General features: G+C 32.8%; 55 protein-coding genes and 1 riboswitch (1 of these 56 cut by a window edge). Of the genes, 6 read left to right on the forward strand and 49 right to left on the reverse strand.

The features are described from left to right. The 27 genes in view from mrdA to infA are tightly spaced (at most 47 nt apart) and all read right to left on the reverse strand, a layout consistent with a single transcriptional unit that may run on beyond the window. Positions 1–1,532 carry the 5' portion of a penicillin-binding protein 2 gene (gene mrdA / locus U5L76_02055; GenBank protein ID MDZ7798381.1) on the reverse strand. The gene continues 388 nt to the left of window position 1, outside the view, so the window shows 1,532 of its 1,920 coding nt (coding positions 1–1,532); its start codon is at positions 1,530–1,532; the stop codon falls past the left edge of the window. Continuing rightward, positions 1,519–2,055 (reverse strand): hypothetical protein, encoded by a 537-nt coding sequence (locus tag U5L76_02060; GenBank protein ID MDZ7798382.1) that lies wholly within the window; start codon positions 2,053–2,055, stop codon positions 1,519–1,521. Before U5L76_02060 ends, mrdA begins: the two co-directional genes overlap by 14 nt. A gap of 2 nt (positions 2,056–2,057) precedes the next feature. Beyond that, a complete protein-coding gene (mreC, locus tag U5L76_02065) occupies positions 2,058–2,864 on the reverse strand; it encodes a rod shape-determining protein MreC (GenBank protein MDZ7798383.1) in 807 nt (268 codons plus the stop codon). A 5-nt stretch (positions 2,865–2,869) separates the two neighbouring features. Next, positions 2,870–3,919, reverse strand: a complete 1,050-nt coding sequence (locus tag U5L76_02070; protein MDZ7798384.1) for a rod shape-determining protein — start codon at positions 3,917–3,919, stop codon at positions 2,870–2,872. Between the two features lies 1 nt (position 3,920). Next, positions 3,921–5,135, reverse strand: coding sequence for a proline--tRNA ligase (proS, locus tag U5L76_02075; GenBank protein ID MDZ7798385.1), 1,215 nt, complete (start codon positions 5,133–5,135; stop codon positions 3,921–3,923). Positions 5,136–5,142: 7 nt separating this feature from the next. After that, positions 5,143–6,255, reverse strand: a complete 1,113-nt coding sequence (gene rseP / locus U5L76_02080) for an RIP metalloprotease RseP (GenBank protein ID MDZ7798386.1) — start codon at positions 6,253–6,255, stop codon at positions 5,143–5,145. Continuing rightward, a complete protein-coding gene (frr, locus tag U5L76_02085; protein MDZ7798387.1) occupies positions 6,256–6,804 on the reverse strand; it encodes a ribosome recycling factor in 549 nt (182 codons plus the stop codon). Positions 6,805–6,810: 6 nt separating this feature from the next. Beyond that, on the reverse strand, positions 6,811–7,848 hold the full coding sequence (locus U5L76_02090; protein ID MDZ7798388.1) for a hypothetical protein: 1,038 nt from the start codon (positions 7,846–7,848) through the stop codon (positions 6,811–6,813). Positions 7,849–7,852: 4 nt separating this feature from the next. Further along, the gene (locus U5L76_02095; protein ID MDZ7798389.1) at positions 7,853–8,866 is read right to left on the reverse strand and encodes a DNA polymerase III subunit; all 1,014 of its coding nucleotides are present in this window, start codon (positions 8,864–8,866) and stop codon (positions 7,853–7,855) included. Between the two features lie 47 nt (positions 8,867–8,913). Next, positions 8,914–10,107, reverse strand: coding sequence for a glycosyltransferase family 1 protein (locus U5L76_02100; GenBank protein MDZ7798390.1), 1,194 nt, complete (start codon positions 10,105–10,107; stop codon positions 8,914–8,916). A gap of 2 nt (positions 10,108–10,109) precedes the next feature. Beyond that, positions 10,110–11,117, reverse strand: coding sequence for a rod shape-determining protein (locus U5L76_02105; protein ID MDZ7798391.1), 1,008 nt, complete (start codon positions 11,115–11,117; stop codon positions 10,110–10,112). Beyond that, positions 11,117–13,024: a DUF4012 domain-containing protein gene (locus U5L76_02110; protein MDZ7798392.1), complete on the reverse strand. Its 1,908-nt coding sequence runs from the start codon at positions 13,022–13,024 to the stop codon at positions 11,117–11,119. The genes U5L76_02105 and U5L76_02110 overlap by 1 nt, the downstream gene beginning before the upstream one ends. 7 nt (positions 13,025–13,031) lie before the next feature. After that, entirely contained in the window at positions 13,032–13,883 is an 852-nt protein-coding gene (locus U5L76_02115) for a glycosyltransferase family 2 protein (protein MDZ7798393.1), read from the reverse strand. After that, positions 13,868–14,881 (reverse strand): glycosyltransferase family 2 protein, encoded by a 1,014-nt coding sequence (locus U5L76_02120; protein ID MDZ7798394.1) that lies wholly within the window; start codon positions 14,879–14,881, stop codon positions 13,868–13,870. The genes U5L76_02115 and U5L76_02120 overlap by 16 nt, the downstream gene beginning before the upstream one ends. Beyond that, positions 14,856–16,460 (reverse strand): O-antigen ligase family protein, encoded by a 1,605-nt coding sequence (locus U5L76_02125; GenBank protein MDZ7798395.1) that lies wholly within the window; start codon positions 16,458–16,460, stop codon positions 14,856–14,858. Before U5L76_02125 ends, U5L76_02120 begins: the two co-directional genes overlap by 26 nt. Before the next feature lie 43 nt (positions 16,461–16,503). Then, positions 16,504–17,376: a glycosyltransferase family 2 protein gene (locus U5L76_02130; protein MDZ7798396.1), complete on the reverse strand. Its 873-nt coding sequence runs from the start codon at positions 17,374–17,376 to the stop codon at positions 16,504–16,506. A gap of 2 nt (positions 17,377–17,378) precedes the next feature. After that, positions 17,379–19,199, reverse strand: a complete 1,821-nt coding sequence (locus tag U5L76_02135; protein MDZ7798397.1) for a glycosyltransferase — start codon at positions 19,197–19,199, stop codon at positions 17,379–17,381. Positions 19,200–19,202: 3 nt separating this feature from the next. Then, complete coding sequence (locus U5L76_02140; GenBank protein MDZ7798398.1) at positions 19,203–20,756, reverse strand: flippase; 1,554 nt, start codon at positions 20,754–20,756, stop codon at positions 19,203–19,205. Continuing rightward, entirely contained in the window at positions 20,680–21,144 is a 465-nt protein-coding gene (gene rpsI / locus U5L76_02145) for a 30S ribosomal protein S9 (protein ID MDZ7798399.1), read from the reverse strand. Before rpsI ends, U5L76_02140 begins: the two co-directional genes overlap by 77 nt. A gap of 3 nt (positions 21,145–21,147) precedes the next feature. Next, positions 21,148–21,495 carry a 50S ribosomal protein L13 gene (gene rplM, locus U5L76_02150; protein MDZ7798400.1) on the reverse strand — a complete coding sequence of 116 codons (348 nt, stop codon included), beginning with the start codon at positions 21,493–21,495 and terminating at the stop codon, positions 21,148–21,150. Positions 21,496–21,500: 5 nt separating this feature from the next. After that, entirely contained in the window at positions 21,501–21,848 is a 348-nt protein-coding gene (rplQ, locus tag U5L76_02155; GenBank protein ID MDZ7798401.1) for a 50S ribosomal protein L17, read from the reverse strand. Positions 21,849–21,865: 17 nt separating this feature from the next. After that, positions 21,866–22,675 carry a DNA-directed RNA polymerase subunit alpha gene (locus U5L76_02160; GenBank protein MDZ7798402.1) on the reverse strand — a complete coding sequence of 270 codons (810 nt, stop codon included), beginning with the start codon at positions 22,673–22,675 and terminating at the stop codon, positions 21,866–21,868. 27 nt (positions 22,676–22,702) lie between these two features. After that, positions 22,703–23,326 (reverse strand): 30S ribosomal protein S4, encoded by a 624-nt coding sequence (gene rpsD / locus U5L76_02165; GenBank protein ID MDZ7798403.1) that lies wholly within the window; start codon positions 23,324–23,326, stop codon positions 22,703–22,705. Positions 23,327–23,328: 2 nt separating this feature from the next. Next, complete coding sequence (gene rpsK, locus U5L76_02170; GenBank protein MDZ7798404.1) at positions 23,329–23,733, reverse strand: 30S ribosomal protein S11; 405 nt, start codon at positions 23,731–23,733, stop codon at positions 23,329–23,331. A gap of 15 nt (positions 23,734–23,748) precedes the next feature. Beyond that, on the reverse strand, positions 23,749–24,141 hold the full coding sequence (gene rpsM, locus U5L76_02175; protein MDZ7798405.1) for a 30S ribosomal protein S13: 393 nt from the start codon (positions 24,139–24,141) through the stop codon (positions 23,749–23,751). 12 nt (positions 24,142–24,153) lie between these two features. Beyond that, positions 24,154–24,267 (reverse strand): 50S ribosomal protein L36, encoded by a 114-nt coding sequence (gene rpmJ / locus U5L76_02180; protein ID MDZ7798406.1) that lies wholly within the window; start codon positions 24,265–24,267, stop codon positions 24,154–24,156. Positions 24,268–24,272: 5 nt separating this feature from the next. Continuing rightward, the gene (infA, locus tag U5L76_02185) at positions 24,273–24,533 is read right to left on the reverse strand and encodes a translation initiation factor IF-1 (GenBank protein MDZ7798407.1); all 261 of its coding nucleotides are present in this window, start codon (positions 24,531–24,533) and stop codon (positions 24,273–24,275) included. A gap of 165 nt (positions 24,534–24,698) precedes the next feature. On the opposite strand from infA, the gene ispH reads away from it, so the two are divergent. Next, on the forward strand, positions 24,699–25,529 hold the full coding sequence (ispH, locus tag U5L76_02190; protein ID MDZ7798408.1) for a 4-hydroxy-3-methylbut-2-enyl diphosphate reductase: 831 nt from the start codon (positions 24,699–24,701) through the stop codon (positions 25,527–25,529). Between the two features lie 8 nt (positions 25,530–25,537). Here ispH and U5L76_02195 read toward each other — a convergent pair whose 3' ends face one another. Next, a complete protein-coding gene (locus U5L76_02195) occupies positions 25,538–27,331 on the reverse strand; it encodes an alanine--tRNA ligase (GenBank protein ID MDZ7798409.1) in 1,794 nt (597 codons plus the stop codon). Positions 27,332–27,739: 408 nt separating this feature from the next. Here U5L76_02195 and U5L76_02200 point away from each other — a divergent pair, with 408 nt between their 5' ends. Beyond that, positions 27,740–29,254 carry a hypothetical protein gene (locus tag U5L76_02200; GenBank protein MDZ7798410.1) on the forward strand — a complete coding sequence of 505 codons (1,515 nt, stop codon included), beginning with the start codon at positions 27,740–27,742 and terminating at the stop codon, positions 29,252–29,254. Positions 29,255–29,419: 165 nt separating this feature from the next. Then, positions 29,420–32,551, forward strand: coding sequence for a hypothetical protein (locus U5L76_02205; protein MDZ7798411.1), 3,132 nt, complete (start codon positions 29,420–29,422; stop codon positions 32,549–32,551). A 162-nt stretch (positions 32,552–32,713) separates the two neighbouring features. Here the strand turns inward: U5L76_02205 and mnmA are convergent, their stop codons facing one another. The 7 genes from mnmA to U5L76_02240 form a co-directional block, all read right to left on the reverse strand. Beyond that, a complete protein-coding gene (mnmA, locus tag U5L76_02210; protein ID MDZ7798412.1) occupies positions 32,714–33,742 on the reverse strand; it encodes a tRNA 2-thiouridine(34) synthase MnmA in 1,029 nt (342 codons plus the stop codon). Positions 33,743–33,814: 72 nt separating this feature from the next. Beyond that, positions 33,815–34,222, reverse strand: a complete 408-nt coding sequence (locus tag U5L76_02215; protein MDZ7798413.1) for a hypothetical protein — start codon at positions 34,220–34,222, stop codon at positions 33,815–33,817. Between the two features lie 628 nt (positions 34,223–34,850). Continuing rightward, the gene (locus U5L76_02220; protein ID MDZ7798414.1) at positions 34,851–35,768 is read right to left on the reverse strand and encodes a hypothetical protein; all 918 of its coding nucleotides are present in this window, start codon (positions 35,766–35,768) and stop codon (positions 34,851–34,853) included. 15 nt (positions 35,769–35,783) lie between these two features. Next, positions 35,784–36,089 (reverse strand): lipoprotein, encoded by a 306-nt coding sequence (locus U5L76_02225; protein ID MDZ7798415.1) that lies wholly within the window; start codon positions 36,087–36,089, stop codon positions 35,784–35,786. Positions 36,090–36,150: 61 nt separating this feature from the next. Continuing rightward, positions 36,151–36,564: a putative toxin-antitoxin system toxin component, PIN family gene (locus U5L76_02230; GenBank protein MDZ7798416.1), complete on the reverse strand. Its 414-nt coding sequence runs from the start codon at positions 36,562–36,564 to the stop codon at positions 36,151–36,153. Positions 36,565–36,569: 5 nt separating this feature from the next. Beyond that, a complete protein-coding gene (locus tag U5L76_02235; GenBank protein MDZ7798417.1) occupies positions 36,570–37,382 on the reverse strand; it encodes a glycosyltransferase family 2 protein in 813 nt (270 codons plus the stop codon). 5 nt (positions 37,383–37,387) lie between these two features. Then, complete coding sequence (locus U5L76_02240; GenBank protein ID MDZ7798418.1) at positions 37,388–38,005, reverse strand: ribonuclease H-like domain-containing protein; 618 nt, start codon at positions 38,003–38,005, stop codon at positions 37,388–37,390. A gap of 94 nt (positions 38,006–38,099) precedes the next feature. On the opposite strand from U5L76_02240, the gene U5L76_02245 reads away from it, so the two are divergent. Continuing rightward, positions 38,100–39,341, forward strand: a complete 1,242-nt coding sequence (locus tag U5L76_02245; protein MDZ7798419.1) for a glycosyltransferase — start codon at positions 38,100–38,102, stop codon at positions 39,339–39,341. 57 nt (positions 39,342–39,398) lie between these two features. Here U5L76_02245 and U5L76_02250 read toward each other — a convergent pair whose 3' ends face one another. The 6 genes from U5L76_02250 to typA all read right to left on the reverse strand — a co-directional run bounded on the left by U5L76_02250 (position 39,399) and on the right by typA (position 45,614). Next, positions 39,399–39,701, reverse strand: coding sequence for a hypothetical protein (locus U5L76_02250; protein MDZ7798420.1), 303 nt, complete (start codon positions 39,699–39,701; stop codon positions 39,399–39,401). A gap of 4 nt (positions 39,702–39,705) precedes the next feature. After that, entirely contained in the window at positions 39,706–40,752 is a 1,047-nt protein-coding gene (locus U5L76_02255; GenBank protein ID MDZ7798421.1) for a mechanosensitive ion channel family protein, read from the reverse strand. 512 nt (positions 40,753–41,264) lie between these two features. Then, positions 41,265–41,810, reverse strand: coding sequence for a CxxC-x17-CxxC domain-containing protein (locus tag U5L76_02260; protein ID MDZ7798422.1), 546 nt, complete (start codon positions 41,808–41,810; stop codon positions 41,265–41,267). Between the two features lie 29 nt (positions 41,811–41,839). Beyond that, positions 41,840–42,031 carry a YwbE family protein gene (locus U5L76_02265; protein ID MDZ7798423.1) on the reverse strand — a complete coding sequence of 64 codons (192 nt, stop codon included), beginning with the start codon at positions 42,029–42,031 and terminating at the stop codon, positions 41,840–41,842. Between the two features lie 457 nt (positions 42,032–42,488). Next, positions 42,489–43,760, reverse strand: coding sequence for a DEAD/DEAH box helicase (locus tag U5L76_02270; protein ID MDZ7798424.1), 1,272 nt, complete (start codon positions 43,758–43,760; stop codon positions 42,489–42,491). Between the two features lie 78 nt (positions 43,761–43,838). Continuing rightward, on the reverse strand, positions 43,839–45,614 hold the full coding sequence (gene typA, locus U5L76_02275) for a translational GTPase TypA (protein ID MDZ7798425.1): 1,776 nt from the start codon (positions 45,612–45,614) through the stop codon (positions 43,839–43,841). Positions 45,615–46,095: 481 nt separating this feature from the next. Between typA and U5L76_02280 the strand changes: the two genes are divergently transcribed. Continuing rightward, positions 46,096–46,524, forward strand: coding sequence for an NUDIX domain-containing protein (locus tag U5L76_02280; protein MDZ7798426.1), 429 nt, complete (start codon positions 46,096–46,098; stop codon positions 46,522–46,524). Between the two features lie 53 nt (positions 46,525–46,577). Here the strand turns inward: U5L76_02280 and U5L76_02285 are convergent, their stop codons facing one another. From U5L76_02285 to U5L76_02305, 5 genes are all read right to left on the reverse strand, one after another. Then, entirely contained in the window at positions 46,578–46,889 is a 312-nt protein-coding gene (locus tag U5L76_02285; GenBank protein ID MDZ7798427.1) for a hypothetical protein, read from the reverse strand. 55 nt (positions 46,890–46,944) lie between these two features. Continuing rightward, complete coding sequence (locus U5L76_02290; GenBank protein ID MDZ7798428.1) at positions 46,945–47,457, reverse strand: HNH endonuclease signature motif containing protein; 513 nt, start codon at positions 47,455–47,457, stop codon at positions 46,945–46,947. 73 nt (positions 47,458–47,530) lie between these two features. Then, on the reverse strand, positions 47,531–48,097 hold the full coding sequence (locus U5L76_02295; GenBank protein MDZ7798429.1) for an AbiV family abortive infection protein: 567 nt from the start codon (positions 48,095–48,097) through the stop codon (positions 47,531–47,533). Between the two features lie 58 nt (positions 48,098–48,155). After that, positions 48,156–48,359 (reverse strand): hypothetical protein, encoded by a 204-nt coding sequence (locus tag U5L76_02300; GenBank protein MDZ7798430.1) that lies wholly within the window; start codon positions 48,357–48,359, stop codon positions 48,156–48,158. Beyond that, complete coding sequence (locus U5L76_02305; protein MDZ7798431.1) at positions 48,359–48,508, reverse strand: hypothetical protein; 150 nt, start codon at positions 48,506–48,508, stop codon at positions 48,359–48,361. Before U5L76_02305 ends, U5L76_02300 begins: the two co-directional genes overlap by 1 nt. 107 nt (positions 48,509–48,615) lie before the next feature. Here U5L76_02305 and lexA point away from each other — a divergent pair, with 107 nt between their 5' ends. Then, complete coding sequence (gene lexA, locus U5L76_02310) at positions 48,616–50,451, forward strand: transcriptional repressor LexA (protein MDZ7798432.1); 1,836 nt, start codon at positions 48,616–48,618, stop codon at positions 50,449–50,451. On the opposite strand, the gene U5L76_02315 is transcribed toward lexA, so the two are convergent. The 3 genes from U5L76_02315 to U5L76_02325 form a co-directional block, all read right to left on the reverse strand. Then, on the reverse strand, positions 50,448–51,395 hold the full coding sequence (locus tag U5L76_02315) for a hypothetical protein (GenBank protein MDZ7798433.1): 948 nt from the start codon (positions 51,393–51,395) through the stop codon (positions 50,448–50,450). The genes lexA and U5L76_02315 overlap by 4 nt on opposite strands. Positions 51,396–52,105: 710 nt before the next feature. Continuing rightward, entirely contained in the window at positions 52,106–52,273 is a 168-nt protein-coding gene (locus U5L76_02320) for a hypothetical protein (protein MDZ7798434.1), read from the reverse strand. Positions 52,274–52,373: 100 nt separating this feature from the next. Further along, a riboswitch (SAM riboswitch) is annotated at positions 52,374–52,483 on the reverse strand. Between the two features lie 303 nt (positions 52,484–52,786). Then, complete coding sequence (locus tag U5L76_02325; GenBank protein ID MDZ7798435.1) at positions 52,787–53,209, reverse strand: hypothetical protein; 423 nt, start codon at positions 53,207–53,209, stop codon at positions 52,787–52,789. Positions 53,210–53,354: the final 145 nt, after the last annotated feature.

Here is a 53,354-nt window from a genome sequence, read left to right on the forward strand (position 1 = left end):
ATAGTCGCAGTAAAACTAGCTACCTGCAAAGGAGTAACTAAAATATCACCCTGACCAATAGCTAAGTGATAAGTATCTCCAATATACCAATTCTCACCTTTGGTTTCCTTTTTCCACTGACGAGAAGGTAAAAACCCATTTTTTTCGCTAGGATAATCTATACCGAGCCGAGTACCAAGGTTGAACATTTTTAGATATTTATTAATTAATTCTAAGCCCAGACCCTTTATATCATTATAACCGCCGCCGTAAATATAGAAATAAGAATTTACTGATTGAGCAATAGCTTTAACCACATTAGTTATACCGTGACCACCGCTTTTCCAGTCAGGGTAAAACCAGCGGCTAATTTTAATACCGCCGGTACTGTTAATTGTGTCATACCGGCTAGCTATCCCCTCTTCTAAAATGGCTGAGGCAATAGCCGGCTTTATAGTTGAGCCTGGAGGATATTCTCCAGAAACAGCTCTAGTGATAAAAGGTTTATCCGGATTATTAATTAAATCCTGGTATGTTTTTTCGTCTATGCCTTTATAAAATAAATTATTATCAAAACTTGGACTGGATAAAAAGGCTAATATCTCTCCATTTTGAGGGTTCATAGCCACTACAGCTCCACCCGTAGCCTCATGATTTTTTATTTCTGATTCTAATTTTTTGTAGAGAGTCTCTTGAAGACTGCTATTTATTGAAAGAACTAGATTGTTACCGGGCACAGCTTCTTTGGTGGCAATAATATTTTTTATCCTATTAAAATTATCTCTTTCTACTTGACGAATACCATCTTTACCTTTTAACTGATTTTCATATTCTTTTTCTAAACCCATTTTTCCTATATAATCAATAATTCGGTAATCATCATTGTCTTCAAGTTCTTTTTTTGTAATCTTACCCATATAGCCTAATAAATGGGAAAAGGCCGGTCCTTTTTGATAATCTCTTACAGCTTGTGTTTCTAGCTTTACGGAGGGGTTTTCTTCTAGTAATATTTTTAATTTTAAAGCTTTATTATAATCTATATATTCTTTAATAATAACCGGCTGACTGCTCAAGGGATCAGCTTGTTTGAATAATTCTAATATTTTTTCTGATTTAATATCAATGATTTCCGATAATTTATGGGCCATTTCTTCCTGTTTAGAATAATCATTCGTTAAATCTGCTGGGGTAAAATATAGAGTAAAGTTTGGGGAATTTTTAACTAAGATATTGTTCTGACTATCATAAATAATTCCTCTGGGAGAACTTAAAATTTCATTTTTTATACGATTGTTTTCCGCTCGGTCGCGATATTCTTGACCCTGTATAACCTGAAGATTTAAGAGTTGAAAAAAAACGACTATAAAAAGCCCAAACACTAAGGCATAAAATATTTTTAATTTCTTATGGGGAATATTTTTTAATGAGGATTGATTTGATTGATGATTTAAAATATCAGCTTCTACTAGATTAGCCTTATAGGCGCGGTTAATAGCACTATCTTTAATAAGAGGAGATTTAAATATATCTTTATGTTTATTATTTTTTGGCATCTTTGAATATAAAATTAGCTTTAAGTCTTTGAGTTAAAAAGTTAATAATCATATAAATAAGTACAACAATCAAACTATTAGAAACTCCCTGAATTAATATAAAAATTAAATAATTTTTAGAAACATTTAAACTGTAAGAACTAAAGCCAAAATATTGCACAAATAGAGAAGAAAAAGCCAATAAAGTGTAAAATATCAAACTTGAAAAGAATGTTAATACTAAAAAAGTGTAAAGAGTTTTATTGGTAATAAATTTTTGAAACAAATAATAGGTAATAATAATAGTTAAAATGTAGGTAAAGATATAAGTGCCAAAATTCAAAAACGAATATAAATCTATAAAAAAACCAACTACTAAACACCAAATAAGACTTTGTTTAAGGTCCTGAGTTATCATTATTATAATAATGATAATTAAGAGCGGATTAATAAATTTTAAAGTGGGAGGCAAAAAATTAATAAAATTTAGTTGAAACAAGACGGCTAAAAAAATTAAAATAGCGTTGGTAATATATTTATTCATTTTTAATATTTTGTTAAAACAGAAACAATCTGGACGTGATCATAGTTAATCGGCGACTCAATAAAAGCCAACTGAAAAAAATCACCTGATTGTTTTTTGATACTTTTTATTTCACCAATAAGTAAACCTTTAGGAATAGAGTTCTCCAAGCCGCTGGTAACTACTGACTGACCAACATTAATTTGATCTTGTTTTGGTATTAAATCCATTTTTAAGGTTAGCCCAAATTCACCAGTAATTAAGCCTTCACTTAACTCTTCATTTTGAATCTGAGCGGCTGTTTTACTTCTAACGTCGTTAAGTAGCATGACTTGAGCACTATTTTTTTCTACTTGAGCTATTTTACCGATAAGTATAGCCTTCTCAGTCACTACCGGCATATTTTTTTTGATACCACTATTTGTTCCGCGATTGATTACCATGGTTTTAAAAGTTGGGTCAACACCCCGGCTAATGACGCGAGAAAAAACGTAGGAATAGTTTTTCTTTTGTAATTCTTCTACCTGTGAGCTGATAATTTTATTTTCTTCAAAAAGAGTTTTAAGATAATTATTTTCAATGGTTAGCTTATTTATTTCTTTCTTTAAATCTTTGTTTTCTTTTTGGAGCTTTTCTATACTAACAAAATTATTAAAAAAGTTTTTTATTGAAGTAGTAAAAGAAATACCGGCTTTTTGAACCGGATTTAAAAGCCAAATAGTGGCGTTTTCTACCGGTTTTAAAACTCCCACGCCATGCAACAAAACTAAGAGTATTACTACAACTCCAATTATAAAAAATATATTTTTATATTTTATTGGTATGGGCATAAATTTTACATATCAATTTCAGAAGGAGTAATCAGAACTTCTTTTAAATTTTCAAAATCTTCTAATATAAGTCCGGTGCCTCGCACGACACAGGTTAAGGGATCATCAGTTACATTGACAGGAATTTTAGTCTCCATATTTATAACTTTAGAAAGATTATTCAGTAAAGCGCCACCACCAGTTAAAACAATACCTCGGGTATAAATATCAGAAACCAGTTCCGGTGGTGTGCTTTCAATAGTATTTTTAATATTTTCAACAATTGTTTTAAGAGACCGATTTAAAGCGTTTTTTACCTGAGAAGAAGTAATAGTTACTTCTTTAGGTAAACCGCTTATTAAGTCACGTCCGCGGATTTTCATTGCCTTATTTTCATTATCTTCAACCATAGCCGAGCCGATCTTTTTTTTACATTCTTCAGCAGTTTTTTCTCCAATTAAGAGATTAAATTCCTCACGAGTGTATTGGATAATATTGCGATCAAATTCGTTACCAGCTACTTTAAGAGATTTTGAAGCCACGACGCCACCTAATGAGATGACCGCTATTTCTGTAGTGCCACCGCCGATATCAACTACAATATTACCTGAAGCATCTTGAATAGGCAGTCTGGCGCCAATAGCCGCAACCATTGGCTCTTCAATTAAAAATACTTCACTGGCTCCAGCGTGTAGAGTGGCGTCTTCTACCGCTTTTTTTTCCACTTCTGTTATGCCCAAGGGAATAGCAATTACTATACGCGGACGAGGTAAAAAACCAAATCTTTCTTGATGAACTTTTTCTATAAAATACTTGAGCATTTTTTCGGTCACTTCAAAATCAGAAATAACTCCGGAAACCAGAGGTTTCATAGCGGTAATATGAGAGGGGGTTTTGCCGACCATTTTCTTGGCTTCATCACCAATAGCTAAGATTTGTTCTGTTTTAGTATTAACGGCCACTACTGAAGGTTCATTAATAACAATACCTTTATCGCGAATATAAACTAAGGTATTAGCTGTTCCTAAATCTATCCCCATATCCTTGGAAAATCTTTTAAATATTTTTTTAAACATTTTAAATTTGTTTAATAAAGTTTTTCAGAGAAAAAAGGTTGGCTTTTTTCTCTTTTCTTTTTTTTATCTCAATTTTTTGGCCATTTTTATCACTAATCACGGCTCGAGTACTTATTCCCATAAGATCAGCGTCTTTAAGTTTATAAGAAGAGGATACATCACGGTCATCATAAAGTACGTCAATATTATTTTTCAGTAATTTTTCATATATTTTATCAGCATATTCTGAGGTTTTGGACAAATTAAGGAGATGAACTTTATAAGGAGTGACACTGCTTGGCCAAATAATACCATACTGGTCATGACAAGCTTCAACTATTGAGGCCATTAAACGACCAATACCAATACCATAGCAGCCCATATAAACATATTTTTCACGTCCTTCTTTATTGGTAAAAGTAGCTCCCATTTTTTTACTGTAAGTATGGTTAAGCTTAAAAATATGGGCGGCTTCAATACCTCTAGCCTCCTTCATTTTACCTTGGCAATGGCGGCAAGTTTTTTTGGTAGAAGCTTCTTTATTGATGGCTTGATTGCAGTCTTGACAAATTAATATTTTATCTTCACCAGAATCAGCTAAAACCATAAATTCATGGCAAAAATCACCACCGATAGAGCCTGATTGAGCTTCAACTACTTCGGCCTTTAATTTCAGTCTTTTAAATATATTTTTATAAGCTTGCAGAACTTTCTTATAATAATTATCTAAATCTTCTTTTGTAGCATGAAAACTATAAAGATCTTTCATGATAAATTCTTTGACTCTTAATAACCCCCCAGTTACGCGTATTTCATTTCTAAACTTATTTTGTATTTGATAGAGAGCAAAAGGCAGCTGTTTATAAGAATTTAAGTATTTTTTAACTAAGTCAGTGATTACTTCTTCGTGAGTTGAACCCAGAGCAAATTCTTTCTTATGGATATCTTTTAATTTAAATAAAGGGGGTTCCATTTTATTCCAGCGACCTGAGTCAAGCCAAATACGCTTTGGTTGTAAAGTAGGGAGAAAAAGTTCTTGACCACCGATTTTATTCATTTCATGACGAATTATATTCTCAATTTTACGAAAGACTTTCAGACCCAAAGGTAAAATAGTCCAGATACCGGCTGAAAGTTGATCTATATAAGAACCTCGAGTTAAATACTGTTGGCTGATGGTTTCAGCATCTTTTGAAGCTTGTTTTGATGTTTGGCAAAATAGCTGACTTTGTTTCATAAACTAATTAAAATATATTTTTAAAAAAATCAGAAATTGAAGAAGCAATATTAAATTTTATAATATCACGAAAGGTTATAACAAAAAACAATAAAATTATCAGATAAAACCCTACTGTGTGTACTATATTTTCCACTCTTTCATTAACTCTCGAGCCTTTTATCTTTTCAATCAGTAAAAATAATAAATGACCACCATCTAAAGCCGGCAAAGGTAGAAAATTAATTAAAGCCAGAGTTAAAGAAAGCATACCGATAAATTCCAAAAGATAAACAAAACCCATTTTAGCCATTTGGCCGGTGATGACGGCGATACCAACCGGGCCAGCCACATCAGCCGAAATTTGATGGGAAATTAAAGCATTTTTAATTAAATTATAAAAACCTAAAATTATCTGCCAGAGCATAATAAAGGTTGCCTTTAAACCATTCCACACCGCTAAATGTAAAGGAAAGGAGACTATACCGGTATTTACCAGACTGACTCCCATTTTTGCTTGATCGCTTTCATCTAGTTTTTCTGGTTTAATATTAAGATTTATTATCTCCCCTCCTCTTTTTACCGAAATATTAAGTGTCTCTCCTTCTTTATCAGTGTAATAATTTTTTAAATTATTTATATCTTTATAACCCTGGTCATCAATAGAGATAATGATATCTCCAGTTTTTAAGCCTGCTTTTTCAGCCGGGGTATTCTCAACAACTTCATAAACTTGAATTTTTTCATCGCTTATTTTAGCCCCCGGAACATTATCACCAATAGCCGAAGGCAAACCCAACGTAAAGCCGAAACTAAAAACAACAATAGCTAAAATAACATTCATTAAAACGCCGGCTGACATAATCAGGGCTCTCTGCCACACTTTTTTAGTGTTAAAACTGTCTTCGCTTTGCACAGAGCGGTCCCCCTGACCCTTAAGACGAACAAAGCCGCCTAAGGGGATCCAATTTAAGGAGTATTCTCGATCATTTTTTTTAAAAGCAAACATACGTGGAGGAAAACCAAGGCCAATCTCCTCTACTTTTACACCGGTTTTTTTAGCGGCTAAAAAGTGTCCAAATTCATGGACGATAATAACAATACTTAATACTAATACAAAACTAATAATAGTTAATAACATTTATATAGTCATTACCTCCTTTTCTTTATTATCAGCTAAGTCTTTTATTTTATGGTTAAATTCATCAAGCACTTTTTGCACTTCTTCTTCTTGACGATAATAATCATCCTCTGAAATATTACCTTCGTCTTTATCTTTTTTAATCTCTTTCATATACTCTTCACGAGCATTTCTAAGGCTTTGTTTCACTTCTTCAGATTTTTTTGAAATCGTTTTAGTTATTTCTTTTCTTCTTTCTTCAGTCATCGGCGGAATATTTAAACGTATTTGATTACCTTCCACCACTGGATTAAGACTAAGATCAGAGTTTTGGATAGCTTTTTCTATTTCTTTAATAACATTTTTGTCCCAGGGTTCTATAATAATCATTTTTGAATCAGGGGCGTTAACTGAAGCTAACTGCAGTAAAGGGGTAGGTGTGCCGTAATAATCCACTTTTATGGACTCAACAATTGCTGGTTTGGCTCGTCCGGTTCTAAGACCTTTTAATTCTTTTTTAAAATAATCAATAGATTGTTCAAATTTCTTTTTTAGATCTTTTTTTAACATAATTATTTATTTATTTTTATAAACACTTATTAATATAGGATTAGTATCTTTCTCGCGAGGTATTATTTCAATATCAGAAATACTGCCGGAAGTGGGTAATATTTTAGTTTCCCATTCTTCACCTGAATTAATAGATTTATGAAACTTATTACTTCTAATGATATATATAATCTCTGGATTTTCAGGATCTAGGGCTACCTGGTTTATACTAGTGCCAAAATTAACTAATGTTTTCACCGGTTTAAATGATTCTCCGCGATTTTCAGTTTTTAAGATACCGTAATTAGTAGATATATAGAATTCACTGGTATCCAGCATATTAAAGCTAATTGATTTTATGGATGAAGCCCCTTTATAATCTTTAAGTGCTACCCTTAAACCATGCCAAGTTAAACCCTTATCATAACTTATATAGAGATTATTTTTTGTCTTAATATAAATTATTCTAGAGTCATAAGGATCAAAAAACATTTCAGAAATATATGTATTTAAATTATTTAATATTTGCCAGGTGTTACCATAATCATCACTTTTAATAATAGCGCCTGTATTAGTAGCCGCATAGATACGTTTGGAATCATAGTAATCAGTAGCTACATCTGTAATAGTTCGACCCGGTTCAGCTTCGATGTATTTTACATCCCAATTTTTGCCAGCATTTACTGATTTATAAATTCTTCCTTTAGAAGCAGTATAAATTATATCTTTATTTTCACCATCAAAAGCCACATCAACATAGGTACCACTTTTCAAACCTGTTTCCTGCCAAATATCGCCTAAATTATCTGATTTATAAATACCACGACCAGCTGTACATATATAAAGCATTTCTTTATCCGGTGAAGGAATAATTTTGTTAACACTAATATCACTGATTTTTAGTTCTTTTTTCTTTATTCGCCCAGCATAAACCTTTTGCTGCCATTTTTTACCAAAATCGTCACTACGATAAATTCCTAGATCATTGCTGGTAGAGCCGCCAATTTTTATTGAACAACCGGCTATAAAAAATAGTATTAGTATTATGGGAATTAATCTTTTCATAAAATTATATTTTAAGTATGAAATTTTCTAAAACAATCTTAGGGTTCAAATTGCGATCTATGAGCATTTTTGTCACTATAAGATGATCAATTAATTTTTTAAAATAAAGATCCTTTTTACCTTTGATTATCTTTTTATAGATATTTTTTTTAAAAACGAAAGTAATTTTGTTTTCTTGATCTGATTGATAAAGTAACAAATCACGCAGAACCGTTAACCAAATATTAATTAATGAGTGATAGTTAATAAAGGAGTTTTTCGATGGGGTAAGATTGCCGTAAAGTGAGGAAATTTCTTTAAAACGATCCGCTAAACTAAACGAAAATAAATTTAAAAATCTATTAATAGTTTCTTGGTATGATTCAAAATATTCATTATCTCTGGCCATTTTTCTGGCCTGTGAAATCCGACCCTGAACAATCTGGCTTATAGACGAAGCTTTTTGATTATTTATCAGTTGACTTTTTTTAAGATAATCAAAAATTAAGGAGTGACTAATAAAATTAAACCTTATTGTCTGACAACGAGAAGTAATAGTTTCTGGTAAACGATTTTTGTTGGAAGCTATTAAAATAATAATGGTTTTATCTGAGGGCTCTTCTAAGGTTTTTAAAAAACTGTTACTGGCTGACTCACTCATCAATTCAGCCTGATCAATAAGAGCAAATTTATAGGGCCAATTAAGAGGCTTTAGGCTGAGATGATCTATAAGAGCCCTAATTTGTTCGATACTTATATTTTTTTTATCAGATTTCTTTTTTATTTCTAAAAAATCAGCACTTGTTTTTCTTCTAAAGATTTGGCAAGATTGACACTTTAAACAGGGGGCTGAGTTTTTCTTTTTTTGACAAATTATACGCCTTAAAAAGTTAACAGCTGCCTCTTTTTTACCAACCCCTTCAGGCCCCAGAAAAAGATAAGCATGCGATAACTTTTTCTTTTCTATTGATTTATTAAAATAATCAAATACTTTTTTGTGACCCGAATATAAGGCTTCCTGAAAGATTTTTTCTACCATAAATTATATTATATATAAAAATATAGTACCATTTATAGCCTCTTTCGTCAATAATTTTTAATAAGTTCTAATGTTTGTCTGGCACATTTTTGCCAAGAAAATTTTTCTATCCGGCTAAAACCTTTCTTAATAAGATTTTGTCTGTTTTTATTATTTTTAATAATTTTGATAATTTCCTTAGCTATTTGTTTATAATTATCCGGATCTAAAATAAGGCCGCCTGATCCGACAATTTCAGGCATAGAAGCTCTGTCTGAAACTATAACTGGACAACCGCAAGACATGGCTTCCAAAGGCGGTAAGCCAAAACCCTCATAATATGAGATAAAAACTAAGGCTAGAGCTGTATTATATAATAATGGCAAATCTTTATCACTAACCCAGCCCGGTCTAATAACCTCTCTTTGAATATTAGAAGTATTTAAAAATTGTTCAGCCTTTTTCCAGCCATAGCCTGGCTTACCGACTAAAAGTAGTTTTAAGGGTTTTTTATATTTTTTTTTGATAAGACTGAATGTTTTAAGAAGCCCCAGTATATTTTTCTTTTTCTCTAAACGGCCGACATAAATTAAAAAGGGCTCTTTTATATTATATTTATCAAGAATTTTCTTTTTTAATTTATTATTTTTAGTCGGGTGATATTGATCCTGATCATACCCTTCATAGATAATATTAACTTTACTCCTATTAATATTATAATATTTTTTTATTTCATGAGCCGTAAATTTTGAAGGAGTTATAATAGAATAGGCCTTTTTAACGGCTAGCTTCATACTGAAACGATGATAATCAAGTTCGTTATTAGAGTAACGTCCTAAACTGAATATTTTTATAATTAAATATAATATTTTAGAAAATAAGTTTTTGCCACCAATTAATTTTTTAGCGTAAAATTCGGGAAAGACTTCAAAACCAACATCGTGGCAAGTGGTAATTATTTTTGTTCGAGAAAATAAAGGAATAGTATGAGCCGGCACAAAAAGTACATCCGGAGGATTTATTATCATTTCCCAGGATAAACGAATTAAGTTCCATAAAAATCCAAAAGGCCACTTAAGCACCTTATTTTCAAAATTATTGCCAAGATTATTAATATTTTCCTGCCAGGGTTTTTTAGTGTATAGTCTATACTTATTTTTTTGGTCAAGTTTTGAAAATTGCTGGATTAAATTATACGAGTACCATTCAGTACCCGTCTTTTCTTTTTTATTGGCTCTGGAAGCATCAATACCGATAATCATAGTTATTTGGCGGATAATATACTTCTCTTATAAGACTCGAGATTATCTAAAGCAATACCGGTTCCTTTGGCTACGCATAAAAGAGAATCATCTGCTACATAAGCATTAACACCAGTGGCTTGAGTTATTAAACGATCAATATTTCTTAAAAGTGAAGAACCGCCTGATAAGACCATGCCCTTATCTATAACATCTGCTGAAAGCTCAGGTGGAGTGTTTTGTAAAACTATTTTAATAGCCTGAATGATTGAAGAAAGTTCATCTTGAATAGCTTCGATTACATCATCTGAGATTATGGAAATAGTTTTTGGCAAACCAGAAATCATGTCACGCCCTCTAATATCCATACTTAATTTATCTTCTAAAGGTAAGGCGGAGCCTATTTTAATCTTTATTTCTTCAGCTGTTCTTTCGCCTATGGCTAAACTATATTTTTTTCTAACATATTCTATAATAGCAGTATCAATTTTAGTGCCGCCTACTCTGACTGAGTTATTGAAAACAATGCCACCTAAAGAAATAACCGCAATTTCAGAAGTACCACCACCAATATCAACTATCATATGCCCGGAAGCTGAACCAATAGGAATATTAGCGCCAATAGCCGCGGCCACCGGCTCTTTAATGATATAGGCTGCTTTAGCCCCAGCGGCCATAGTAGCGTCTATAACCGCTCTTCTTTCAGTTGAAGTGATACCAGCTGGCACGGCTATCATAACCTCTGGACGGAAAAGTCTCACTCCGCTTAGAGCTTTATTAATAAAATAGCGAATCATAGCTTCTGTTGTCCGATAATCAGCGATTACGCCCTCCCTTAACGGTGTTTGAGCTACAATAGTATCAGGAGTTCTCCCGATCATATCTTTAGCTTCTAAGCCAACAGCTAATACCTTTTTATCAACCAAAGAAATAGCTACCACTGAAGGCTCATTAATAACAATTCCCCGTCCTGGCATATAAACTAAGGTGTAAGTAGTGCCTAAATCAATACCAATTCTTTTGAAAAACATTATTTTAAACTAATATTAATTATATAGTCTTTGTTAAGTGGGTTTGAAAAAGTTATCTTATTATTACTCTCTTTTTCCAAATTGTCAATCCTGGAAAAGGCTTTTATATTTTTATGAAATTCTAAATTTAGGTCAGTTTTATAGTTAGCAGCCCCCGGTTGTTTCTGTATAACAAGCTGATAATTACCATCATTAATCATATTGCGAATTTTTTTTGGCAGTTTATATTTAAAAGTAATTGTTTTTTCTTCTCCTGGTTCAATAGAAATAAAGGATCCAAAATAGGTTTTTCCCAAATCATTAACAACATTTTTTTCTTCATTAGTACCGATAATATCAATTAACTGACTGCCTTGAGGAACATAAAGCCGAAAATATGTGCGATAGCGGGTAGTCTTCCAAGTAAAATCAGCTTCATTTTTATAATTTACTTTTAAATTAGCCGCATAATAATCGCCTTTATCAGTTAGATTATATTCAAAGTTACGGGTGACATAAGGGTCAGTTTTTAAACTGGCTAAATTTGTATCTATAAACATAATATAATCCCCTGGATTTTGTATAACCTGTCCGCCCCAGTTATTTTGTTTGAGTAAATTTTCTGCTTGCTCATTTTTAAAGTAAAGAAGAAAATGTTTTTCTTGCAATTCTTTATCAATAATCTGAAATAAGTCGTCCCATTTTGCCTGCGGCAGACTGTATAAATTTTCTATTAGCACTTTTGATAAATCGCCAATTATTTCTTTTCTTTGACTTTCATCTATATCTTTTTGCAAAAAACCTTTTTCTACCTGGTATTGCAGGGTATCGGTAAAGTTTTCCCTGGTAAATTTAACCCCGTGAACTGTAATTGACCCGGTTAATTCAATTAAAGATTCAATTAAGTCAGGAGTGATAGCTATAACCCCATCAAAGTTTTTTTCACTCCCTCCTTCTTGTTCATAAAACCAAAGAGCTTTTTCAGCCGAGGTAGGAAAATCTGGAGACCAATTTGAATCACGTAAAAACCACTGTGAAGTTTTATTATATTTAGTCAGAGGCTCAGGCGGATCAATATTTAAATTCTCCGCTTTCTCATCGAGATTATAAACATTATTAGTTTTAAATTCTAATATATCAGCGTCTTTGAGTACTAAAGTCCCATAAGTACCAATAAAACCACCGGTCGGCCTTAATTCAGTATTATTTTGGAGAAGAAAAAGAAATTTTTTACTGTTGGGAAAACCGGCTAAATCCGGAATTATTTTAGCTAAGACTGAAAGCTGACTTATGGCTTGCTCAGCTTTGGGTAAATAATCTTTAAGTAAAACAACTGTTTCATTTACTGGTCCAATAAGACCGGTTTGGGAGATGTTTTTAATACTATTATTGGATTTTTTTATGATCTCATTAGCCTGGGTGAAAGTATCCTCAGAATCATTTAACTTGGCTAATATTACTCTTTTTTCCTGAACCGTTATGTCAGCAAAACTAATATCATGGTTTTCTTTTAAAGGAGATATTATATCTACGGCTAAACTAACAAGGTTACCGGTGGAATGGGAAATATCTACACCAACTTTTAAAATTTTATCAATGGCCTGATATTGCTGACTGATTATGGGCATAAATTTGAGTAAAGGCATCTTTTCTAGTTCAACTCTAGCGTTATTAAAATTTCTGTTACTTTGATAAATTAATTCTTCGGCTTGGCTATAATCCTGGAGGGCAATTAATTCTTGGGCTTTAAATAAATTCTCTTTGGCTTTTAAAGATTGCTGGTAAACTTTTTTCCCTTTCGGATAATAAAAAATAGTTAAAATTACAAAGAGTAAAAATATTGTAACTAAAACAACTAAAGCCCATTTTATACTTCTTTTCTTAGATTTATTTTTTTTCTTTAAACCAAAAGATTGAATTAAATTCATTTTGCCTTTATTTTTCATTTGTTTTTTTTCGGGTAATTATTTTTTCTTTATTAATTTTCTTGGCTCCCCAGTATTTAGCAAAATATTTTAAAGCACTAGCAATATGAATACGAGTAGCTTGACTAAAAATTCCCCTTAGTCCGGGATTTTCAGCACTTAACCTCTGATGATAGTGAACTATTTCTATATTATTTAAATAACAAACAAGAAAACCAGCTTGCCAAAATTGGCGACACCAATCAACATCTTCAAAATAAAGTTCAAATCTTTCGTCCATTAAACCCACTTTTTCAATAGAAGAGCTTCGAACGAGCATACAAGCGCCTAAAACCCAATCAACAGCATTAACTTCTTTAAAATTATAGTCAAGCATAAGATAATCTCGAAGCTTCTTTTTAACTGACGGAAGTTTGCCTAGTGGCGTACGGCGGTAGATGGGGGTCATAAATCGTGGAAAGCGATAGCAGGAAATCTGTCTGGTACCGTCCGGATTAATTAATTTGGGGGCCACTACCCCAACATTAGGGTTATTGTCCATAAATTTTAATAATTTTTCAATCACTCCTTCAAAAATAGCAATATCAGGGTTTAAGATCATAATATATTGACCCCTAGCTTCTTTAATACCAAGATTATTACCAGCAGCACAACCGTTATTTTGAGGGCTTTCAATACATTTTATATTAGGAAAATTTTCACGCATCATTTTAACACTGTCATCATTGGAATGATTGTCAACGGCTATAATTTCATAATTTACGGGTAAATTTAAGAGTTGTATACCTTTTATACATTGTTTGAGTAAACCCTTGGTTTTGTAGTTTAAAATTATTACTGATAATATTATTTCTTGAGCCATTCTCTTATTGATTTTATATTTTTAGGTTTTAAAACTTGTTCTCTTTTTTTTAGCATTTTGTTAAAATATTTAAAGAATTGGAAATAAGCTTTTATATTTTTTATTTCAAAAAATAGTATATAGAAAAATCTTTTTAGTTCGCGAGGTACTATGTAGTAAAAATCTTTAAAAAAATTAGAAACATATTCGTTTTTTAAGTACATTAAAAGGTGGTTGCGAGTGGAATAATAATTTATTACTTTTGATTTAGCCTGCCTGGATTTTCTAACTGCTTTAAAGCTTTGATCTTTAGGAGCTTTGGCTTGACGATGATGGTAAGCCAGAGCGGTCGGTAAATAGTAAGACTTTTTATTCTTAATATTCATACGCCAAGCTAAATCAATATCTTCTTTATAAACAAAGAAATCTTCATCAAAATATTCTTGTCCAATTTTTATTTTGTTCAAAGTAGATCGATTGATAAATAACAAACCTCCACAAACACCAAAGACAGGTCCAGGCTTATTGAAAACATCATGATCTTTTTTATTTTCGTGACGGTTATAAAAGTTACGATTACGTTTAACAGCTAGACCTGTATTATCAATAATATCAGTAAAAATTATTTCGTTCAAATCATTGCCCTTAAAATGAAATTTTTTTATTTTTCCCGTAATGGCTTGATATTCTGGTTTCTTTTGTACAAAATTGATCATTTTTTCTAAATAATCTTCTTTTAAAATAATATCCGGGTTCATTATTAAAAGCCACTCTCCCCCAGTTATCTTAAGGCCCTGATTATGGGCTTTGGCATAGCCTAAATTTTTTTTGTTTTTTAAAATTTTTACTTCTGGGTAATTTTTTTCAATAAATTCTAGAGTACCGTCTTTAGAGCCATTATCAATCACTAAAACCGAAAAATCTCTGAAGGTTTGTTTAAAAATTGAAGCTAGACAATTTTCAATATATATTAGAGAGTTCCAAGTAACTATATTAATATTTACCTTTTTTGTCTGCATATGATTGGCCAAGATAATAATAAAAAACTGAAGCTATAATTAAGATGTATCCAATTCCCAAAGGATGATTAAGATAAGGAGTAGTGAGATGAATAACTAAAAGGGAAATTAAACCCGCTAAAAGTGATTTAATTAAAATGTAATCATTATTCTTAAGGTATTTTAAGGTATAATGTCCGGTTTTATAGATAAAAGATATAAAATAAAGATAGGCTAAAAAACCCAGCAATCCAATTTTCACTATAATATCTAAATAAGCCCATTCATAGAGATAAACGCTGATATATTCAGTTAATTCAGTACCCGGAATCAAAGATTTAAAGGTTATTAAAGTGCCAAAGCCTGAGCCAAAAAAAGGATTTTCTTTTATTTTTTGCCAAAGAGGGTTTAGCATATTAATTCTATTCGAGGCCGCAAGCTCGGTATTTGGTTTTAATAAACTAGCAAAACGATTGCAAACAACTTGAAAAGTTTTTGGACTGACAGAATTTAGAATTAATCCTGATAATAAGATCATTAGAATAATGACTAAAATAATAGTAGCTATTTTTTTCTTTGATAAGCTAAAAAGCAAATAAACAAAAGCAATAGATAAGCCTAACCAAAAACTGCGCGAGAATGAAATTAAAATAATTAATAATAAGAAAATTCCTAAGATATATTCCGGTAAAAGATTTTTGAATTTCTTTTGGCTAAAAAAAATAGATCCCACTATAATAAGAAAATAGATAATCAAATAAAAATGACTGGTGCTGAAAATTCTAAAAAAACGCCCCCCTAAATAAGAAACTTCGGCTAGCCCCAAATCTTTAAGCCAACGGTAAACAAGTGGTTTGTCTTCATTTAATTCTTCTGAAGTTAAATTAAGTTTTTCACGGGCTAGTTTTGTAGCCTGAGCTAAACGAGCATTTTCTGGTTGATTAGCTAGATTTTCCATTTCTTCTAATTGTTTACTTTCAATTTTAGTAGCCTCAATTAAGTTATTGTTGTAATGAAAAATACTAAAATCAGCTAAAATAAAAAGAGTAAACAAGGAAAGAGCGATAACAGAAATTCCCAGTATTTTTAATAATTTTTTGATATTTTCTTTTTGGCTTAAGACCGAGAAAAAAGGAAAAATTAAAGCTAAATAAAAATAAGCATTAATATCATAAAAAACCAAAGAGGGGTTATTATTTTTTAAACCAATTAAAAAACCCATCCCGATAAATATTATCAACAATAAATAAGGAAACCATAAATTTGACTGTAAAAACTTGATTTCTTTTTTTCTAATTAGGTAGATTAAATAAGCGGCTATTAAAACAATAAAGATTAATAGCCGTAGTGAGACAACATAATCAAAAATTGGAAAAGAAAAAAGATAACCTTTGGACCCGATAAACAATTCAAAAAGAGCTAAAAAAACGCCGTACTTCAATTTTTTAAAACTTAAAAAAACAGTCAAAATTAATATTGACCAAAAAACAGTGTAATTTATCCAAGGGTAGATAAAACCAATAAATGATAAGAGAAAAATCAACAACAAAAAGAAAACGTACAGATAGGTTTTTTTGTTTTTTAAAAAAATAAGCTCCATATTTTGAGCTTAAATAATAACACATTTTAGGTCGTGGCGCAACCTAATTTTTTCTTTGAAATACGGCAAAAAAAGGGGTTAATAAGGCTAAAAATAGACTTAAAGGTGTAAGTAAAGCCAACCAATAATAGGAAAAGGAGGAGTGATATTTTTTAAAATAATAAAGAAGGCTGCGGTTAAAATTTATTTGTGAGCGAATTGATTTAACTTTTTTAAAACTCTCTCCCCCATGGTGTATAATTTTAACCAAAGGGTAAAAATCAACTTTTAATCCTACTTCTTTAACGCGGCGACAAAAATCGACCTCTTCAAAAAGAATATAAAAATTTTCATCAAAGCCACCGACTTTCTCAAGAACAGAGCGCCTAATTAAAAAATAGGCTCCCATAACCTGATCAACTTCTTTACTTTCTTTATAATCAAAATCTTGCATCAGATATTTTCTTAAAGATCTAAGTTTAGGGAAAATATGATGGATTTTTAAAAGTATTAAAGTTTGCGACAGAGTGGTGGGAAAACGCCGACAAGAAGGCTGTAAACTCAAATCTGAGTTTAATATTTTAGGTCCCATTACACCGGTAAAGTGATTTTTTTTCATATAAGTAAGGCTTTTTTTCAGAGTATCTGGTAAAAGAACAGTATCTGGATTAAGCAGCAAAAGGTATTTTCCTTTTGATTGAGCCAGGCCTTGGTTAACGGCTGTGGCAAAGCCAAAATTTTTTTTATTACTTATTAGCTTAACTTGAGGAAATTTCTTTTTTATTAAAGATAGGGTATTATCTTTTGAATTATTATCAATAACAATAATTTCAAATTCTATGTTCTCGGAATTTTTATAAATTGAGTTTAAACAAATATTTAAATGTTTAGAGACATTCCAAGATACAATAATAATTGATAATTCTAGTCGGGGCATAATTAATTTAATTTATGTTTCTTGGTAACCATTTTTTGGTATTTTTCTTTATTAATAGTTTTTGAAATCCCTTGTTTTCTCATCGGTCCTTTAAATAAAATTTTATTTAGGGCCAAGCCTTTTTTTCCTTCTTTAATCATAGTAAGCCATAAGTCCCAATCCTGAAAACGAGCCAGTTTTTCATCAAAACCGGGAAAATCCTTTTTTTTCATCAAAGACATAGTGGAAATGTAATTATACTTTTTTAATCTATTTTTAGAAAATTTTAAAGGGTGGAATTTTTTTGAACCAAAAATAAATCCGCTATAACAAAAAGAAACAAAGGGATTTAACTCAAGCACTTTAAACATCTCTAAAAGACAATTTGGTTTTAAGATTATATCAGAGTCACAGAAAAATAAATATTTACCTCTGGCTTTACTAGCTCCAAGATTACGAACAGCGGCCGCTTGATCCGGTAATTCACCTTTATGCTTTCTTTTTAAGACTAATAGATTTTTATATTGTCTTAAAACTTGATTTAGTTTTTTATCCGGTCCGTCATTAATGACTATAATTTCGTAGTTTTTTAAACTTTGTAATTGAATGGAGTTTAAACAAGAGTCTATAAAATCTGAAGCACCAAAAGCAGGAATAATAACACTGATCAAAGGCTTTTCATATTTTTTTGAAAGTTCATTATTATTTTTTAAAATAAATTTAACTTTTTTAATCTGAGTCTGCCAGTTAAAAGTCTTTTTTACCCAGTTAAAGCCCTTTTCACCTAATAATTTTGAGTATTCATAATTATTTAATAGTTTAATTACGGCCTGTGATATTTCATTAACACTTTTTGAATTAACAGCTAGACCGGTTTGTCTGTCTATTATTGTTTCTTTAGTGCCGCCGGCTAGGCCCAATATTACTGGAATTCTTTGGGATTGGGCCTCTAAATAGGCTAAACCAAAACTCTCTAAGTCTTTTTTTTCTTTTTCTTCACGAGTCGGCATAATAAACAAATCAGCAGCCTGGTAAAAAGGTATTTTCTTTAATAAATTATCTTTAACAGCTCCGGTAAAAATTACCTTATTTTTCAAACCTAATTTTTCGGTTAAGTTTTGCAAATATTCTTTGTCCGGGCCATCTCCTACAATAAGGTAAATGAGATTAGGTATTTTTTTTAGTATTTTTGGCAGAGAGCGAATAACCATATCCTGTCCTTTTCTTTTAACTAGACGCCCTAAGGTAAGCAGTACTTTTTTATTATTTAAATTATATTTTTTTTTGATAAAATTAGAACTGGTTTTAACCTTAAAAATATTCTGATTTAAAGAAGGATAAACTACTATAATTTTTGAGGGAAAAACACCTAGCTCGATAATTTTTTGTTTCATAAATTCTGTGTTGGCAATAACCCACTGGGCGTTTTTTAGGTTCTTGGTCATGATTTTTTTCTGTAACCAATTTTTTTGAGGAATCAAAGTATCCACTCCGTGAGTATAAACTAAATAAGGTATCTTAAATAATTTTTTAAAAACAAGACCAACTGTAACTAAATTAAAATAATGGCCAAATTGTAGATATTGGATTTTTTCTTGTTTAATAATTTTTTTTATCCGCCAAAAAAGAGGCAGCCAGGAGGGTTTAAAAAACCGCCAGGGATAAAAATTAAGGCGGATAATTTTCCTTTTGTATTTTTTATCAAAATCTCCCCTTGGCAAATCATCATCAGTTAATATAGATATTTTATCTTCAGGCAGTTGATAGCATAAATTTTTGAAATAATTTTCAATACCGCCAATTTTGGGAGGAAAGAAATTAGTAATTAATAATGATTTTTTCATTTTTTACCGTCTAATTATAGATTTAATTACATATCGTAATTCTGAATACTTTATAATTTTTAATAAAAGTATTAGCGCTATGTATATTAGCACCCCGATGGGTATCAGTAAAATAAAATTAACAGCCGGTTTAAGCCAATAAATACTTAAAGCCATACCGAGCGAGGCGGTAAGGCTGCGAAAAAACCAGGAGACTATTTTTGCTTTATTGTATTTAATTATTTTTTGAGTCTGATAATAAGCCACTACAAAGAGAAAAACAGCTGAAGAAAGAGCGGCTATAGAAGCTCCGATGTGATTAAAGCGCGGTATTAAAATTAAATTAATTATGACATTAAAAGCGACTGTTAGGCCTATGTTTAGAGTATTTTTTTTCTGACGATTGGTAGCGTTTAAGACCGAACTTAAAATAAAATTAATAAAGATAAAAACTAAACCTAAAATTGAAATTCGAAAAGCTGGAATAGAGCGAGTATAATCACTGGTAAAAAGAACTGTAATTTTATCGGCTAAAACAAAAGCTCCTAAGGATATAGGTAAACTGATAATCATTAAATAACGAAAAGCATTTTCTACGGTTCTAGCTAAAATTTCTTGAGAAGAAATATAAAGTCTGGAAAGAGCTGGATAAATACTATTATTAAAAGCTAAGGGTATAAACTGAATAGCATATGTTAGTTTATAGGCTACCGAGTACCAGCCGACATACTCTTCCCCACCCTGACCTTTTTTTAAAAAAGAGAGTAAGAGTATATCGATATAAGCATAGATTTTAGTAAAAATACCGGCCAGGAAAAAGGGCATAGCCATTTTAAAAAGTTTTCTTAAAAGAGAAAAATTAAGATAAAACCGAGGCTTTATATCAGTATGTTTTACTAATTTTATTAAGGCATACAAAAAATTACCGATAGCTCCGATAAGAATAGCTATACCGAGGACAATCGGCTGCTTAAAAATTTGCAGCATAACAATACCTGAGCTAACCACCAAGAGCTGATATATTAAAGTGCCGATTGATTCATATTTTAAATTATGAAAGCCCCGGAAAACACCAAATATACTCAAACTAAAAGATTCAAAAAGCATAACAAAGCCGGCAAAATAAACCAGAGACTTAGTAGTTTCTGGATAAGATAAAGTATTGATAGTAATATAGATAAGTAAAATAGCCGTAAAAGCAAAAAATACTTTCACCGTAAAAATAGCTGAAAAATACTTATGAGCCTTATTTTTAAAACGGGAGATTTCACGAATTAAAACCGGATTTAAACCTAAATCAACTAAAATACCAAAAACTGTAGTAAAGGAAACCGCAAAAACAAATTGGCCGGTACCAATATAGCCAATATAACGGGCATAATAAATAAAGTAACCAAATGAGATTACTTTTTGTAGGGTGTAGGCAATGGTTAAAAATAAAGTATTACGAGAAACCTTATTTTCTCTGATTTGTTTAGACAATTTTCTTTTTTTATATGTTTTATCTTTTTCTCCACTGCGGAGCCCGGCGAGCCCGTTTGAGACCGTATTTTTTTCTTTCTTTGACTCTTGGATCACGTTTTAATAAACCTTCCGGTTTTAAGAGTTTGCGATTTTTTGGCTCTAAAGTTACTAAGATTCTGGACATGCCCAAAGAAATAGCTTCAACCTGTCCCCTCTTACCACCACCTTTAACTTTAATTGTAAACTTACCAAATTTTTTTAAATTTCCGGTTACTTTTAATGGCTTTTCAATTATATTTTTGAACTCTAAGTTTACAAAATGCTCTTTATAATCTTTTTGGTTAATAATAATCTCATTTTTACCCTTTTTGTAATATCTTACACGAGCCACCGCCGATTTACGCCGGCCAACGGCAAATATATAAGTTCTTTTTTTGGAACCTTTTTTACTTCTAGATTTTTTATTGGAAGATTTCTGAGTTTTTTTTGCTTTTTTTACCATAATTTAGTTGGAAATTTTTAATCGTTTTAGCCTATGTTTTAACAATCTATTATGAGGTAACATGCCTTTAACGGCCATCTTTAACACAGAAGATGGATCTTTTTTCATTAACACAGATAGTTTCTTTTGCTTAACACCACCTTGATAACCACTATATTTATAAAATACTTTATTTTTGCTTTTAAGACCGGTTAATTTTATTTTAGAGGCATTTTTTACTTCCAGAATTAAATTTCCCGGCTTATGGGGCTGGTAATTTGGTTGATCCTTACCCATTAATCTAATAGCAACTTGACTGGCCAAGCGACCAAGGGGTTTATTATTAGCATCAATAATTTCTTTATTTTTCATATTATTTAAACAAATTCAATTAAAGCCATTAGAGCATTATCGCCGGAACGTCGGCCTATTTTTACCACTCTGGTGTAACCTCCGTCCCGCTTTTTATATTTAGGAGCAATATTTTTGAATAAAATATTAGCTGTTTTTTTATTAAGATATTTTTGAAGATAACGCAGAGAAGAAGGCTGGCCTGAACGACTTTTAGTAATCAGCTTCTCTATATAGGCTCTAAGGACTTTAGCTTTAGTATGAGTAGTTTTAATACGGCGGTGAATAATTAATTCACAGGCTAAATTACGGATTAAAGCTCGTCGTCCAGAAGCGTTACGATCAAGTATTTTCTTTTTTTTACGATGTCTCATTATAGTATTTTACGAAGTTATTTTTTTTCCGGGGTAGTTATCGACTTTTCTTTAGTTATTTTCTTTTTCTCTTCTTCTTTTGGCTGGTTTTTCTGGTCTTTTTCATTCTCTACTTTTTTGGTTTTATCCTTTTTTTCTGTTGATTGTAAACCTTTAACAAAGTTAAAATGCTTAACCAAAAGTTCGGCGGCCTGCTTAAGGGCTTGCTCACCGGTTAAAGTCCCGTCTGTTTTAATATCTAAAATAAGCCGGTCAAAGTTAGTGATCTCGCCCACACGGACATTTTCTACGTGAAAATTAACATTTTTAATCGGGGTATAAATGGCATCAATTCTAATATTGCCAATCTGAACCTCTTCTTCTTCTCTTGATTCTACCGGTTTATAGCCGCGACCGCGTTCAACTGTTAACTCCATCTCGAGCTCGGCTTCTTTATCGGTTAAATTAGCAATAACTTGATTCTTATTAGATATTTCAATATCAGCCGTCGCTTTAATATCACCGGCTTTTACTTTTTTCTCGCCTTTTTCTTTTAAGATGAGTTTAACTGGTTCCGGGCTGGAATATTTAAAGTTAATCTGTTTTAAATTAAGAATAATTGAAATGACGTCTTCTTTTACATTTTTGATAGTAGAAAATTCATGCTCAACACCTTTAATTTTAACGGCGGTAACAGCCGCTCCAGATAAGGAAGATAATAAGACCCTTCTCAAAGCATTTCCAATTGTGTTGCCATAACCCGGATAAAGCGGCTCAATAATAAATTGCTTTGAATCATCTTTAGCTTTTTTAATTTCAATTTTTGTTGGCAGAGGAAAATTTTCCATATTTTTTATAGTTAAGAATAAAATATTTTATTTAGCGTAAAACTCGACTAATAATTGGGTTTGTATACCTAATTCCAAATCTTTTTCTTGGGGCTGATTTATCACTTTACCTTTAAGCTCTTTTTTATCCAAATCAAGCCAAGAAGGAACTTGGTGTTTTTCTATTTTCTTCTTAAGGTTTTTAAAGAAATCACTTTCAAGGGATTTCTTTCGGATTTGAATAGCCTCTTTTGGACTAACTTGATAGGAGGGAAAACTAACTTTTTTTCCATTAATTTGTATATGGCCGTGGGTGATTATCTGTCTGGCTTGTATTCTTGAAGCGGCCAGACCAAGTTTATAAATAACGTTGTCCAAACGGCTTTCCAATTGTTGTAAAAATAGCTGACCGGTATTGCCTTTCTTATTCATGGCTTTTTTCATATAGTTTCTTAACTGAGTTTCAGTCAAAGCATACATATAGCGCACTTTTTGTTTTTCCCGCAAATGAATACCATAACTAGAAAGTCTCCTTCTACGTTTCTGACCGTGCGACCCCGGTGGATAATTTCTTTTGACCATAGCGCATTTTGGCGTTTGACAACGCTCACCCTTTAAAAAGAGTTTTTCACCCGAGCGTCGACATAATTTACATTTAGCAGCTATCTTCATAGTTAAACTCTCCTTACCTTTTTAGGACGCGGCCCGTTATGGGGTATGGGCGTGCGGTCTTTAATACTAGTTATATTCAAACCATTATTATATAAAGCGCGAACGGCTGCTTCCCGGCCGCTGCCAACACCTTTGATAAAAACATCAACAGTTTTAAGTTTATAACTCTTGGCTTTCTCGACAGCGTCACGGACAATTACACCAGCTGCGTAGGGAGTAGCTTTTTTAGGACCTTTAAAACCCATTCGACCGGCTGAAGATGAAGTAATTACATCACCCTTAGTATCCGTTAAAGTAACAATGGTATTATTATAAGTTGAAAAAATATAAGCATAACCTTTTTCGACTATTCTTTTTCTTTTTGATATAGATTTTTTCTGTTTTTTGATATTCTTTTTTTTAGGCATAAATTAAGTAATAAATTAAGTTTTTTCTACAGCCGGCTTTTTGCCGGAACCCATAGTTCTTCTGACATTACCGCGTACTGTTCGGGAATTAGTTTTTGTTCTTTGGCCTCGGGCTGGCAGATTTTTGGAATGCCGACTGCCGCGATAACTACCGACTTCTTTAAGTCTTTTTATATTCATAGCTTGACTTCTTCTCAGCTCACCTTCTACCTGATATTTATCTTCAATCAATTTCCGCAGTGAATTAGCTTCTTTGTCTGTTAATTGATCTGTTCTTTTGTCGGGGTCAATTTTAGTAGACTTTAAAATTTCATTGGCTAATGAACGGCCAATACCGTAGATATAGGTTAAAGCAATTTCTATTCTTTTATTCTTTGGTAGGGTTACCCCTGATATTCTTATAGCCATATATATAAAAAATTATCCCTGTCTTTGTTTATGTTTAGGGTTTTTACAAACCACCCGTACTCTTTTTTTTCGGCGGATTATTTTACAGTCTTTACAAATTTTTTTTACTGAAGAACGAACTTTCATAATATTTATAATCTATAAGTAATACGACCTTTAGTTAAATCATAGGGTGACATTTCCAGCTGAACTGTGTCTCCGGGCAGTAATTTAATGCGATGCATACGCATTTTACCCGAAAGATGAGCCAATATTTCAGGTCCACTTTCAAGTTTTACCTTGAAGGTAGCAGAAGGTAAAAGCTCAGTAACCTCACCTTTAGTTTCTATAAAACCCTTTTTATTAGTCTTAATTTCGCTTTTTTTTGCTTTATTTTCTTCTTGTTTAGACATATTTAATAAAAATTGTGCCCTTAATAACTTAAAAATGGCACAAAAGTAATTTATCTTATTTTAGAAAGCCATTCCTAAGTCGTGAGGTTCAAAAATAGTTTACCAAATACTACTCATACCTGTCAAGTCTTGACCTTAGTTATTAGTTAATTTATGCTAAATATTATGATTAATGGTAAAAAAATAATAATGTCAGACGATTATGGCTTTTGTTTTGGAGTTAAACGAGCTATAAGGGAGTTAAAAAAAACAAAAGGCCAAGCCTATACTCTAGGCCCAGTTATACACAATCCTCAAGTTGTCGATTACTTTAAGAAAAAGGGCATCAGACCTATTGACAGACTTTCTAAAAAAATAAAACCAGGCAAACTTTTTATAAGAGCTCATGGAGTATCAGATCAAAAAAAAGAACAAGCAAAAAAAATGGGGTTTGAGATATTTGATCTAACCTGTCCTTTTGTAAAAAAGGCTCAAATATTAGCTAAAAAACTAGAAAAACAAGGCTATCAAGTGGTTATTTTAGGCTTAAAAAACCACCCGGAAACTAAGGCTATAGCTGAAAATTTAAAAAATCCCATTATTTTACAAAATCATAAATGCTCATCCTTAAACAAAAATAAAATTGGTGTCATCTGCCAAACAACTTCTAATATAAAAAATACTAAAAAAATATTAAATAAAATAAAAAAAACCGCTCAAGAGGTAAAAATTTATAATACAATCTGCCAAGCAACAAAAAAAAGGCAAAAAGCAGCCCATAAAATGGCCAGGCAATCAGATATAGTTATAGTTATCGGGGGTCGTTATTCCTCAAACACAAAGAAACTAAAACAGGTTTGCCAGGAGTATGGGCCCACCTACCATATTGAAACAGAAAAAGAATTAAAGAAAAAATGGTTTAAAAATAAAAAAACCATCGGTATTACCGCTGGGGCCTCTACGCCGGACTGGATAATTAATAAAGTAGTTAAAAAGATAAAAGAAATTAATTCCTAAAAAAAGGATTACTCCAAGACAGCTTTTATTCTCCTTACGCCTTTGGAGGATGATTTTTCGGATTTTATTTTAAAATGGCCTATCTCTGAGGTTTTCTTGACATGCGGACCAGCACAAATTTCCTTGGAAAAATCACCTACTTTATAAACCTTTACTAGATCAGGATATTTTTCTTTGAAAAACGATAAAGCATCAGATTTAACCGCTTTTTCATAAGGCATTTCTTCGCAGGTTACTTTTAAATCTTTTTCTATAATTTCATTTACCTTATCTTCCACTTCTTTTTTTTCTTGTTCAGTCATTTTTTGGGAATGCGAAAAATCAAATCTCAGTCTCTCCGGTTTTAAGTCTGAGCCCATCTGCTTAACATGGTCACCTAAGACTTCTCTTAAGGCCTGATGTAGTAAATGAGTAGCTGTATGCTGTTTAGTCACTTTTTCACCCAAGTCCCCCACGCCACCAAATTTTTTTTCGGCCCCAGCTCGGGATATTTTTTTGTGGGCCTCAACCATTTTTCCAAATTCTTTCTCATTAAATTGATAACCCTTTTTCCTGATTAAGTTTGGGCTTAGACCATAAGTAGAATAAAGCTGAAAGGCTTCTTGAGCCGTTATTTTACGAGATGAGGGCTTTTTCTTTTCCGAAGATTTTTTTTTGTTTTTACCCATCTTTTTAAATACTTTTTCCACTTCTGTTTTTAAGATTTTATCATAAGTTTTGGTTTCATCACGTAAAAGAGTTAAAATATTCTCCTTTTTTTCCTTAAGACGAGGATAGTAAGGATTATATATCTCTATAACTTTTTCAACTAAGATTTCTAGAGAAAAATTAGTGCCTTCAAACTGATCAATTAACCGCCTGAAAATACGGCGCAGAATATATCCTTCTTCTTTGTTCGAAAACTGAACGCCGTCAGCTATTAGAAAAACACAGGCCTTAATATGATCAGCAATTATTCTTAAACTCTTGACTTTCTCAATTTCACTTTGTAACTTTTCAATTTGAGGATCTTTTTTAGCTTCTTCTATTATAGGTCTAAAAAGATCAGTTTGAAAAACTGATGATTTTTTTTGCATTATCATAAGCAAACGTTCTAAACCCATACCCGTATCAATATTCTTAGTCGGTAAATCTTTAAACTTACCTTGAGCGTCTTTGAGGTATTGAGTAAATACTAAATTCCATATTTCAACAAATCGTCCGCATTCACAATTGGGCTGACAATCTTTGCCTCTTGAGCAAGATTGCCCGGTCAAATCGTAATGAATTTCTGAGCTTGGCCCACAAGGTCCGGTTTTACCCGGCGGCCCCCACCAGTTTTCTTTTCGACCAAATTCACTTATTTTATCTTGATTAAGATAATTTTGCCATATTTTTATAGCTTCAAAATCTTTAACCACTTCATCATCACCTTTAAACACCGTGGCGTAGAGTCTTTTTTTATTTAATTTCAGTTCTTTAACCAGAAATTCAAAAGCGTATTTTATAGCTTCTTCTTTGAAATATCCACCAATGGAAAAATTACCCATCATTTCAAAAAAAGTGAGGTGACTGGCATCTCCAACTGAATCAATATCAGAGGTACGAAAACATTTTTGGATACTGGTTAAATTTCTGTTTTTAAAATCTTTTTTAACTGACAATTCTCCTAAATAATAGGGTTTAAATGGCTGCATACCAGCCGTAGTTAAGAGCACTGAGGAATCATTAGCTGGAATAAGTGAAGAACTGGCCATATGAGTATGCTTTAATTTATTACCAAAATAATTTATAAACTTTTCGCGTATTTTTTTTGATTTCATTATTTGTTATTTTAACTATAAATAAAAAAATTTTCAAGGGTTAGGAAATAATTTAAATTAGCTTTAATAAGACTAGATATTACTAATTAGAATTAAGCAATACAAATACTATTTTCTAATAAACTATTATATGGTATAATAAATTTACTAAAATATATATTAATTCAGCCAGTTTTTTATAGATAGAATTTTATAAAACAGCAAAGATAGTGAAATTTAATAAGATTTTGAGTAAAATACTACATACTCAACATTTATTGATAGTATAATTATAATCAGTGGTTTTTATATGGCTCAAAGCAAAAAAGATTACATGGTTAATTTCTTATTTTTACCAGTAGCAGTATTTTTATGTTGAATATTTTAAATCAAAATAATTAGTAAATTTAAAATATTAAAAATAAAATTATGAATAAAAATAATTCGCGATTATTAAAATTATTTTTTCTTGTTACTTTGTGTTTATTAATCACTTTATTTAATTTTCAGGAAGCTAAAGCTTTTGTTTTTGGCAGTTATCAAAACATTAGAAAATTTAATAATCTTATTGACACTCCTGCTTCTTACAATAGCGGCCGTTTGCTCTTTGAAGATTCAGATTCAGTGACTGACAGCGCTAATTTATTTTGGGATAATTCTAATCAATATTTAAGTGTGGGGGGAGCTAGCGCGAGTAATACATTAGACATACATGGCGGTATTGATTCTGATACTTTAAATACTGGCCAGGGTGATTATGAGCTTTATGCTATGAATCAAGATGTAGAAACTACTGATAATGTAACTTTTAATGACTTAACTATTTCATCTCCTTTAAATATTTATGCCTTATCGCATAATAGTTTTACTGGATTACCTGGATTACAGGGTGGCACGACTAACGAATATTATCATCTAACTAGTGCTGAATATAGTGGTTATAATAATACTAATTGGGATAACGCTTATGACCATTCCCAAGATAACACACAAGCTCATTCAGATTATTTATTAAACACAGGAGACACAGCAACCGGAGATTATACTTTTGATACAAACACTTTTCACATTGACGCAACAAATAATAAAGTGGGAGTGGGCACAACCAGCCCAGCAGCAAGTTTACACGTAGTTAAAAGTGGGGGAACAGCAACAGATTCTATTATTACAGTTGAGTCTACAAGTTCTTTAATTAACCCTCAAATTCGGTTTATTAATGATGAAGATGTTACAGCTCAATTTATTATGTCTCGTTCACCTTCTTCTACAGCCGGACAATTTATGATTCGTCAGCAAAGTAGTTCAGATGATATTGTTTTTGAAGTTGGCTCAAACTTAGAAGTTGCAAGATTTACAAATAATATGGTAGGTATAGGAACAAGCAGTCCAAGTTATGTTTTAGATGTTAAAGGTCGGAAAAGTATTGGCTCAGCTACTATTACTGGCTCTGGTTTAGATGATATGAGCACAAGTGGAACGTTCACTGGCTCAGCAACTACTAATTATCGTGTGCAAATAGATGGTCTGGGCGACCCATTTTTGAAAACTCCAGATACTTTCAAATGGTCAGATGATGGTGGCTCAACTTGGGATGCAACAACAGTAGATATTACTGGCTCAACTCAATCATTAAATAATGGAGTAAGAATAACTTTTGGAGCAACCACTGGTCATGATTTAGGAGATTACTGGGATTTTACTGCAACTGTTATAGACCCTTTTTCAGTCCAAAGTGCAAGTGGGACAAATTTGTTTCATGTAGGGAATGATGGAGCAGTAACAAGAAGAGAACTATCGGCAGACCCTTCAGACCCAGATGAAGGAAGCCATGTTATTTGGCAAAGTGATGGAACTGGAACAGGAGATGATGGAGATATTATGATGAAAATAACTGCCGGTGGAACAACAAAAACTACTACACTAGTAGATTTTAGTGCAATATAAAATGAAAACCCATTGGAGAACCGACTAAATACTCAAATCTAATAAGAATAGATGTTAATGCTCCAGCAGTCAGCAGCCGGAGCTGCCACCGGTGAATTATGGGCTGATAGCGATGATGCTTATACGGTTAAATTAGGCCAATAATTATTAAATAATACTTCTAAAATGATAAAAAAAGTCAAAACAAAGTTTATATTATTCTTAGTCTTTTCCATATTTTTTTATTTATTAAAAATCCCTTCTATTTCTGCTATTCCTTCGGCTTACCAGAGATGTGAAACAAATAGCAGCTGCACTATTGGCGAATATGTTTTTGAAGATGATGGTCACACACCGATTATTACTGATAATTTCTGCCAAATTACCATTACCAACCCGAGTGACGGGGTTGAGGTCAATGCGGCTAATATGAGTGATAAAGATGATGGTTGGTATTATTATTCTGTTTCCGGCCTTACAGCAAAGGGTTTATACAGGGCTTTAATCTGTTGTGATGTGAGTGGTACTGATGAGCAATGTATCGACAAATCCTTCATAGTTGGAACTTCGCTTGATAACCTAAGAAAAGGTACTTTTGATTTTAATGGCCAGGCTGATTCTGGTACTACCACCACTCTAGTTGACGCTGAATTAATCCAGCCTGATGACTTTTGGAATGATTACAGTCTTATTATGATCTCAGGCAGCAATATTGGTCAAGAAAAAACTGTTTCTGATTTTGTTTCCAGCACTGACACCATAACTGTTTCTTCAGCTTTTTCTAATGCTGTTAGTGCTGGCGACGAATATATTTTAAAACACGAAACCAGTTTAATAAAAAACATTTGGACCTGGACTTCTGATACAGCTTCATTTTTTGCTAGTGCGGCTGGTGAAATATGGAGTTATACTGGGGCTTCCTTAGATACGACCGGCAATGCTATAGCTAAGGTTTGGTCCTATGCTACCAGAACATTAACTGGCAATGACAACTTTAATGACCCCACTTCAGCTCAAATAGCCAGTGATGTCTGGTCTGAAGCCAGCCGAACTTTGACCGATTACAGTAATGATTTAAGTGCTAGTGATGTCTGGTCTTACGCCACACGCCAATTAACTTCCCGGTATACTAATGAAAACACGCCAGTGGATCTAGCTCAAGTAGCTAATGTTTCTTTTTTAGCTACTTCGGCTGAACTTTCCACTACTGAAACTAATTTAACTAGTGAAATTGACGCTAATGAAACATTAATTAATAATCTTAATGATATTAGTGCTTCAGACGTTTGGTCTTACGCTAATCGCACCATTACTGACCCGGATAATATTTGGGAATACGCCTTAACACAAATCGGAGATACTGGCTCAATTGGAGAATTACTAAAAGATAATATTAACGCTACTATTTCTTCTCGGTCCTCGCATAGTGCTTCTGATGTCTGGAGCGTGGCCACCAGAACATTAACTGGCAATGACAACTTTAATGACCCCACTTCAGCTCAAATAGCCAGTGATGTCTGGTCTGAAGCCAGCCGAACTTTGACTGATTATGGTAATGATATTACTGCTTTAGATGTTTGGAATGTTTTAAGCTCTACTCTAACTACTACTGATAGTATTGGTGAACAATTAAGTGATAATATAGATACTACTATTTCTAGCCGGGCCAGCCAAACCTCTCTAGATTCTGCCCAAACAGATATTACTTATATCCGCTCAGAAATTGACTCTGTCTATACAGACACCCAACATATTAGCACTACTGTAGATAATATACTTTCCAATTGGTCCTCTTATACAGCTTCAGATATTATTGATGATTTAGATGGTATTAAAAATTTAATTGGTGCTTCTACAGATTCCTCCGCTACAGAAACAATATTCGGTCGGGCCAAATACATTCAGGAAAAATGGGGCAACCAGACTGCTGAAAATATTTACAACACATCTAATTCGACTCTAACTACTATAAATAGTGTACAAACTGAACTGGGTTATAATGGACTCTCCTCAACAGCTAAATCCGACCTTCAAAACATTAAAACTTATACTGATAATTTAGAAACTTACCTTGGTTCACCTTCAGATAATTCTTCAACTGATTCCTTGTTCGGCAAAGTAGCCGCTGTAAAAACTAAGCTAGATCAACTTGACACTTTAGAAAGTAAGCTCAATACAGTAGAGACAGTGGTTGATGCCTTAAGCAGCTCTAGTTCAACAATTAGCGGCGAAATAAGTATAGATGAAACTGACCCCATTTATACTTTGCTTAATAATATCAGCCGTGATATTCAAGTTATTGCCGGTGATCAAGGATATAATTTAGATAATCTTTATAATATATCCCAGGAAAATTCGACCGATCTGACCTATCTTAGTAATAAAACAGCTGATTTAAAAACAGTTATTGATATTAATAAAAATCTAATAACTAAAATTATAAATGAACCAGTTATTAAAACCTGGTATACTGAAGGATCAATTATTCTGAATATTCTAGTTATTAATCCGCCGGATACTGAAAGAACAGTTACTATTAAAGAATACTTACCTGAAGAAATTAGGGAAGAACATATCATAGAATTACCCAAAGAGTTAGAGCTTAATTATGACGCTGATCTGGATAAATATTATGTAACAGCTGAAGTTAGATTGAAAGCCAACGAAAGAATAATCTTTAAAGTTAAAGCTGAAGATATTTATAAAATTTCTGATGATAAAGTTAATAATTTAAGAAATCAGGCTAAAAGCCTGATGGAACCCCTTAAAAATACTAATTATTTTGCCCAGGCTTCACTTTTAAAATCAGAGATTGACGTTAATCTTGATACTGTTGTCAGAAATCAAGAAAAAAAACTTAGCAATGTCTTAAGAAAAATTTCACTGTTTAGGGAATGTCAAAAAAATCTTCAAAAAGTTGAGTTAAATTTAGAATCTCTAAAAACGCTTAATTCCGAAGTGAGCAGTCAACAGGGTATTTTAGGCAATTTACTCGGTGTTTCAACAACTATGACCTGGGCTATTATTATAATGCTGGTTGTCGGCATAGCTGTTCTTATGATTTTGCTTTATGTTTTACTGGCAAAACAACGGGCTATGGAACATCATATATCCGGTGGGGAAAAATTAAAAGCACCGCCTCTAGTTGATGTGAGAAAACACGCTACTCGCATTAAAGGTGGTCTTATTACTTATTTTTTGCCTCCTTTTGGTAAACCAGTGGTTGAATTGGGCCGGTTAATTAGTCTAATTAAAATTCTGCTAACAGTAGGTTTCTTGATAATTTTATTATTTTTAGTAATATATTTTTATTTCTAAATTATTATAATTATGCCGATAGAATCAAATTCGTATTCGGATAATATTAAAATATTTTTCATAATTATTAGTTCTTTTTTTTTACCTCTGGCAAGCAACCAAAAGCATTAAATGCTTATCTAAGGCTTATCCGCTTAAGTAAAGACTATCTTTTAGTCTCCGCTATTTTTTTATTATACCACCGCCGATTAGAAAATTATTCTTATAAATAGCCACTGATTGCCCCGGAGTTAAAGCCCTTTGACTTTTTTTGAACTGAATAATGTATTTCCCTTTATTTTTTTTAAAATTGGCTAGACTACCCCGATGACGGTAACGCGGTTTAGCAACTACACTAGTTGGTAGGTTTATTTTTTTTATAATATTAACTAATTTCAAATTAACTCTTTTTTGTAAAAGATCCGATTTATCTCTGGTTACAAATATAATATTTTTCTTAACATTCTTATCAACTACATACCAGGGACCGCCGGATAGTCCCAGTCCAGTCCTCTGTCCCAAGGTGTAAAGAAAAACCCCCTGATGATCACCTAAAAATTCTCTACTACCTTTCTCCAAAATTTTTCCTTTTTTAGTTTTAATTTTATTTTTTAAAAATTCATTTAAAAAGCCCGGCACAAAACATATTTCTTGAGATGATTTATAATCTTTTGAAATAAACTTTTGTTTTTTCGCTATTTTTGAAACCCTTTTCGATTTAACCTTACCTAAAGGGAAAAGACAGTTTTTTATAAACTGGGGTTTTAAACGCCATAAAAAATATGATTGATCTTTTTCTTTATCGTGGGCCTTTTTTAGGTAGAATTTATTTTTAATTTTTGCTCTTTGTACGTAATGACCCGTAGCAATAAAGTCAGCTTTCATTTCTTTAGCTTTTCTATAAAATAAGCCAAATTTAATCAAGTGGTTACAAACAATACAGGGATTAGGCGTTAATCCCAGTTTATACTGCTTAACAAAATCCTGAATTACTCTTTTTTTGAACTCTTTTTTAAAATCCCAGACCATAAAAGGAATCTGTAATTTTTTGGCTGTTTTTTTAGCTCTAACTAATTTAATTTTTTCTTGTCCTTTAAAAAGTTTAAAAAATACCGCCGTTACTTCATAACCAGATTTTCTTAATAAATACCCGGCCACGGCTGAGTCACGGCCGCCGGAAAGAGCAAGAAAAACTTTTTTTCTTTTTTTCATAAATCAATTATAACCTGATAAAATTAAAAAGACAAAAAAAGAGGGAAACTGCCTTGGCAGTTTCCCAAAAGATTACACAGCTAAAAGAAGATGAGCGTGAAATTTTTCAGCCGGAGTCTTTCTAGGCGCCTCAAAAAAATAATTTCCTTCACGGCGCAAAATTCCATAAAGTACTCTACCACCAGCCAATTGACAGCGGAAAAACGGCTTATTCTTAAACTCTCTTTTAAGCAAGGAATAATTTAAGAGATTCGTGTTCATAGATTCCTGGCCAGGCAAACACAATACCATAACAGCCGCGACTTTATCCCCATCTTTGGTCAGGGCCCCTTCTAATTGATCTGCTTGCGCGCAGAAATAAACTGAATGTCCTTGATCCTCTATTTTATCTATCACCTCCTTTTTAAACATCTCGTTCATTTGCTTTTCTTCCTTATTTTTCCCCGCCATAGTAATGACAATAATGGCCTTTTTTGTCATTCACATCACCTCTTTTTCTGCTAGTCTTAAAATTAAAAAGAACTGGTATAAACATAAAGATAAGACATTCAGATATTTTGTCAAAGGGGCTTTTTCCACAACCAATTTTTAACTAATATTAGTTAATAAAAAATAATTTCTTTTTGATTATTTCTTTTTTGGTTAAATATAAATAAAGCAATAGAACAAAAAGAAAAAGGGCTTCTCAAAAAGAGAAGCCCATTGAATTACTTCGGAAGTAATGAAGTAAGATTTAACACACCATAGAGAAAAGCACCGAGTCCGGCAAACAATATCAAAGCATCCATGAACATAAAGTTCATTTTCTTTGAAGCGGGCATTAAGACAAATAAAACGAGAAATGCGCCGAGACCAGTAGCTAGAAAATAATTAAGCATGGCCTTGTTTCCTTATATTAATGATTAGGCCATTTTGAGGTGTGTTTAAAGGTGCAAATAATTATTAAAGGTACCAAGCATTTAAATATACAGACTTGATTTTATAATGTCAAATTTTTACTTTATTAATTTAACAAAAAAACACTAAAAAAAATAATTTTAATTAAAAATAAATATGCTAAAAAACTGCCTGTATTTTTTATTCACAGGCTTTTGACTAGTTCGAGTATTTATTTTTGGCTAGTTTTGTAAAACATTATATATTCATTATCAGACAAAGAGATAACCGAAGGATCAGCGGTTAAAGAATAAAGTGAAGACTGAAAAGATTTATTCAGTTTATTAAATGAGAAACCATCCGGAGAAGTAGCTATTTGGATTCCACCGGTATAAAGGTAAAAAGTATCACCATCTTTAATAACTTCTGGTATAGCCTGGCCCTGATAAACTTGTGAGTAAAAGTTAAAGTCTAAACCATTATTTGAAGTAGCCAAAATAACAGCCTCGCCTTGAGCGTCTCCACAATACATATAAAAAGAATTACCAACTTTGATTACAGAAGGATCAAAAACACCTTCATACTCAAACCTGACTCCTTCTTCCTGTGTAAAATTAATCCCATCATCAGAAATGGCTGAATATATTTTATTTTTGTAACCAGTACCAATGGCTTCTGGGCCTCTGGCCGAGAACATGTCCAGATAATAAAGTCTGATGCGTCCGTCATCTAAAACCACAGGCGAAGGGTCTACTGGTACCTTATTGCCCAATCCAGTGTAATTAACAGTTTGCCTAGCTGTCCAGTTTTGACCTTCATCTTGAGAGATTAAAACACCGGTTTGTTCAGGCAGGCCGTCTTGAGCAACATCAACAAAATATAAATATATCTTATCCTCTTTATAAATAGCGTCTGGCACCGAAGCGTGCTCGACCAGAATTTCTCCCTGGTCCTGCCAGTCGATTAGATTAGAGCTGGTAGCCAAGGAAATTTTATCATGATAAGGACCTTTATCCATTTGAGACCAGTTATATTGACTAGTGGTTTTAGTCTCACTTATTTTAGGTCCGGAATTTACATTAGATTGAGAATTTGTGCATCCAGCTAAAGAAATTATAAGGATGACTAGAGGTAGAATAATTTTTTTCATTATTTTTATTTAATACTAATATTCAATAATATTACTCTCATCCGGCACTGGTTCATCAACCGGCACCACTTCATCAATTACTCTATTATCCTGCCAACCCTGAACTTGACCCTGGTTAGTATTTTCATTTATATCAGTAATAGTCTCAAGCCTGTCTTCGGCTTCTTCAGCCACATCCTTGGCTTTATTAATCAGATCAGAGTTATTAGCCTCGTTAATCACCTTCCCGCCCTCTTCTTTAACTTTTTCGGCCCTTTGGGAACAAGCCGATAAGGTAAAAACTAAACCTAGAATAAATAAAAATGTGATTATTTTTTTCATAAATTTTTAAAATATTATATCTCTCTTAATTATAAACTATAAGGAGATAAAAGCAAAAATATTAAAAATGCTTATTATAGTAATTTATAAATTGACTGGGCTTTAAAATTCTAGTTTTATCAAATTCTTTGAATTTTAAAAGATGATGATCACTAGAAACCACAAAATCGGCTTGGGTAGCTTTAGCCAGTCCCAAAAAAATATTATCTGAAGGATCCTCTTTTATAAGATTAATTCTTGGCGTTCTAATAATTTTATTTTTATTATTATAAATTTTATCAATAGATTTATAAAAGCTTTGACGGGCGTGAATATTCCTTAAAATTATATTTAGCTCATTTCTCATCTTGTTATTCCAAAAAGTTTTAATTTTTTCTTTTGAAGCTAATTTTAAAACGCGGGCTGAATTTGACTGCTTTTTAAAATAAGCCGAGATAATAATATTGGTGTCTAAAATAACTTTTAATTGTTCCATAAATATTAGGGTTTTTTATTTTGCAAAAATTTAATAACTGAGCCGGTAGACTTATAACCCGAAGGCGGATACCACTGAGCTTCTTTAATTAAAGGATGATCTTTATGTTTTGAGTAAATATATTCTTCGGCCTTTTCCCAGCGCTTAATTTCTTCTTTTACATTTGTAAAATCCAGAGTTTGTTCATAGTCAACCAAGGCTCTATTTAAATAGATAAAACCATCCGGGTATTTTTTAGAAATTCTTAAAGTGTATTCAAAATCCTCCCAAAAGGTTAGTTTTTCCTCCCAATCCCCTACTTTCTTAATAATTTCTTTTTTATGAATAAAAGTATTGGTGTCTATGATAATTTTTCGCTGCCAAAGACGTTTTAAATCAAAATATTTTTTATGATTAAAAAACTCATCACGCACCATTTTAACCTCTTTATCTTTTTCTTTGAGTTTAAGACGGTAATTTTTCTTACAAAAAAACAAAACTTTATCTGGATATTTATTGACTGCTTTTTTCATAGATTCTAAAAAATCCTGATGCCAGCGGTTATCTGAATCAATATAAGCAATATATTGGCCTCTGGCTTTTTTCAGGCCCTGGTTACGCGCAGCCGGAGCGCCTTGATTTTTCTTTAATTTAATATATTTTATCCGAGGATCAGAAAAAGTTTTGACTAGTTTTTCTGTTTGGTCTTTTGAGCTGTCATCAATAATAATCAATTCAAAAAAAGGATAGGTTTGCCTCAACACCGAAAGAACCGCTCGCCAGAGAATATAACAGCGGTTATAGGTCGGTAAAATTACAGAAAATAAAGGTTTATACATAAAGACTAATCAGTAAAAGTCATTTTTTTATAAATAGCCCGAGTCACTTCAACATCAGCCTGGCAGTATTTATAAATTTCTTTGAGCTTGCCTTTTTTATAAAAATCATAGACCTTAGAGCCATCCAGATCGCCGGATTTTGAAGAGGGTAAATCCAGTATTTTAGCCAGCATATCCAGACTAATGGAAGAAGACATATTCCATTTTTCCCATTCGCGCATAGTGTCATAAATAGGGTTGTTACGATAACGAGCGAAATTAAGCCATTGAGAGGGTCTGACCCGGTTTATAATTGACCTTTTATAAATAAATTGTAAATCAAAATCCATAACATTATGGCCAATAAATTGCTGCACTCCTCTTGATAATTGCCAAAATTTGGTAAGAATTTCTTTTTCTGGACCGGTTAAAACAGCTGGTTTTTCCATATTCGGCTCTTTAAGATAACCGATGCATAAAATACGGCCGTACGAGCCGTTAAGGGCGGTTTTACGATAAACATCCTCTTTTTTATAAGGTTTTTTCTTTTTAAGTTCATGCTTAGCCTGGATATCTTTTTCTAGGGTAGGCCAAAGTTTGGGATCAGCCGGTATAGTTTCAATGTCAAGAAATAGTTTGCTCATAAAATTTAAGGTTAATTTTTCTTTATTATAACATAATTAAATTTAAAAAAATAATTTTTTTTGGCTAAAAGGACGAGTGTGCTATAATAATAGTATGAATTCTATACAAGATTATTTTCGTTTTTGTAATAAAAAAACCAAGTCAGAAATTTTAAAATTGGCTGATCAGCTAGAGGATGAACATATTGTCATGATTAACTCCACTCCTTCTGGCGGTGGAGTGGCGGAAATTCTAAACAGCCTGGTTTTATTGTTAAACGATTTGGGACTGGATGTTGGCTGGCGTATTTTAAAAGGTTCGGATGATTTTTTTCAGGTGACTAAAGAATTTCATAACGGACTCCAGGGAGAAAAAGTATCTATAAACCGAAGAAAAAAAGGGCTTTATGAAAATACCAATTGTATTAACGCCCGTTCCACTCATATTGAAAGACATGATCTGGTAGTGGTTCATGATCCCCAGCCTCTGGCCTTGATCGAATATTATAAAAAAAGAATCCCCTGGATTTTACGGTTGCATATTGATTTATCCAATCCAGATCAAAAAGTGCTTGAATACCTTAAATCTTATATTGAGCAGTACGACTCAGTTATAATTTCTCACAAAAAATATAAATTAAAAAACCTGGCTGTCCAGCAGCTAATTATGCCGCCCTCAATCGATCCGCTCAATATGAAAAACCGTCCTATGAGTAACGATTCCATGATCGGAATATTAAAAAAGCATGGAATTACCTTACACAAACCAATTATTGCCCAGATTTCAAGGTTTGATAAGTGGAAAGATCCGATTGGCGTGATTAAGGTCTTTGAAAAAATACAAAAAGAATATGACTGCCAGCTAGTACTTTTAGGCAATCTTTCTATTGACGATCCAGAAGCGCCTGAGATACTAAGAAAAGTACGGCAAAGAGCCCGAAATAATAAAGATATAACTATACTTTTAAATGTGGAAGATAATGACCGCATGGTCAACGCTTTGCAGTCAGTTTCAGAAGTAGTTTTACAAAAGTCATTGAAAGAAGGTTTTGCTTTAACAGTCTCCGAAGCTATGTGGAAAGGTACCCCAGTGGTTGGTAGCCGAGTCGGCGGCATACCCCTGCAAATAAAAGACGGCCAAACAGGCTTTTTAGTTAATAATATTTCTCAAGCTAGCCAGGCCTGTTTAAAAATTATAACCAATAAAAAAAGACGTAACCGTATGGGCCGAGCCGCTAAAAAAAGAGTTAGAAATAATTTTCTTATTACCCGCCATATTCTTGATTACTTAAGGCTTTTTGATTTTTATCTTAATCAAAATCACCAGTATAATATTGGCCAGAAATACCCTTATTAATATAAACTAAAAAAACCGCTTTAAATTATTTAAGGCGGTTTTTTAATATATTACAACTTACTCTTTTTCTGATTTTATTTTTTTGATTATTTTCTTAATATTTCCAATAAATTTATCAGTCATTGATTGGCGACCAGACGAGCTCATATACTGGGTAATTCTCTTAAAAGTGCTTTGTTCGTATTCAATAAGACCAGCCGCTTTTTTTATATATTGGGCTTTGTCAAAATAAAACTTGGCAATTTTTTTCGAAGGTTTAGTTAATAAATTTTCCCCTTTAAATTCTTTTTCCTCCTTTTTTTTGTCTTCCTTACCCCTCGGTGATTGGCTTTTTTTTGTCTTCTTTTTCTTTTGTTTCATAAATTTAATTTTTGGTAAATATTGTTTGCGTGGGATAAGCAAAGGAAATTCCTTCGTTTTCAAAAACTTCCTTGATAGCAAAATGAATTTTTTGGTTTAAGTCCATATAATCATTATAGTCTTGTGACTCAACATAATAAACCGCTTCAATCCCCAAACTAGAATCATTAAAACTTTTAAAATGAGCCCGGTCATAACGCACCCGGTCGGTTTTGTCTATAATTTCTTTAATCAAATGAGGTATTTTTTTCAGCTTCTCAAAGGGGGTTTGGTAAGTGACCCCGAGATTTAAAACAATTCTTCTCTCTTTCATTCTTTTAAAATTCTGAATACGAGTGGAAGTTAACTCTTGGTTAGAAATAACTATTTCTTCGCCCTGCAGGGCTCGAATACGAGAGGTTTTAATACCGATCTTCTCGACTACACCCATATGCTTGCCAACCACAATAAAGTCACCAATGACAAAGGGCTTGTCAAAACGAATAGCAAAAGAAGAGAAAAGATCTGAAAGAATATTCTGTAAAGCCAAACCAATAGCTAAACCACCAATACCCAAACCAGCAACTAAAGAGGTTATATTAACTCCTAAGTTTGATAAAACTAATAACAAGCCAAAACTCCAAACAATTATCTTGGCTATCACACTAACCGTATTAACCGCTTGTTTTTTGCCGGGATCTTCTTCCTGGCCATATTTTCTTTTAGCTATGTAGTTAATTAATATCTGAATAGCTACCGCGACCTGGTAAACTAAAATAGCAATTAAAAGGGCGTTTAAAATATTCTGAAAAATACCGCTTTTATTTAAATAAAGAGCGGCTAAATAAAGACTAAAATAAAGATAAAAAGGCGGTTTGATATGTTCAATAATCTCAATCAGCATATCATCAATATCAGTTTTTGACTTCTGAGCCAGTTTTTTCAGACGGTGAAGCAATAGAGCCTGAAATATCTTAAAAAAGACTAATAAAACAAAAAAGAGGCCGATAAAAATCAGGTAATTTTGGATAGTATTGCCCCAATACTCAGTCGATAAAAAAGATGTGTCCATAAGTTTTTATTTAGTTAATATTGAGTATAGCTTAAATTGGCCAAAAAATCAAATAGTTTATGGTTTTAGGGGTGTAGCGGTTAGTTTGGTTGTAGTTTTGGGTTTTTGGTGTATTTTAGCATTTATGGTAATGACAAAGATTAAAATCCCATATTTTATAAGCGTCTATCGGTGTACGGTTACCGAAGCCCGTATGGTTATACGGTATCGGTTTAGGTCGGATTTTATCTATTTTTAAACTTTGTCCAAGCCGAAAATAAATTGTATAATTGACGAGCGATTTTGTTATAAATATTCAAATAAATTCCAAAAATCAAAGCAAATATTTTATAAGCGTCTATCGGTATACGGTTACCGAAGCCCGTATCGTAATACGGTATCGGTTTACGTCGGATTTTTCCAAAACCAAAAAACTATAACTTTACTCCTGCCCGGCTTTAGCAAAAGCGGCTATAACTAAATCCGATAGCAAAAAACAAATAAATAAGGATTACCAATTTAAATTAAAAAATTTATGGCTTCTTTTTAGCTGTTTTTTTGGATTTCTTTTTAGTCAGTTTCTTGGTTTTTTTCTTTGGGGCTGGCTTTTTTGTCTTAACTTTCTTGGCTTGAGATTTTTTCTTGACCACTGGCTGTTCCAAGATACTGATAACCTTATCCAATTTGTAGCCTAAGGATTTTAATTGCTCAGCTAGCTGCTTATTGCCGGCTCCATCGCGGTTTCTCCGGTCACTTCGGCCACGCCAGCTTTTATTGCCTCGCCGATCGCCTGACCGGCCTTCTTTGGCAAAACAGTCATTACAGTAGATTGGTTTGCCACTGGTCGGCCGAAAAGGCACTTGGCATTCCTGGCCGCATTGATCACAAACCGCTGAGAACATCGGCCGATCGCCTTTTCTAAAATCACGCCTTTTTGATCGGTTTGGTTGGTTTTCTTTTTGCTTCTCAAAGCAATGGCTGCATAAAACCGGCTTGCCACTGGTCGGCCGAAAAGGGACCTGGCAGGCCTGGCCACACTGACTGCAGGTGGCTGGGAACATTTCTTTTTTAGAGTACATATAATTTTTTAGTTTAGTTTTAAGAATATTTATAATATTTCTTTGACCCGGCCAACTTCTCCTGACTGGAGCCGAACCTTAATACCGTGCGGATGATAGGGCGAATTAGTTAAAATATCCTGAACCACCCCTGGGGTCAGCTTTCCGCTTAATTGATCTTTTTTCTTGACCATAGCCACGCGCTGGCCTACTCTGATATCCTCTCTATTATGGCTGTTCATAGGCTTATTATACTCCTTTTTTGAAAATAAAAAAACCCTTTCCTAATTCCACTTTTTTAGTCAAATCAAAAAACCCTTAAAAAAAGGGTTTCAATTTACTTCTTTTTATAGAGTCGGAACGAATCTATCCTTTTGGGCCGCTCAATGATTTGGGCCAGATAAACCTGACGTTTAACTCTTATTTTTAAGAAAAACTGATACTGTTTTGGTTTTTTATTTCCGCTGATCTTCGCGACGACATTTTATAAACATGCTCGTCTGTATGACTTTTTTGAAGGGCGAATAAAACCAACAAATACTTGATTAAGTATCTTAGCAAACTTTATCAGTCTTGTCAAGAGAGATGAGTTTAGGGCTTAAAAAATGGTATTTTGTCTCATGTTTCTTCAATATAACTGATAACTACCGATAGAAGCTTTTTAATAAAAAAATAAAATCTAAAATAAGTTTTTCAATATTACCTTGACTTTCGAAAATTCCTTTTCTGTCTTTGACGGCCTTGATTGACTCTTCTTTTGCTATAGCGACGGCCAAACTTCTTCCGTGAACGTGAATAATTATAAGATTTTTTTTTCTTAGAATATCCTTTTTTTGGCAAATTCTTGGCCGAGATTGAACTTTTTTTACTAACCACAAGCTGTTTTTTTATCAATCGTTCGATATCTCGGACATCACGCCCTTGATCAGAGGTAGCGAAAGAAATAGCTTTTCCTTTTTTTCCGGCCCGAGCGGTCCGCCCAATCCGATGGACATAGTCATCAGGAGTGCTCGGTAAATCATAATTTATAACCACTTCAATATTTTTTACATCAATCCCGCGAGCCGCGATATCCGTGGCCACTAAAATTCTATATCTACCCGTCTTAAAGCCTTCAATGGCTGTTTGGCGCTGAGCCAGGCTGCGGTTAGAGTGAATTTCGTGGGCTGAAAAACCCATGGCTCGAATAATCTTGGCTAGTTTTTTGGTGCCCCATTTGGTTCGACAAAAAACCAAAACCGAACCGGAGAATTGGTTAAGAATATTTTTTAAGAATGATATTTTTTCATTGCCTTTTAGAAAAATAACTTCCTGATCGACCTCTTTAACCGTGGTTCCCGACTGTGATATTTCTACCCTTAAAGGCAGGTGCATATGCCGGCTGGCCAGGGACACAATAGAAGAAGGCATAGTAGCCGAAAAAAGCAGAGTCTGTCTTTTTTTAGAAATTTGCTTAATAATCTTTTCAATTTGAGGGGCAAAGCCCATATCAAGCATGCGGTCAGCTTCATCAAGCGTTAAAATTCCCACCTGATTTAGAATTGATTTATCACGGGAAAGAAGATCAATCAGCCGGCCGGGGGTGGCCATTATAACATGCGGTTTATTTTTCAAGGCCTTTTTTTGCATTTTGGCAGAAGCACCCCCAATAACCACGGCTGTTTTAATATTTAAAGATTTTCCAAATTGTAAAAATACTTGGTTTACTTGAGCAGCCAGTTCCCTGGTCGGAACCAAAACCAGTCCCCGTTTTTTTAGGCGGGCTATATTCTGTATCATCGGTATAACAAAGGCCAAGGTTTTACCGGTGCCAGTTTGAGCAATACCCATAAGATCCTGGCCTTGTATAGCTAAAGGAATGGTTTTGCTTTGAATCGGGGTCGGTTTCTTAAAATTATTTCGATCAAGTATCTGCCGTAATTTTGGCGCTATACTCAGACCTTCAAAATTTGTCTCTGATTGGTTGGTCATATTTTTTATATTAGTGTTAGTTATACTTATAAATAAAAATTATTTTCTGGCAGCAAATAAAGCGATAGTCATAAATATTTATTTACGACTTTTATGGCGATCCGTTTCTTTCAAAAATTTCTTGCGCAGACGGATAGACCGCGGGGTAATTTCAAGATACTCATCACTATCCATAAACTCAAGACCACGCTCAATAGTTAAATCAATCGGGGCTATAAGATTAATGGCCTCATCACTGCCTGAGGCCCGCATATTAGTCAGTTTCTTGCCTTTAGTCGGATTGACCGTCATTTCATCGCCTTTGGCTGTATTACCAATAACCATCCCCTCATAGACGACTGTATTGGGTTTAATATAGAGCTGCCCTCTATTCTGTAAATTAAATAAGGCGTAGCCTAAGGCCTTACCTGAAGTCATCGAAACCATGGAGCCGACGGACCGTGATTTGATTTCTCCAACATACTCTTGAAAGCCCAAATTTTCCGAAGAAATAGTCCCCTCCCCTCTGGTGTCCATAATAAATTCCCCCCGATAGCCAAGCAGGCCGCGAGACGGTATTTCAAAAGTCAGACGGGTCATCTCTTGGGTGCATAAATTTGTCATCACTCCTTTACGGCTCTGGAGTTTTTCAATCACGGCACCGGACATTTCATTAGGCACATCAATAGTCACTAATTCAAAAGGTTCCAGGCGCTTATTATTTTTTTCTTTATATATTACATGGGGCTGAGAAACCTGCATCTCATAACCCTCTCTTCTCATCTGTTCAAATAAAATAACCAGGTGCATTTCTCCCCGGCCAAATATTTTGTAGTATTCTTTATTATCAAAATCAATCTTCAAACCGACATTAACCTCCAGTTCTTTTTTTAAGCGTGCTTTTAGCTGACTATTAGTCACCTTTTTTCCCTCTTGCCCGGCCAAGGGTGAATTATTAACCATCAGGTGAACCGAAATGGTCGGCTCATCAACATGAATAGCACTAAGATTTTTCTGGCTTTTACTGTGGCAAATTGTTTCGCCAATATCAATATCACCAATGCCAGAGACCATAGCAATATCCCCGGCTTCAGCTTTATCTACCTCTTGGCGGTCAAAGCCCTGGAAAGTAAAAATCTTGGTAATATTGGAACTTCGAAATTCACCATTCGGCTTCTTGATAATCACCTTTTCTCCTTTTTTTATAACCCCTTCATATACTCGCCCAATACCCATGCGTCCCAGAAAGTCATCATAAGCCAGATTAAAGGGTTGGAAACGTAAAAGTCGACTGGTTTGGTGAGAAGCCACTGGCACTTTTTCTAAAATCATAGCCAAAAGAGGGGTTAAGTCTTTTGATTGATCGGCTAGATTTTTCCGGGCTATTCCCTGAGAACCAATGGTGTAAATAACCGGAAAATCCAGCTGTTTATTATTGGCCCCTAAATTCATAAATAATTCCAATATCATCTCCTCCACTGCTTCGATTCGGGCGGCCGGTTTATCAATTTTATTAATAACCACAATCGGCCTAAGACCCAGCTCAAGGGATTTTTTTAAGACATAGCGAGTTTGCGGCATCGGGCCTTCCTGGGCGTCGACTACCAGTAAGACCGAATCAATTGAACGCAAAACACGCTCTACCTCTGATCCAAAATCAGCGTGGCCCGGGGTGTCAACAATATTAATTTTGGTACCCTGATAGAACAAGGCCGTGTTCTTGGCGTAGATGGTTATGCCGCGCTCTTTTTCCAGCACGTCTGAATCCATTGATAGAGTTTCATCAGATAGACCGGTTTGCCGAAGCAAAGCATCGGTCAGGGTAGTTTTGCCATGATCCACATGGGCGATAATAGCGATATTTCTAATTTCCATAATTATTTTAAAACCGGCTACTTTTTGAGAGCCGGAATTTTCCTTCTCTTTGTTAAGTTGTTTAGTATTATAGCAGAAAATCAGTTACTGTCAAGTTTATGGTTATTTAAACCTTTTTTTTACCCTCCTTACCTAAAGTCCGTATGAAAATAATATTTTCTTTTTTCCTAACCACTTCAGATGCTTACTCATGAAATAGAAAATAAGGTCGATCATTAAAGAGTAGATGTCAGTCGCGACTGACATCTACGGGTGGTCAACAACATAGAGAAATTTTTCTAAATCAGATATAAGGATCTCTCCACCTAGCCTGCCCCAATCCGCGCCTGCGGTGAGCGGAGTCACGCTGAGCCTGACGAAGTCGAACCGTCGAGGGGGTCGAGATGGATATAATATTTTCCAAACCCAAAAAACCACAACTTTACCAGCCGCCATAACTAAAACCTAAATAAAAACCAGCCAAGTATGCTATACTGGACCTATGAAAAAGTTCAAGGTTAATCAGCCGGAAAAGAATAAAAAATATCAATCCCGAGCCGGGGCTTACGCTTTAATTATTAAAGATAATTTACTGGCCGTGGTTAAAACAGAGACCGGTTATTTTTTACCGGGGGGCGGTCTAGAAAAAGGTGAATCCAAAAAAGATTGCTTAATTAGAGAATGCCGGGAAGAAATTGGCCTGGAAATTAATATTATTAAAAAACTCAGCCAAGGTCTTTATTACTTTTTTTCAACTACTAAAAATATTGATATGGCCAGTCTTGGTCATTTTTACCAAGTAGAAATTAAAAAAGTTTTAAATATCCCGACCGAAAAAAATCACCAATTAATCTGGCTAAAACCCTCAAAAGCCATAGAATTATTATTTTTAGAGAATCAAAAAGAAGCGGTCAGGCTTTTTGTTAAATAAAAAAAACCAACTTCGGATGGAAGCTGTTTTATTATATTATTTTTGTCATTTTATTAATTTTTACTTTTACCAATCTTCTCTAATTCAATTATCTCACTAATTTCTTTTATTTGCTTTTCAATAATTTCTATAATGTTTTTTAAATTTTTAGTTTGATCATCTGTAAGAGGGTCAATACCCCCATTAGTAAGACCTTCAAGCTCTACTTTAACTTTAAATAAATCAGAGCGCTGTAAGGGTAGCAACTGATTTATTATAAACCTTAAATCCTTATCATCAACAGTCTTTTTCTTTTTTAATCTGCTAGTAACCAGAATTTTGTGTCTTTCCCAGGGAGGCGGAATTTTATAGCCAGTTTGTTTCATATTTTTTCTTCCCCTGCCCGCCGAAGTTTTAGCGGAGGCGGGCTCTGATGAGGGGTTAGTAGCCGACATCCTTACTATTTAAATTATCAATAAATTCACTTCCCTTATCTGTTATCTGCAAATAATCTGGATTAGATTTCATACCGCCGATTTTCACTCCAGCTGGAGTTTGTATCCATTTAATAAAACCTGCTTCGATTATTCTTTTCACTAATAAAATTAAGTATGAAGGAAATTGCATTGCTTGACCAGGCGGAATTCTATTTAACTCAAATAAAACATCAATTTCAAAAGCGCTGAACCTATCATATAAATATATGAGATTGCTTTTGTACATTCTCAAACTTTTTCTATCTATTTTTCCTTGTTCAGCTAATCTGTGACAATTTGGACAAAGCGCGATCAAATTACTGTATTCATGTTTTTTAACCTTACTCCATGGAACAATATGATGTATATCAACCACAATATTTCTGCATGTCGGAATTGCACATCTATGTCCTGCTTCAACTAAAACTTTTCTTTTTAGATTGGCGGGAATTTTAGTACGATTTTCTTCTTTGGCCATATTATAATTTGATTATAATTAAAAAGCGCTTCAATTTTAGCTCTAAAAGAGGTGGAAGTCAAGGGAAGAATATTTAATATTTTTTTTGAATATTATTAATTTCTTTTGCGTTTTTTAAGAATATCTTTAGCCACTCCTCCTTGCTTTTTTCTATAATAAATTTATCTTTCTCTATTCTATTTTTACATTCATTTAATATATTTTTGGCCTTCTTTTTGAATCTTTTATCATTTGGAGCAACAAATTTATTTTTATTATAATTTACATAAAAAGCTTCTTGTTTATTAACATCCATTATAATTGCTTTTTGTTTCCTTGAAAGAAATGTTCTAGTAATGTAGTTAATAGTAACTTTCTTTTTGGAATTTGCCAGAATACTTCTTGAAATTTTATTTATATGACTTTTATATTTTTTAATAAAAATTTTCTGGCTATTAGGACGTTCATTTATTATATTGATAATCTCACTCCCAACCATTATTAATTTACCTAATTCCTCAAAACTAATAACACCAAGCACATATGCTCTTGAATATCTTTTATTATTAAATAATATCTTTGCTTCTTCATATAAATTAACAGCATTTTTATATACTAAAAACATGCCATCAATAGTTTTTTTAATATTTTTTTTATTCATAAAAAATTAATAATATTCTAAAATGGAGCTATTATTAAGTATAGTAATTAAGAATTGTCTATTTTTTCCTATTATAAGGAGATTGGTTTACTGGTTTCAGACTAATATTTTTTTCAGAAGCTTTTGTGCGGACAGCTCCGGGTGTTCTACCAAGTTTTAATCCTATAACTCTAGTAGGGGTATTTTTTCTAGCTAGACTTCTTAATCTACTAACTTCTTTAGTAGCCCAAACTTTCCCAGTATTTCTATTATATTTTGCCACTATTTTTCACCTTCTTTCTTTTTAAAATTTTTAACCATTTCTTGAGAGTCGCAATGGGGACATTGTTGTATAGGTTGACCATCATCGTTTATTTCAAAATTTTCTTCACAATTACCACATCTTACTTCTGATTTTTGATTTAATTTCATAAATTTTACCTTTAATTAGTTTTATTTAGCTGTGGATAAAGATTCTTTACTTTCGGTTTATTTTCGGTTATAATTAAATTGTATAAAATAGCCTAGATTTTGTCAATATGCCCACTAAAAGGCAAAGAGAAATATTAGACTATATTAGTAATTATCTTAATGATAATAATTATTCCCCTACTATTGAGGAAATAGCTAGTTATTTTAATTTAGCTATTGGTACAATCCATGAACACATAGAAAATCTAAAAAATGCTGGGTATTTGAGTAAATTAACTAACCAACCAAGATCCTTAGAAGTTGGACCGGGACCTAATTTGATTGACGTTCCTCTACTGGGTTACATTGCTGCCGGTGATCCCATATTAGCTATTGAAGATAATCAAACTATTACTATTTCTAGAAATGATTTGCCCAAAAATAAAAAAGTTTTTGCCCTAAAAGTTAAGGGTGATAGTATGATTGAAGAAGGTATATTTGATGGTGATACCATTTTAGCTATTAAGCAATCATTTGCTAATAATGGAGATATGGTTATTGCCCTTATTGATGGTGAAAAAGCTACATTAAAAAAATTTTATAAAGAAAAAAATAGAATAAGATTACAACCAGCTAATCCTAGAATGAGCCCCCTTTTTCCGAGTAATATAATTATTCAAGGGAAAGTTATTAATATTATAAGAAGTTTCAATAAAATTAAAGAAAGGTCTAAAAAAGATAAAGAATTTACTGAACATACTTACAAATATGTAAATAAAACTAAATTAAAACATAGAAAATCGTTAGGTCAATATTTTACCCCTAAGACAATAAGAGAAACTTTAATTAATAAATTACCAAAAAATATTAAAAAACCTAAAGTACTTGACCCGGGTTGTGGAACCGGTGAATTCTTACTAACAGCTAATAAATATTTTAATAAACCTGAATTATATGGCTGGGATATTGATAATAAATTGGTCAATATTTCCAAGAAAATGGTACCCAAAGCTAATATTAAAAAGAATGACTCCCTTTATAATCAAGATTATAATAAATTTGATTTTGTAATTGGCAATCCTCCTTATTATGAATTTTCACCAGATAATAAAATAAAAAATAAATATAAAGAAGTTATTAATGGAAGGTTAAATATTTTTGGTCTTTTTATTTATCAAGGATTAAAGTGGTTAAAACCTGGAGGTTATTTGGCTTATGTGGTTCCTCCCTCAATGAATAACGGGGCCTACTTTTTAAAATTAAGGAAATATATTATAGAAAATTCTAATATTGAGTATTTACATATCCTTAATAATCCTAAACTTTTTGATAATGCTTTACAATCAACGATGTTATTAATTCTAAGAAAAGGTAAGAATAAAGGGGATTATATTTTTAAAAAAAATGGAATCTTAATCTTTAGTGAAAATACAAAATACCTAAATAAAGAGCTAAAAAATAAATTAACTTTAAAAGATTTAGGCTATACAGTTAAAACAGGAAGATTGGTTTGGAATCAAAATAAAAATTCACTAACCAATAAAAAAACAAAAGCTATTCCCTTAATATGGGCTCATAACATCACAGATAACGGCCTAAAATTTCCTATTATAAGTAATAAAAAGCCGCAGTATGTAAAAATTAATAATTTTGATCTGGGACCTGCTATAGTGGTAAACAGAATTACTGGCTCTGTTAAACAATCAAAAATAAAATCAGCCATAATTCCGGCAGGTATGAAATTTATAGCGGAAAATCACGTAAATGTTATTTACCCTCCTTCTAAACAAGGAAAATTAAACATAAATGATAATTTGCCTAAAGTAAAATTAACTTTAAAAGAAATTGCTGATCAATTAGCTTCAAAGAAAAAAATAAAAATTGTTAGAAGTATTACAGGAAATACACAAATATCAAAAACAGAATTAGAGAATTTATTTCCTATAGATCTAGATAAATATTAATCAAAAATATTTAAACAAGGCGTTTTAATTCCTTGAGCTATATTTTTCCAATGGAAGACTATTTGTAATAGTGTTATTTTTTTATTATTTTTTATACCGATTAACTTACAATAAGTTAAATTTTTCAGAAATTCTATTTTAAAATATTTAATATTATTAACTATTTTTTTAATTTCATGGCCTACTTTTTCTCTAGCAATAATTATTCCCTTTTTACTAAAATTAGAATAATAAACATATAATTCTTCAACTTCATCAAAAAACTTTTTTTTATTAATTAAATTTTTTATTTGCTTATTTTTGTGTACGCCCATTTTTATTAGTATAAAAAATCGCCTAATAAATTCTTTATTCTGACGAAATTTACTAAGATATTTTAAATAAGATATTTTTTCTTTACGATCCTTCCTTTGAATATCACGCATTATTTTGCTAGCTTTATGATTACCTTCCTTTGCTAATTTTCTTAAATATCTAGCTTTTTCTTCTCTTTTCTTGTTATTATTTGATATTTTTTTAATAAAAGAAGGATAATTATTAAATTTACTTAATAATTTATCAACCCACCTCTTATGATTTTTCTTTTCACGATAACTACTCCAATCAGCTGGATTGTTGTAAAATAATCCATTTTCTGTAAGAGCGTTTTGGCTTATATTGGCTTTAGTTCCTCTCCCCTTTACTGTTTCACTCATTTTAATTTCAATTATTCTAAATTCACCTGGAAGTTTTATTAGTATATCGCCAGTATTATCATATCTATTTCCTAAATGTTTAGCGGAAATTAAATTTGGGAAATCATTAAAAATTCTTTCAGATAAAGCTATAGCGTGTTCAGACCATTTATTATTTTTTAGGTCATCTTCATTTACTTTCTTCTTATTTAGTAATAAAACTAAAATCTTTTCTGCTTCCTCAATTAATTTCCTCTCGTGTTTGCCCATAGAAATTTTACGTACTCATTGACATTATTCTTTCTTATCATCTTTATTCTGCCATTTTTTGGGGGAAAAATCAAGCCTCCGTCTCCCTTCCTCCTCCGTCTCCCTTCCTCCTCCGTCTCCCTACGGGAGACTCCGGCGGACAAGTCTTGAGACTCCGGCGGACAAGTCGTGAGACTCCGGCGGACAAGTCGTGAGACTACGGCTTGTAAACAAGACCGCGGCCGATCGCGCTCAGCGCGACGAAGGCCGCGGAAATTCAAATATCAAAATACAAAGCACAAAATAATATCAAATATACAAATTCCAAATTCAAAACCTCGATCCTGAGCCCTAGACGGCCCTGAGCAGAGCCAGCAGTGAGGCTAGTCGAACTGCCGAAGAGGAAGGCGGGTTTTTTATATTATTTACCAATTCTTTTATTTACTCGCTTAATAAAATAATTCAAAAATGAATTATTTTGGGCATAGATTAACTTAATTAATTTTCCTTTTTTTTTAAAATAATCTAGAAAGCGTTCTTTAATGGCAATATCTTTATCTACTGGTTTTTTGATTTTTCCGGAGTCTTTCTAATTGTTCTGTTGGTAAGATCGTAACCATTGCGCTTGGCATTTTGATATTGGGATCTCGCATTCTCTCTAATTTTTTTCTCTGTTTCCTTACCCTTTTGGATAATGTCATCGTATTTTATTATTTTAATAATATTTTTTTCTACGATCTGTTTCGTTGCTCTTCCATTTTTTCCTTTTTTCTTTGTTTCTCTTTTAGCTCATCTTCCTCCTCTAGTTCTTTTAGCGCTCTTAGAATACCTTCTTCAGTTCCTTCTTGACAAGCCTGATTCAACTCACTTTCTGTATAATTTTTTTTGTTTTTTTTCATAATTTTTTTCTCCTTACTAAATTAAAAAACTCTTTTCCCAAAAAAAGAAAAAGAGTGGATTATCCATATAACTTTAAGTTTGATGGATAAAAAAATCGACTTTTCATCTTTCCCCTTTTCGTCGGGCTGGATTTGGCACCTTATTGGAATTTCCAATGGTTGCCGGCAAGATTACTGGGCCAGTCCCCTAACTTGCACTCTTGATAAATATATTAAGTTGTTAAACTACCTTACTATTATAGCAAACTGACAGAAATTGTCAACCTCGTTTAAATTTTATTTGCCATATTTTTTGTTCTGTTATTTTTAGGAGGAAAAATCAAGGACCGCGGACGCGGAAATTCAAATATCAAAATACAAAGCACAAAATAATATCAAATATACAAATTCAAAATTAAAAACACGAGGGTAAAAAAGGAGTTATATTTGCCCCGTTCTAATAAAAAAATGATCATTAATTAAAAAAAGGGCTAGCATTGGCCAGCCCTTCTAGTATGAAAAAAACGTCTGAGGTTATTTGATCTTCAACTTAATTTTGGTCTTGCCAGTCCAGGACTTACCGGAAGTCACTTCAACTTCACTTACGGGTCGATAACCTTTCCAAGTTGATAAGGCTTCAGTTACTATGTTGGTGCTGCACCGGTCGCGGTTCATGGTCTCTAACGTACCCAAAGCGTTCCCTCCTTCGGGAAATATGGAGCCGCAACAATTATCGTTGTATCCATAAGGATAGACACCAGTATTACTGGAATAAAGTGAGCTCCTGTCTCCGGGTAGTAAGTTTCTTCTTAAGACGGGTAACATATCATTACCTCCTGTTCTTTCTTTTTTAGCTTTTAACTCGGCCTCTCTTTTCTCCTTTTTCTTTTTGTCTTTTACAATACCTTCTCCGACTATAAAAGCCGGAACCAAAATCATTATTAACAGTTCTAACATTTTTGACCTCCTTTTTTTAAGGAGCCTATAAACCAAACAAACCTCTACTTACTTCTTACCTCATTTTACTTTTTAAAGTCAAATAAAGTCGGCGCCTTATTCACATTTTCTTTTTCTAAGCAATACGTAAACTGACCACCAAAAG

Source organism: Patescibacteria group bacterium, assembly GCA_034520665.1.
In the GTDB taxonomy this organism is placed as follows: domain Bacteria; phylum Patescibacteriota; class Patescibacteriia; order JAXHNJ01; family JAXHNJ01; genus JAXHNJ01.

Coding starts and splice junctions, on each gene's coding strand:
- U5L76_02060 (MDZ7798382.1), bottom strand. CDS start 2,055: ATGAATAAATATATTACCAACGCTATTTTAATTTTTTTAGCCGTCTTG.
- mreC (MDZ7798383.1), bottom strand. CDS start 2,864: ATGCCCATACCAATAAAATATAAAAATATATTTTTTATAATTGGAGTT.
- U5L76_02070 (MDZ7798384.1), bottom strand. CDS start 3,919: ATGTTTAAAAAAATATTTAAAAGATTTTCCAAGGATATGGGGATAGAT.
- proS (MDZ7798385.1), bottom strand. CDS start 5,135: ATGAAACAAAGTCAGCTATTTTGCCAAACATCAAAACAAGCTTCAAAA.
- rseP (MDZ7798386.1), bottom strand. CDS start 6,255: ATGTTATTAACTATTATTAGTTTTGTATTAGTATTAAGTATTGTTATT.
- frr (MDZ7798387.1), bottom strand. CDS start 6,804: ATGTTAAAAAAAGATCTAAAAAAGAAATTTGAACAATCTATTGATTAT.
- U5L76_02090 (MDZ7798388.1), bottom strand. CDS start 7,848: ATGAAAAGATTAATTCCCATAATACTAATACTATTTTTTATAGCCGGT.
- U5L76_02095 (MDZ7798389.1), bottom strand. CDS start 8,866: ATGGTAGAAAAAATCTTTCAGGAAGCCTTATATTCGGGTCACAAAAAA.
- U5L76_02100 (MDZ7798390.1), bottom strand. CDS start 10,107: ATGATTATCGGTATTGATGCTTCCAGAGCCAATAAAAAAGAAAAGACG.
- U5L76_02105 (MDZ7798391.1), bottom strand. CDS start 11,117: ATGTTTTTCAAAAGAATTGGTATTGATTTAGGCACTACTTACACCTTA.
- U5L76_02110 (MDZ7798392.1), bottom strand. CDS start 13,024: ATGAATTTAATTCAATCTTTTGGTTTAAAGAAAAAAAATAAATCTAAG.
- U5L76_02115 (MDZ7798393.1), bottom strand. CDS start 13,883: ATGGCTCAAGAAATAATATTATCAGTAATAATTTTAAACTACAAAACC.
- U5L76_02120 (MDZ7798394.1), bottom strand. CDS start 14,881: ATGCAGACAAAAAAGGTAAATATTAATATAGTTACTTGGAACTCTCTA.
- U5L76_02125 (MDZ7798395.1), bottom strand. CDS start 16,460: ATGGAGCTTATTTTTTTAAAAAACAAAAAAACCTATCTGTACGTTTTC.
- U5L76_02130 (MDZ7798396.1), bottom strand. CDS start 17,376: ATGCCCCGACTAGAATTATCAATTATTATTGTATCTTGGAATGTCTCT.
- U5L76_02135 (MDZ7798397.1), bottom strand. CDS start 19,199: ATGAAAAAATCATTATTAATTACTAATTTCTTTCCTCCCAAAATTGGC.
- rpsI (MDZ7798399.1), bottom strand. CDS start 21,144: ATGGTAAAAAAAGCAAAAAAAACTCAGAAATCTTCCAATAAAAAATCT.
- rplM (MDZ7798400.1), bottom strand. CDS start 21,495: ATGAAAAATAAAGAAATTATTGATGCTAATAATAAACCCCTTGGTCGC.
- rplQ (MDZ7798401.1), bottom strand. CDS start 21,848: ATGAGACATCGTAAAAAAAAGAAAATACTTGATCGTAACGCTTCTGGA.
- U5L76_02160 (MDZ7798402.1), bottom strand. CDS start 22,675: ATGGAAAATTTTCCTCTGCCAACAAAAATTGAAATTAAAAAAGCTAAA.
- rpsD (MDZ7798403.1), bottom strand. CDS start 23,326: ATGAAGATAGCTGCTAAATGTAAATTATGTCGACGCTCGGGTGAAAAA.
- rpsK (MDZ7798404.1), bottom strand. CDS start 23,733: ATGCCTAAAAAAAAGAATATCAAAAAACAGAAAAAATCTATATCAAAA.
- rpsM (MDZ7798405.1), bottom strand. CDS start 24,141: ATGGCTATAAGAATATCAGGGGTAACCCTACCAAAGAATAAAAGAATA.
- rpmJ (MDZ7798406.1), bottom strand. CDS start 24,267: ATGAAAGTTCGTTCTTCAGTAAAAAAAATTTGTAAAGACTGTAAAATA.
- infA (MDZ7798407.1), bottom strand. CDS start 24,533: ATGTCTAAACAAGAAGAAAATAAAGCAAAAAAAAGCGAAATTAAGACT.
- ispH (MDZ7798408.1), top strand. CDS start 24,699: ATGATTAATGGTAAAAAAATAATAATGTCAGACGATTATGGCTTTTGT.
- U5L76_02195 (MDZ7798409.1), bottom strand. CDS start 27,331: ATGAAATCAAAAAAAATACGCGAAAAGTTTATAAATTATTTTGGTAAT.
- U5L76_02200 (MDZ7798410.1), top strand. CDS start 27,740: ATGAATAAAAATAATTCGCGATTATTAAAATTATTTTTTCTTGTTACT.
- U5L76_02205 (MDZ7798411.1), top strand. CDS start 29,420: ATGATAAAAAAAGTCAAAACAAAGTTTATATTATTCTTAGTCTTTTCC.
- mnmA (MDZ7798412.1), bottom strand. CDS start 33,742: ATGAAAAAAAGAAAAAAAGTTTTTCTTGCTCTTTCCGGCGGCCGTGAC.
- U5L76_02215 (MDZ7798413.1), bottom strand. CDS start 34,222: ATGACAAAAAAGGCCATTATTGTCATTACTATGGCGGGGAAAAATAAG.
- U5L76_02220 (MDZ7798414.1), bottom strand. CDS start 35,768: ATGAAAAAAATTATTCTACCTCTAGTCATCCTTATAATTTCTTTAGCT.
- U5L76_02225 (MDZ7798415.1), bottom strand. CDS start 36,089: ATGAAAAAAATAATCACATTTTTATTTATTCTAGGTTTAGTTTTTACC.
- U5L76_02230 (MDZ7798416.1), bottom strand. CDS start 36,564: ATGGAACAATTAAAAGTTATTTTAGACACCAATATTATTATCTCGGCT.
- U5L76_02235 (MDZ7798417.1), bottom strand. CDS start 37,382: ATGTATAAACCTTTATTTTCTGTAATTTTACCGACCTATAACCGCTGT.
- U5L76_02240 (MDZ7798418.1), bottom strand. CDS start 38,005: ATGAGCAAACTATTTCTTGACATTGAAACTATACCGGCTGATCCCAAA.
- U5L76_02245 (MDZ7798419.1), top strand. CDS start 38,100: ATGAATTCTATACAAGATTATTTTCGTTTTTGTAATAAAAAAACCAAG.
- U5L76_02250 (MDZ7798420.1), bottom strand. CDS start 39,701: ATGAAACAAAAGAAAAAGAAGACAAAAAAAAGCCAATCACCGAGGGGT.
- U5L76_02255 (MDZ7798421.1), bottom strand. CDS start 40,752: ATGGACACATCTTTTTTATCGACTGAGTATTGGGGCAATACTATCCAA.
- U5L76_02260 (MDZ7798422.1), bottom strand. CDS start 41,810: ATGTACTCTAAAAAAGAAATGTTCCCAGCCACCTGCAGTCAGTGTGGC.
- U5L76_02265 (MDZ7798423.1), bottom strand. CDS start 42,031: ATGAACAGCCATAATAGAGAGGATATCAGAGTAGGCCAGCGCGTGGCT.
- U5L76_02270 (MDZ7798424.1), bottom strand. CDS start 43,760: ATGACCAACCAATCAGAGACAAATTTTGAAGGTCTGAGTATAGCGCCA.
- typA (MDZ7798425.1), bottom strand. CDS start 45,614: ATGGAAATTAGAAATATCGCTATTATCGCCCATGTGGATCATGGCAAA.
- U5L76_02280 (MDZ7798426.1), top strand. CDS start 46,096: ATGAAAAAGTTCAAGGTTAATCAGCCGGAAAAGAATAAAAAATATCAA.
- U5L76_02285 (MDZ7798427.1), bottom strand. CDS start 46,889: ATGAAACAAACTGGCTATAAAATTCCGCCTCCCTGGGAAAGACACAAA.
- U5L76_02290 (MDZ7798428.1), bottom strand. CDS start 47,457: ATGGCCAAAGAAGAAAATCGTACTAAAATTCCCGCCAATCTAAAAAGA.
- U5L76_02295 (MDZ7798429.1), bottom strand. CDS start 48,097: ATGAATAAAAAAAATATTAAAAAAACTATTGATGGCATGTTTTTAGTA.
- U5L76_02305 (MDZ7798431.1), bottom strand. CDS start 48,508: ATGAAATTAAATCAAAAATCAGAAGTAAGATGTGGTAATTGTGAAGAA.
- lexA (MDZ7798432.1), top strand. CDS start 48,616: ATGCCCACTAAAAGGCAAAGAGAAATATTAGACTATATTAGTAATTAT.
- U5L76_02315 (MDZ7798433.1), bottom strand. CDS start 51,395: ATGGGCAAACACGAGAGGAAATTAATTGAGGAAGCAGAAAAGATTTTA.
- U5L76_02320 (MDZ7798434.1), bottom strand. CDS start 52,273: ATGAAAAAAAACAAAAAAAATTATACAGAAAGTGAGTTGAATCAGGCT.
- U5L76_02325 (MDZ7798435.1), bottom strand. CDS start 53,209: ATGTTAGAACTGTTAATAATGATTTTGGTTCCGGCTTTTATAGTCGGA.